The sequence below is a fragment of the Aeromonas sp. S8(2024) genome (assembly GCF_041403085.1).
GTDB classification, from domain to species: domain Bacteria; phylum Pseudomonadota; class Gammaproteobacteria; order Enterobacterales; family Aeromonadaceae; genus Aeromonas; species Aeromonas dhakensis.
Map to the genome: position 1 here is coordinate 1 of NZ_JBGLRF010000015.1, position 56079 is coordinate 56079.

At 61.7% G+C, this 56079-nt stretch carries 54 protein-coding genes (1 of these 54 only partly in view); 32 read left to right on the forward strand and 22 right to left on the reverse strand.

The window, feature by feature from the left end:
- Positions 1 to 222, forward strand: a 222-nt coding sequence (locus ACB031_RS21815; RefSeq protein ID WP_371140230.1) for a hypothetical protein, incomplete at its 5' end; no start/stop codon positions are given.
- 132 nt (positions 223 to 354) lie between these two features.
- On the opposite strand, the gene hemG is transcribed toward ACB031_RS21815, so the two are convergent.
- The 4 genes from hemG to pepQ are packed head-to-tail and all read right to left on the reverse strand — an operon-like array spanning position 355 to position 4320.
- A complete protein-coding gene (gene hemG / locus ACB031_RS21820; protein WP_024943017.1) occupies positions 355 to 879 on the reverse strand; it encodes a menaquinone-dependent protoporphyrinogen IX dehydrogenase in 525 nt (174 codons plus the stop codon).
- 7 nt (positions 880 to 886) lie between these two features.
- Positions 887 to 2344, reverse strand: coding sequence for a TrkH family potassium uptake protein (locus ACB031_RS21825; protein WP_010635534.1), 1458 nt, complete (start codon positions 2342 to 2344; stop codon positions 887 to 889).
- 36 nt (positions 2345 to 2380) lie between these two features.
- Positions 2381 to 2998 carry an IMPACT family protein gene (locus ACB031_RS21830; RefSeq protein WP_019840761.1) on the reverse strand — a complete coding sequence of 206 codons (618 nt, stop codon included), beginning with the start codon at positions 2996 to 2998 and terminating at the stop codon, positions 2381 to 2383.
- Positions 2998 to 4320, reverse strand: coding sequence for a Xaa-Pro dipeptidase (pepQ, locus tag ACB031_RS21835; RefSeq protein WP_371140231.1), 1323 nt, complete (start codon positions 4318 to 4320; stop codon positions 2998 to 3000). The genes ACB031_RS21830 and pepQ overlap by 1 nt, the downstream gene beginning before the upstream one ends.
- Before the next feature lie 190 nt (positions 4321 to 4510).
- Here pepQ and ACB031_RS21840 point away from each other — a divergent pair, with 190 nt between their 5' ends.
- The 6 genes from ACB031_RS21840 (at position 4511) to ACB031_RS21865 (ending at position 13787) form a co-directional block, all read left to right on the forward strand.
- A complete protein-coding gene (locus ACB031_RS21840; protein ID WP_371140232.1) occupies positions 4511 to 6448 on the forward strand; it encodes an acetoacetate--CoA ligase in 1938 nt (645 codons plus the stop codon).
- Positions 6449 to 6650: 202 nt separating this feature from the next.
- Positions 6651 to 8798 carry a fatty acid oxidation complex subunit alpha FadB gene (gene fadB, locus ACB031_RS21845; RefSeq protein ID WP_201990500.1) on the forward strand — a complete coding sequence of 716 codons (2148 nt, stop codon included), beginning with the start codon at positions 6651 to 6653 and terminating at the stop codon, positions 8796 to 8798.
- 21 nt (positions 8799 to 8819) lie between these two features.
- The gene (gene fadA / locus ACB031_RS21850) at positions 8820 to 9983 is read left to right on the forward strand and encodes an acetyl-CoA C-acyltransferase FadA (RefSeq protein WP_005307433.1); all 1164 of its coding nucleotides are present in this window, start codon (positions 8820 to 8822) and stop codon (positions 9981 to 9983) included.
- Between the two features lie 341 nt (positions 9984 to 10324).
- On the forward strand, positions 10325 to 11047 hold the full coding sequence (locus ACB031_RS21855) for a response regulator (RefSeq protein WP_010635539.1): 723 nt from the start codon (positions 10325 to 10327) through the stop codon (positions 11045 to 11047).
- A gap of 51 nt (positions 11048 to 11098) precedes the next feature.
- Positions 11099 to 12544 carry an ATP-binding protein gene (locus tag ACB031_RS21860; protein ID WP_005307426.1) on the forward strand — a complete coding sequence of 482 codons (1446 nt, stop codon included), beginning with the start codon at positions 11099 to 11101 and terminating at the stop codon, positions 12542 to 12544.
- Positions 12545 to 12548: 4 nt separating this feature from the next.
- On the forward strand, positions 12549 to 13787 hold the full coding sequence (locus ACB031_RS21865; protein WP_371140233.1) for an ABC transporter substrate-binding protein: 1239 nt from the start codon (positions 12549 to 12551) through the stop codon (positions 13785 to 13787).
- A 72-nt stretch (positions 13788 to 13859) separates the two neighbouring features.
- Here ACB031_RS21865 and ACB031_RS21870 read toward each other — a convergent pair whose 3' ends face one another.
- Complete coding sequence (locus ACB031_RS21870) at positions 13860 to 14051, reverse strand: hypothetical protein (RefSeq protein WP_005307420.1); 192 nt, start codon at positions 14049 to 14051, stop codon at positions 13860 to 13862.
- A 171-nt stretch (positions 14052 to 14222) separates the two neighbouring features.
- Between ACB031_RS21870 and tusA the strand changes: the two genes are divergently transcribed.
- The 4 genes from tusA to ACB031_RS21890 are packed head-to-tail and all read left to right on the forward strand — an operon-like array spanning position 14223 to position 15073.
- A complete protein-coding gene (gene tusA / locus ACB031_RS21875; RefSeq protein ID WP_005307416.1) occupies positions 14223 to 14468 on the forward strand; it encodes a sulfurtransferase TusA in 246 nt (81 codons plus the stop codon).
- Between the two features lie 21 nt (positions 14469 to 14489).
- Positions 14490 to 14837, forward strand: a complete 348-nt coding sequence (locus ACB031_RS21880) for a RidA family protein (RefSeq protein WP_005307413.1) — start codon at positions 14490 to 14492, stop codon at positions 14835 to 14837.
- Between the two features lie 10 nt (positions 14838 to 14847).
- The gene (locus ACB031_RS21885) at positions 14848 to 14955 is read left to right on the forward strand and encodes an endoribonuclease L-PSP (RefSeq protein ID WP_010672406.1); all 108 of its coding nucleotides are present in this window, start codon (positions 14848 to 14850) and stop codon (positions 14953 to 14955) included.
- Between the two features lie 10 nt (positions 14956 to 14965).
- The gene (locus ACB031_RS21890) at positions 14966 to 15073 is read left to right on the forward strand and encodes a hypothetical protein (protein WP_017783254.1); all 108 of its coding nucleotides are present in this window, start codon (positions 14966 to 14968) and stop codon (positions 15071 to 15073) included.
- A gap of 144 nt (positions 15074 to 15217) precedes the next feature.
- On the opposite strand, the gene ACB031_RS21895 is transcribed toward ACB031_RS21890, so the two are convergent.
- Positions 15218 to 15874 carry an OmpA family lipoprotein gene (locus tag ACB031_RS21895; protein WP_005307410.1) on the reverse strand — a complete coding sequence of 219 codons (657 nt, stop codon included), beginning with the start codon at positions 15872 to 15874 and terminating at the stop codon, positions 15218 to 15220.
- Positions 15875 to 16125: 251 nt separating this feature from the next.
- On the opposite strand from ACB031_RS21895, the gene ACB031_RS21900 reads away from it, so the two are divergent.
- Positions 16126 to 18162 (forward strand): bacteriohemerythrin, encoded by a 2037-nt coding sequence (locus ACB031_RS21900; RefSeq protein ID WP_279462813.1) that lies wholly within the window; start codon positions 16126 to 16128, stop codon positions 18160 to 18162.
- Positions 18163 to 18242: 80 nt separating this feature from the next.
- Here the strand turns inward: ACB031_RS21900 and ACB031_RS21905 are convergent, their stop codons facing one another.
- Complete coding sequence (locus ACB031_RS21905; protein ID WP_371140234.1) at positions 18243 to 18821, reverse strand: DNA-3-methyladenine glycosylase I; 579 nt, start codon at positions 18819 to 18821, stop codon at positions 18243 to 18245.
- Between the two features lie 209 nt (positions 18822 to 19030).
- On the opposite strand from ACB031_RS21905, the gene glyQ reads away from it, so the two are divergent.
- Positions 19031 to 19954: a glycine--tRNA ligase subunit alpha gene (gene glyQ, locus ACB031_RS21910; RefSeq protein ID WP_005339464.1), complete on the forward strand. Its 924-nt coding sequence runs from the start codon at positions 19031 to 19033 to the stop codon at positions 19952 to 19954.
- 9 nt (positions 19955 to 19963) lie between these two features.
- Complete coding sequence (gene glyS / locus ACB031_RS21915) at positions 19964 to 22033, forward strand: glycine--tRNA ligase subunit beta (RefSeq protein ID WP_371140235.1); 2070 nt, start codon at positions 19964 to 19966, stop codon at positions 22031 to 22033.
- 83 nt (positions 22034 to 22116) lie between these two features.
- Here the strand turns inward: glyS and ACB031_RS21920 are convergent, their stop codons facing one another.
- Both ACB031_RS21920 and ACB031_RS21925 read right to left on the reverse strand, forming a co-directional pair.
- Entirely contained in the window at positions 22117 to 22818 is a 702-nt protein-coding gene (locus ACB031_RS21920) for a hypothetical protein (RefSeq protein WP_371140236.1), read from the reverse strand.
- A gap of 565 nt (positions 22819 to 23383) precedes the next feature.
- A complete protein-coding gene (locus ACB031_RS21925; RefSeq protein WP_371140237.1) occupies positions 23384 to 23890 on the reverse strand; it encodes an AAA family ATPase in 507 nt (168 codons plus the stop codon).
- A gap of 567 nt (positions 23891 to 24457) precedes the next feature.
- On the opposite strand from ACB031_RS21925, the gene ACB031_RS21930 reads away from it, so the two are divergent.
- The 3 genes from ACB031_RS21930 to ACB031_RS21940 all read left to right on the forward strand — a co-directional run bounded on the left by ACB031_RS21930 (position 24458) and on the right by ACB031_RS21940 (position 26105).
- Entirely contained in the window at positions 24458 to 24838 is a 381-nt protein-coding gene (locus tag ACB031_RS21930) for a hypothetical protein (protein WP_017784672.1), read from the forward strand.
- A gap of 272 nt (positions 24839 to 25110) precedes the next feature.
- Entirely contained in the window at positions 25111 to 25518 is a 408-nt protein-coding gene (locus tag ACB031_RS21935) for a hypothetical protein (RefSeq protein ID WP_005307387.1), read from the forward strand.
- Between the two features lie 110 nt (positions 25519 to 25628).
- Positions 25629 to 26105 (forward strand): DM13 domain-containing protein, encoded by a 477-nt coding sequence (locus ACB031_RS21940; RefSeq protein ID WP_242761613.1) that lies wholly within the window; start codon positions 25629 to 25631, stop codon positions 26103 to 26105.
- Positions 26106 to 26175: 70 nt separating this feature from the next.
- Here ACB031_RS21940 and ACB031_RS21945 read toward each other — a convergent pair whose 3' ends face one another.
- The 4 genes from ACB031_RS21945 to ACB031_RS21960 all read right to left on the reverse strand — a co-directional run bounded on the left by ACB031_RS21945 (position 26176) and on the right by ACB031_RS21960 (position 30331).
- Positions 26176 to 26475 carry a hypothetical protein gene (locus ACB031_RS21945; protein ID WP_005307369.1) on the reverse strand — a complete coding sequence of 100 codons (300 nt, stop codon included), beginning with the start codon at positions 26473 to 26475 and terminating at the stop codon, positions 26176 to 26178.
- Positions 26476 to 26652: 177 nt separating this feature from the next.
- Positions 26653 to 27873: an aromatic amino acid transporter gene (locus tag ACB031_RS21950; protein ID WP_005307366.1), complete on the reverse strand. Its 1221-nt coding sequence runs from the start codon at positions 27871 to 27873 to the stop codon at positions 26653 to 26655.
- Between the two features lie 287 nt (positions 27874 to 28160).
- Positions 28161 to 29378, reverse strand: coding sequence for a 4Fe-4S binding protein (locus tag ACB031_RS21955; protein WP_371140238.1), 1218 nt, complete (start codon positions 29376 to 29378; stop codon positions 28161 to 28163).
- A gap of 245 nt (positions 29379 to 29623) precedes the next feature.
- Positions 29624 to 30331 carry a GntR family transcriptional regulator gene (locus tag ACB031_RS21960; protein WP_010635556.1) on the reverse strand — a complete coding sequence of 236 codons (708 nt, stop codon included), beginning with the start codon at positions 30329 to 30331 and terminating at the stop codon, positions 29624 to 29626.
- 284 nt (positions 30332 to 30615) lie between these two features.
- Between ACB031_RS21960 and ACB031_RS21965 the strand changes: the two genes are divergently transcribed.
- Together ACB031_RS21965 and ACB031_RS21970 are read left to right on the forward strand one after the other, a co-directional pair.
- Positions 30616 to 32202 (forward strand): alpha-glucoside-specific PTS transporter subunit IIBC, encoded by a 1587-nt coding sequence (locus ACB031_RS21965; protein ID WP_124250752.1) that lies wholly within the window; start codon positions 30616 to 30618, stop codon positions 32200 to 32202.
- Positions 32203 to 32204: 2 nt separating this feature from the next.
- Positions 32205 to 33524 carry a 6-phospho-alpha-glucosidase gene (locus ACB031_RS21970; protein ID WP_124250751.1) on the forward strand — a complete coding sequence of 440 codons (1320 nt, stop codon included), beginning with the start codon at positions 32205 to 32207 and terminating at the stop codon, positions 33522 to 33524.
- A 69-nt stretch (positions 33525 to 33593) separates the two neighbouring features.
- Here ACB031_RS21970 and ACB031_RS21975 read toward each other — a convergent pair whose 3' ends face one another.
- A complete protein-coding gene (locus ACB031_RS21975) occupies positions 33594 to 34598 on the reverse strand; it encodes a substrate-binding domain-containing protein (protein ID WP_024942236.1) in 1005 nt (334 codons plus the stop codon).
- A gap of 435 nt (positions 34599 to 35033) precedes the next feature.
- Between ACB031_RS21975 and ACB031_RS21980 the strand changes: the two genes are divergently transcribed.
- The 6 genes from ACB031_RS21980 to ACB031_RS22005 all read left to right on the forward strand — a co-directional run bounded on the left by ACB031_RS21980 (position 35034) and on the right by ACB031_RS22005 (position 40837).
- Positions 35034 to 36155, forward strand: coding sequence for a branched-chain amino acid ABC transporter substrate-binding protein (locus tag ACB031_RS21980; protein WP_005307334.1), 1122 nt, complete (start codon positions 35034 to 35036; stop codon positions 36153 to 36155).
- A 64-nt stretch (positions 36156 to 36219) separates the two neighbouring features.
- On the forward strand, positions 36220 to 37146 hold the full coding sequence (gene livH, locus ACB031_RS21985) for a high-affinity branched-chain amino acid ABC transporter permease LivH (protein WP_005307331.1): 927 nt from the start codon (positions 36220 to 36222) through the stop codon (positions 37144 to 37146).
- The gene (locus ACB031_RS21990) at positions 37146 to 38414 is read left to right on the forward strand and encodes a high-affinity branched-chain amino acid ABC transporter permease LivM (protein WP_019841062.1); all 1269 of its coding nucleotides are present in this window, start codon (positions 37146 to 37148) and stop codon (positions 38412 to 38414) included. Before livH ends, ACB031_RS21990 begins: the two co-directional genes overlap by 1 nt.
- 100 nt (positions 38415 to 38514) lie before the next feature.
- Entirely contained in the window at positions 38515 to 39288 is a 774-nt protein-coding gene (gene livG / locus ACB031_RS21995; RefSeq protein WP_005307326.1) for a high-affinity branched-chain amino acid ABC transporter ATP-binding protein LivG, read from the forward strand.
- A 10-nt stretch (positions 39289 to 39298) separates the two neighbouring features.
- Positions 39299 to 40000: an ABC transporter ATP-binding protein gene (locus ACB031_RS22000; protein ID WP_005307325.1), complete on the forward strand. Its 702-nt coding sequence runs from the start codon at positions 39299 to 39301 to the stop codon at positions 39998 to 40000.
- A 3-nt stretch (positions 40001 to 40003) separates the two neighbouring features.
- A complete protein-coding gene (locus ACB031_RS22005; protein ID WP_124250750.1) occupies positions 40004 to 40837 on the forward strand; it encodes an AraC family transcriptional regulator in 834 nt (277 codons plus the stop codon).
- Here ACB031_RS22005 and ACB031_RS22010 read toward each other — a convergent pair.
- Positions 40834 to 41421 (reverse strand): LysE family translocator, encoded by a 588-nt coding sequence (locus tag ACB031_RS22010; RefSeq protein WP_258119612.1) that lies wholly within the window; start codon positions 41419 to 41421, stop codon positions 40834 to 40836. The genes ACB031_RS22005 and ACB031_RS22010 overlap by 4 nt on opposite strands.
- Before the next feature lie 169 nt (positions 41422 to 41590).
- Between ACB031_RS22010 and glpE the strand changes: the two genes are divergently transcribed.
- A complete protein-coding gene (glpE, locus tag ACB031_RS22015; protein WP_124244180.1) occupies positions 41591 to 41914 on the forward strand; it encodes a thiosulfate sulfurtransferase GlpE in 324 nt (107 codons plus the stop codon).
- Positions 41911 to 42744: a rhomboid family intramembrane serine protease GlpG gene (glpG, locus tag ACB031_RS22020; RefSeq protein ID WP_005307318.1), complete on the forward strand. Its 834-nt coding sequence runs from the start codon at positions 41911 to 41913 to the stop codon at positions 42742 to 42744. Before glpE ends, glpG begins: the two co-directional genes overlap by 4 nt.
- 117 nt (positions 42745 to 42861) lie before the next feature.
- Here the strand turns inward: glpG and ACB031_RS22025 are convergent, their stop codons facing one another.
- The gene (locus tag ACB031_RS22025) at positions 42862 to 45279 is read right to left on the reverse strand and encodes a VolA/Pla-1 family phospholipase (RefSeq protein ID WP_213344520.1); all 2418 of its coding nucleotides are present in this window, start codon (positions 45277 to 45279) and stop codon (positions 42862 to 42864) included.
- Between the two features lie 301 nt (positions 45280 to 45580).
- Here ACB031_RS22025 and ACB031_RS22030 point away from each other — a divergent pair, with 301 nt between their 5' ends.
- Positions 45581 to 45838 carry an accessory factor UbiK family protein gene (locus ACB031_RS22030; protein ID WP_005307315.1) on the forward strand — a complete coding sequence of 86 codons (258 nt, stop codon included), beginning with the start codon at positions 45581 to 45583 and terminating at the stop codon, positions 45836 to 45838.
- A gap of 131 nt (positions 45839 to 45969) precedes the next feature.
- Here the strand turns inward: ACB031_RS22030 and fre are convergent, their stop codons facing one another.
- From fre to trxA, 5 genes are all read right to left on the reverse strand, one after another.
- On the reverse strand, positions 45970 to 46668 hold the full coding sequence (fre, locus tag ACB031_RS22035; protein ID WP_371140239.1) for an NAD(P)H-flavin reductase: 699 nt from the start codon (positions 46666 to 46668) through the stop codon (positions 45970 to 45972).
- Between the two features lie 168 nt (positions 46669 to 46836).
- A complete protein-coding gene (ubiD, locus tag ACB031_RS22040) occupies positions 46837 to 48306 on the reverse strand; it encodes a 4-hydroxy-3-polyprenylbenzoate decarboxylase (RefSeq protein ID WP_371140240.1) in 1470 nt (489 codons plus the stop codon).
- A gap of 30 nt (positions 48307 to 48336) precedes the next feature.
- Positions 48337 to 49356 carry a hypothetical protein gene (locus tag ACB031_RS22045; RefSeq protein ID WP_371140241.1) on the reverse strand — a complete coding sequence of 340 codons (1020 nt, stop codon included), beginning with the start codon at positions 49354 to 49356 and terminating at the stop codon, positions 48337 to 48339.
- A 107-nt stretch (positions 49357 to 49463) separates the two neighbouring features.
- Complete coding sequence (gene rho, locus ACB031_RS22050) at positions 49464 to 50729, reverse strand: transcription termination factor Rho (RefSeq protein WP_005307308.1); 1266 nt, start codon at positions 50727 to 50729, stop codon at positions 49464 to 49466.
- Between the two features lie 207 nt (positions 50730 to 50936).
- Positions 50937 to 51263 carry a thioredoxin TrxA gene (gene trxA, locus ACB031_RS22055; protein ID WP_005307306.1) on the reverse strand — a complete coding sequence of 109 codons (327 nt, stop codon included), beginning with the start codon at positions 51261 to 51263 and terminating at the stop codon, positions 50937 to 50939.
- A 113-nt stretch (positions 51264 to 51376) separates the two neighbouring features.
- On the opposite strand from trxA, the gene rhlB reads away from it, so the two are divergent.
- The 4 genes from rhlB (at position 51377) to ACB031_RS22075 (ending at position 55640) form a co-directional block, all read left to right on the forward strand.
- Positions 51377 to 52666 carry an ATP-dependent RNA helicase RhlB gene (rhlB, locus tag ACB031_RS22060; RefSeq protein WP_005307299.1) on the forward strand — a complete coding sequence of 430 codons (1290 nt, stop codon included), beginning with the start codon at positions 51377 to 51379 and terminating at the stop codon, positions 52664 to 52666.
- A gap of 13 nt (positions 52667 to 52679) precedes the next feature.
- Positions 52680 to 54170, forward strand: a complete 1491-nt coding sequence (gene gppA / locus ACB031_RS22065) for a guanosine-5'-triphosphate,3'-diphosphate diphosphatase (RefSeq protein ID WP_139753692.1) — start codon at positions 52680 to 52682, stop codon at positions 54168 to 54170.
- A 196-nt stretch (positions 54171 to 54366) separates the two neighbouring features.
- Positions 54367 to 55347 (forward strand): DUF4382 domain-containing protein, encoded by a 981-nt coding sequence (locus ACB031_RS22070; RefSeq protein ID WP_371140242.1) that lies wholly within the window; start codon positions 54367 to 54369, stop codon positions 55345 to 55347.
- A 23-nt stretch (positions 55348 to 55370) separates the two neighbouring features.
- Positions 55371 to 55640, forward strand: a complete 270-nt coding sequence (locus tag ACB031_RS22075) for a Rho-binding antiterminator (protein WP_371140243.1) — start codon at positions 55371 to 55373, stop codon at positions 55638 to 55640.
- Between the two features lie 60 nt (positions 55641 to 55700).
- Here the strand turns inward: ACB031_RS22075 and ACB031_RS22080 are convergent, their stop codons facing one another.
- Positions 55701 to 56079, reverse strand: partial view of a class I SAM-dependent methyltransferase gene (locus ACB031_RS22080; RefSeq protein ID WP_268009939.1) — the 3' portion only. 368 nt of this gene lie beyond the right edge of the window; 379 of the gene's 747 nt are visible here — the last part of the coding sequence; the start codon falls outside the window, past its right edge; the stop codon is at positions 55701 to 55703.

The following is a 56079-nucleotide window of genomic DNA, read 5'->3' on the forward strand; positions in this document are numbered from 1 at the left end:
GACATTGAAAATCAAAAATTGTTTTTGATGCTCGATGCTGTGAGTGCCCACACAGATTGCTTGATTCAAATTGTTAAAGAGCGACGCAGCTTTTGGCTGCTGCGGGAGTGGAATTCTACTCAACCGCCTTCTCGAGTCAAGCCTTATTTTCAAAGGCTTTTCGAGGTTACCGACCTGGTTGTTTGCGTTGCCGCTTGCCGTGTCGATGGAGGCGCATTATAGGGAGCCGCGCCGCGATGACAAGGGGAATTTTGCAAAAATTGGCATTTTTCGTGTTTTGGTCGGTCAAGCGTCTATTTATCAAACAAAAAGCCCTGCATCCGCAGGGCTCAAGCCGCTTTCATACTGCCATGGCTATTTTTTTGCCCAGAAATCACGGGCAAAACTGCGCACTTTGCCCCAGTCGGTAAACTCGAGGTCCTTGCTGGTATCCGTGCTGCCGCCGGTGATTTTCATGATCAGCTGGATGATGCGGGTCTGCCACCAGTTATAGCGGGAGTACTGCAGCGCACCGGCAAACACCCCCAGGGTTTTTGGCTTCCAGGGGGAGAGGCGCAAAAACTTCTTCATGTAGGCATTGGTCTGCGGGGTCTGCTTCTCTGGCTTGCGGGCCGTCAGGTTGACACAGAAGAAGGCGGCGTTGGCCACTTCCAGCTGTTCGTGATGAGCATGAATGAAGCTGAACAGGCTGGGGTGGAAATTGCCATAGCGAATGGAAGCACCGATAAGCACCTTCTTGAACTTGCTGAGGTTGCACATGGGCAGGCTGTGCAGATCCTGCATCACCACCTCGCATCCCTCGATCTCAGCCAGCATGGCATCGACGATTTTTCGCGTTTGCCCGTCACGGGAAGAATAAAGCACCAGAATCTTGTCCATACCAACCTCAACTACGCCAGAATGCAGGGGTAAACAGTACCAGAAGCGTAAAGATTTCCAATCGACCAAACAACATGGCGACCACCAGTATCCATTGGGCCGTGGCCGAGATATTGCCAAAGTTGGCCGACACCTCCCCCAGCCCCGGCCCCACGTTGGTAAACGCGGCCGCCACGGCAGAGAAGGCGGTCACCTCATTCAAGCCGGTCATCAGCAACAACAGCATAAAGATGAAGAACAGAATGATATAGGTGGCAAAGTAGCCCCAGACGGCCTCCACAATCCGCTCAGGCACGGCGCGACGGCCCAGCTTGAGGGTATAGATGGCGCGTGGATGCACCAGTCGCTTCAGCTCGCGCATCCCCTGCAGGAACAGGATCATGAAACGCATCACCTTGATGCCGCCACCGGTACTGCCGGCGCAGCAGCCGATGAAGGCGGAAAACATCAGCAACATGGGTAGAAAAGAGGGCCAATCCGCATAACTGGTGGTGCTGTAACCGGTAGTCGTGCCCAGCGACACCGCCTGGAACAGGCCGTGGTTGAGCGCATCTTGCCAGGTGTCGTAGTGGCCGTGGAACAACAGGGAGACGAAGCAGATCAGTACCAGTACACACTGGATGCTCAGGAACACCTTGAGCTCGGAGTCCCGTAGATAACTGCTCAGGCGCACCGGCTTGTGGGCGAACACCATGAAGTGCAGGGCAAAGTTGACGCTCGCCAGCAGCAGAAACAGCACTGTGATCAGGTTGATGGCCGGGCTGTTGAAGAAACCTATGCTGGCATCGTGAGTCGAGAAGCCCCCCACAGACATGGTGGAGAAGGAGTGGCAGATGGCATCGAACAGGGTCATGCCCGCCATCCAGTACGCCAGGGCGCAGAGGGAGGTGAGCAGCAGATAGATGAACCAGAGCGCCTTGGCCGTCTCGGCGATGCGCGGGGTAACCTTGTTGTCCTTGACCGGCCCCGGAATTTCGGCGCGATAGAGCTGCATGCCCCCGATGCCGAGCAGTGGCAGTATGGCCACCGCCAGCACTATGATTCCCATACCCCCCAGCCACTGCAGCAGCTGGCGATAGAACAGAAACGCCTTGGGCAGGTTGTCCAGCCCAGTAAGCACGGTCGCCCCCGTGGTGGTCAGACCGGAAAACGACTCGAAGAAGGCCTCGGACACCGTCATGCCGGGCACCTCTCCCAGCAGGAACGGCAAGGCCCCGACGCTGCCCAGTACCACCCAGAACAGCACGACGATGAGGAAGCCCTCCTTGGACCTGAGGTCCTTCTTCTGATGACGGTTGGGAAACCAGAGTGCGGCACCGAGCAGCAGGGCGATGAAGAAGGAGTTGACGAACTCGGCACCACCACCATCACGATAGCCAAATGCAACCATCGCAGGCAGCAGCATGGTCGAACTGAACAGTGCGACCAGCAGGCCAACGATACGAATGATGCTCAGAATCTGCATTCCGGCTCCCTCTTCAGACCAAAAGAGCGATGGATTCTAGCCATCTAAGGGACGAAGGGATACCCGACCCTGGGTTCGGTCGGTCAATTCCTGTGCGATTCGGGCCCAGAGCGCGGACTCCCACGCCACCTGCAGGGTGACGCTGGCGCCATAGTCGGCCGTCAGCAACTGGCCCTGATAAGCCTGGATCAGGGCCTCTACGGCCCCCATGTCGACATAGTCGCACTGGATGAGAGAGGTGGTCTGTTGGCGCTTGATGTGGGTCTCGAGCTGCTTGAGTGCCGCCCCCACGCCACCGCCGTAGGCCTTGACCAGACCGCCGGTGCCCAGCAGCACGCCACCGTAATAGCGCACCACCACGGCGGCGATCTCGCCGAGACCCGACCCCATCAGCTGGGCCAGCATGGGCTTGCCGGCGGTGCCAGAGGGCTCACCATCATCGCTGAAGCCATAGACCTGGCTGTCCTGCGGGGCACCTGCGACAAAGGCCCAGCAGTGATGCCGGGCCCCGGGGTGTTGTTGTTTTATCTCGCCAATCCAGGCCTTGGCGGCCTCGACGGTCGGCGTGTGGGCAAGATAAGTGATGAAACGGCTCTTCTTGATCTCTTCACTCACCTCCAGCGGTGCGGCCGGTATGGAATAGTCCGCCGCCATCAGAGCCCTGCTTGTCTGGTCAGGTTCTCCACCCCGTTGGCATGCAGCACCACGTTGTCTTCGATGCGGATGCCGCCATAGGGGCGCAGCGCCTCGACCTTGTTCCAGTTGACCCGCTTGCCCTGCTCACCCTGGCGCAGCGGCTCCAGCAGGCTGTCGATGAAGTAGAGGCCCGGCTCTATGGTGAACACCTGGCCCACCTCCATCACCCGGGTGCAGCGCAGATAGGGGAACTGTTCGGGAGCCGACAGGTGGGTGCCGCGCTCATCCTGCATGAAGCCGCCGGCATCGTGTACCTGCAGGCCGAGGAAGTGGCCGAGGCCGTGGGGGAAGAAGACGTTGGTCACCCCGGTGTGGATCATCTCGTCCACCGACATGTCCACCAGCTCGGTGGCTTGCAGCAGGCGCGCCAGCCTGTGATGCATCTGCAGATGCAGCTCGCTGTAACGGCGGCCCGGCTTGATCTCCTCGATGATCTCCTGCTGCTGGGCATCCAGCGCCGCGATCAGATCGGCAAACTCGCCGCGCCGCCAGGCCCAGGTCCGGGTGATGTCGGAGGCATAGCCGTGCACGTCCACGCCGGCGTCGATGAGGAAGGAGTAGCGCTCCGCATCGGGCACCCGCTGAGTGGAGAGGTGGGTGTAGTGCAGAATGGCCGCATTGCGATTGATGGCGACGATATTGCTGTAGGGCGCCTCATTGGCCCCCTGCCCGACCGCCTTCATGTAGGCCAGGTTGATCTCGAACTCGCTCGCCCCCGCCATGAAGGAGTCCTTGGCCGCAATGTGCCCGCGTACCCCGATGCGGTTGGCATCGCGCAGACACTCCAGCTCGTATGCCGTCTTGTAGGCGCGATGATAATGCAGATAGTTGAGGACCGCCTCCGGGTTGGGCTGGCCCAGCCCCAGCAGCTCGGCCACCTCCAGATGGCCACCCAGATAGGCCCACTCCTGCCTGTTGGCCGGCAGATGATCGGCAACCTGCTCCGGGCGGGTCAGGAAGCGGATATCGAAGAAGTCGACCCAGAAGGCGTTGGGCAGGTCCGCTACCTTGTGCCAGAAATCCACCGGCCGGTAGAACAGCAGCACCGGCTTGTTCACCCCATCCACCAGCAACCAGCAGTGGGGATTGTCCAGCACCGGCAACCAGGCCTTGAACTGGGGGTTCACCTTGAAGGGGTAATCCTGATCATCGAGGAAGATGCGGTGGGTCTGGCCGGAGTGGATGGCCAGACCGCCCAGTCCCTGCTGTTGCAGTATGTCGCGGGTGCGCTGCTGCAAGGTGTCGAGGTGCTGGGCAAAAAGTTGGCTGTAGCTGCTCATGGCGTCCTGCTCCGGGAGAAATGTGGTTTCAGCATAACATCAAGCGAATCAAGGCTCGAACCGTCAAGCAATCGCTTCGTGAGGTAACGCATACGTTACAAGCCTTTTGTTATGAAACAAAAACCAACCATTAACAAATAAAAAACAATTCAATACACTGCCGGTAGATACATGCAGTCAGGGACTACTCATGCACAACCTTTGCCTGTGGCAACCGGATCAGGAGCGGATTCAGCAATCCAACCTCCAGCACTTCATGGCCGAGGTCAACCGCTTCCACGGCCTACAGCTGCACAGCTACGCCCAGCTCTACCAGTGGTCGGTGGAGAAGACAACCCGTTTCTGGCCGCTGGTGTGGCAGCACTGCGGCGTCAAGGGCGAGCTCGGCAACATAGTGGCGGAGAACCGCCAGGAGATGCAGCGCACCCGCTGGTTCCCCGACAGCCGGCTCAACTTCGCCGAAAACCTGCTGCGCCGTCAGGATGACACGCCGGCCATCATCTCCCGCATCGAAGGGAGCCCCAGCCAGACCTTGAGCTGGCGCGAACTGGCGGATCAGGTGGCCAGGCTGGCTCAGTGGTTGCGTGGCCAAGGAATCGGCCGGGGCGACGTAGTGGCCGCCTATCTGCCCAATATCCCGGAAACCGTGGTAGCCATGCTGGCGACCACCAGTCTGGGAGCAATCTGGACTTCCACCAGCCCGGATTTTGGCGAAGCCAGCGTGGTGGAGCGCTTCGGCCAGACCCGGCCGCGGGTGCTGTTTGCGGTGGATGGCTATCGCTACAACGGCAAGGCCATCGACATTCAAGACAAGGTGGCGGGGGTCGTCGGCCAGATCGACAGCATAGAGCAGACGGTCATGATCCCCCTGCTCGGCCACTCCCTGCAACTGGGCCACGACTGGCGTCAGATCCTGGCAGGCCAGCCGGATGCCAGCCTGCAGTTCGAGCCGATGGCCTTCAACGACCCGCTCTACATCCTCTACTCGTCCGGCACCACCGGCAAGCCCAAGTGCATCGTGCACGGCATCGGCGGCACCCTGCTGCAGCATATCAAAGAGCACCAGCTGCACTGCGACATCAAGCCGGGGGAGCGTATCTTCTACTTCACCACCTGCGGCTGGATGATGTGGAACTGGCTGGTGAGCGCGCTCGCCTCCGGCGCCACCCTGGTGCTCTACGACGGCTCCCCCTTCTACCCGGACGGCAACGTGCTGTGGGATCTCGCCCGCGACGAAGAAGTCGCCCTGTTCGGCACCTCGGCCAAATACCTGGATGCGCTGCACAAGCAGGGTTATGCCCCTATCAAGACCCACGACTTGCCACACCTGCGGCTCATCTGCAGCACCGGCTCCGTGCTCTCTCCCGAAGGGTTCGACTACGTCTATCAGCAGATCAAGCAGGATGTGCAGCTCAGCTCCATCTCCGGTGGCACCGACATCTGCTCCTGCTTCGTCATCGGCAACCCGCTCAGCCCCGTCTACCGCGGCGAGAGCCAGGGGCGCGGCCTCGGTCTCGCGGTGCAGGTATTCAACGAAGCGGGCCAACCGGTGCAGGGTGAAAAGGGCGAGCTGGTCTGCACCAAGCCGTTTCCGGCCCAGCCCATCGGCTTCTGGGGAGATGACGGCGGCGACAAGTACCACGCCGCCTATTTCGAGCGGTTCGACAACATCTGGTGCCACGGCGACTGGATAGAGCTGACCCCGACCGGCGGCATCCTGTTCTACGGCCGCTCCGACGCCACCCTCAACCCGGGCGGCGTGCGCATCGGCACCAGCGAGATCTACCGCTACGTCGAACAGCTGGAGGAAGTAGAAGAGAGCATAGTCATCGGCCAGCAGTGGCAGCAAGACGAGCGGGTGGTGCTGTTCGTCAAGCTCAAGCCTGGTCTCAAGCTGGACGAGCCGCTGCGCGAGCGTATCCGCCAACAGGTGCGCCAGCACTGCACCGCCCGCCACGTGCCGGCCCGCATCCTGCAGGTAGACGCCATTCCGCGCACCAAGTCCGGCAAGATAGTGGAGCTGGCGGTGCGGGAAGTGGTGCACAACCGGCCCGTCAACAACACCCACGCTCTCGCCGATCCCGAGGTGCTGAGCCAGTATCGCGACCGGCCCGAGCTGGCCAGCTGAGGCCACACAAGGTTAATAAAGGCGTCATCAGACGCCTTTATTTTGATTGTTAATCTGAGGCGAGCTTTTACTCGAGATCTGTTAAACGAATGTTTTAAATAGGTGTTGAAATTGTCTTCTTTTGGATCAATAGTGAGCCTCGCCCCCTGCTGGGGATAAAGGAGCACCACCCCCCACCATGTGGGAACAAGGAGACACTCTCATGATCTACCAAGGCGAAACCCTGACGGTCAGCTACCTCGAAGACGGCATTGCCGAGCTGAGGTTCGATGCTCCGGGTTCAGTCAACAAGCTGGATCGCGCTACCCTGCTCTCCCTGAGCGAAGCGATCGCCGCATTACAACAAGAACGTGAACTAAAAGGTCTGATCCTCACCTCCGGCAAAGACGCCTTTATCGTCGGCGCCGACATCACCGAATTCCTGGAACTGTTCGATCTGCCGCAGGAAGATCTGCTCGGCTGGCTGAAAAAGGCCAACGACATCTTCAACGCCATTGAAGATCTGCCGGTGCCCACCCTCAGTGCCATCAAGGGCCACGCCCTGGGCGGCGGCTGCGAGACCATTCTCTCCACCGACTTCCGGCTGGCCGACACCACGGCCAAGATCGGCCTGCCCGAGACCAAGCTCGGCATCATGCCCGGCTTTGGCGGCACCGTCCGCCTGCCGCGAGTGATCGGAGCCGACAACGCGCTGGAGTGGATCACCACCGGCAAGGATTACCGTGCCGATGACGCTCTCAAGGTGGGTGCCATCGATGCCGTGGTCTCCCCGGATGCGCTGCACAGCGCCGCCGTACAGATGATCAAGGACGCGATCAAGGGCAAGCTGGACTGGCAGAGCCGCCGCGCCGCCAAGAAGGCCCCGCTGCGTCTCTCCAAACTGGAAGCCATGATGAGCTTCACCACCGCCGCCGGCATGGTTGCCGCCGTGGCGGGCAAACACTATCCGGCACCGATGGCCGCCGTGAAGACGGTGGAAGCCGCCGCCGGCATGGGTCGGGACGAAGCGCTGGCCGCCGAGGCCGCCACCTTCATCAAGCTGGCGAAAACCGACGTGGCCAAGGCGCTGGTCGGCATCTTCCTCAACGATCAGCACATCAAGGCACTGGCCAAGAAGGCCGCCAAGCAGGCAAACAAGGCCACCGGCCATGCCGCCGTACTGGGTGCCGGCATCATGGGGGGCGGCATCGCCTACCAGTCCGCCAGCAAGGGCATCCCGGCGGTGATGAAGGACATCAACGAGAAGGCGCTGGCACTTGGCATGGGCGAAGCCACCAAGCTGCTCAACGGCCAGCTCGAGCGCGGTCGCATCGATGGCATCAAGATGGGCCAGGTGCTCTCCGCCATCACCCCGACCCTCAGCTATGACAACGTCAAGCATGTGGACGTGGTGGTCGAGGCCGTGGTCGAGAACCCGAAAGTGAAGGCGGCCGTGCTGAGTGAAGTGGAAGGCGTGATCGGCGAAGACGCCGTGCTCGCCAGCAACACCTCCACCATCCCCATCTCCCTGCTGGCCAAGAGCCTGAAGCGCCCCGAGAACTTCTGCGGCATGCACTTCTTCAACCCGGTGCACCGCATGCCGCTGGTGGAGATCATCCGCGGCGAGCAAACCTCGGACGACACCATCAACCGCGTGGTGGCCTACGCCGCCGCCATGGGCAAGTCCCCGGTGGTGGTCAACGACTGCCCTGGCTTCTTCGTCAACCGCGTGCTGTTCCCCTACTTCTTCGGCTTCAACAAGCTGGTTGCCGATGGTGCCGACTTCGCCGCCGTCGACAAGGTGATGGAGAAGGAGTTCGGCTGGCCCATGGGCCCCGCCTACCTGCTGGACGTGGTCGGCATCGACACCGGCCACCATGCCGGTGATGTGATGGCGCAGGGCTTCCCGGCGCGCATGAGCAAGGAAGGCCGTACCGCCATCGACGTGATGTACGAGGCGAGCCGCTTCGGTCAGAAGAATGGCAAGGGCTTCTACGCCTACGAGGCCGACAAGAAGGGCAAGCCGAAGAAGGTGGCCGACGCCGCCAGCTACGAGCTGCTGACCCCGATTGCCAAGCCGAAACAGGATTTCGACAAGGACGCCATCATCGCCCGCATGATGATCCCGATGATCAACGAGGTGGTGCTCTGTCTGGAAGAGGGCATAGTTGCCACGCCAGCCGAAGCCGACATCGCGCTGGTCTACGGTCTGGGCTTCCCTCCCTTCCGCGGCGGCGTGTTCCGCTATCTGGACACTATCGGTCTGGATCGCTACGTCGCCATGGCCGACCAGTATGCCGACCTGGGCCCGCTCTACCGCGTCAGCGACAAGCTGCGTGAGATGGCCGCCCAGGGCAAAACCTTCTACTGATTGCGGAAAGGAGATCCATTCATGAAAGACGTAGTCATTGTCGACTGTATCCGGACCCCGATGGGCCGGTCCAAGGGCGGCGCCTTCCGCAACGTGCGTGCAGAAGACTTGTCCGCGCACCTGATGAAATCCATCCTGCTGCGCAACCCCAACCTAGACCCGAACGAGATCGAGGATATCTACTGGGGCTGCGTGCAGCAGACCCTGGAGCAGGGCTTCAACATCGCCCGCAACGCCGCCCTGCTGGCTGGAATCCCGAAACAGGTGGGGGCGGTCACCGTCAACCGCCTGTGCGGATCCTCCATGCAGGCGCTGCACGACGCCTCCCGCGCCATCCAGGTGGGTGACGGCGACATCTTCATCATCGGCGGCGTCGAACACATGGGCCACGTGCCCATGAGCCACGGGGTGGACTTCCACCCCGGCATGGCCAAGTCCGTGGCGAAAGCCTCCGGCATGATGGGGCTGACCGCCGAGATGCTTGGCAAGCTGCACGGCATCAGCCGTCAGCAGCAGGACGAGTTTGCCGCTCGCTCCCACCGCCGCGCTCACGCCGCCACCGTGGAAGGGCGTTTTGCCAAGGAGATCGTCGGGCTGGAAGGGCACGACGCCAGCGGCGCCCGCTTCTTCTACGACTACGACGAGGTGATCCGCCCCGAGACCACAGTCGACACCCTGAGCCAGCTGCGCCCGGTGTTCGACCCGGTCAACGGCACCGTCACCGCCGGCACCTCTTCGGCGCTGTCCGATGGCGCCGCCGCCATGCTGGTGATGAGTGCGGATCGCGCCAAGGCGCTCGGTCTCACCCCCCGCGCCAAGGTACGTGCCATGGCCATCGCCGGCTGCGATGCCGCCATCATGGGTTACGGCCCGGTGCCGGCGACCCAGAAGGCGCTCAAGCGGGCCGGTCTGACCGTCGGCGACATCGATCTGTTCGAACTGAACGAGGCGTTTGCCGCCCAGTCCCTCCCCTGCGTGAAGGATCTGGGTCTGCAAGACCTGGTGGACGAGAAGGTGAACCTGAACGGCGGCGCCATCGCCCTGGGTCACCCGCTCGGCTGCTCCGGCGCCCGCATCTCCACCACCCTGATCAATCTGATGGAAGAGAAGGACGCGACCCTGGGCGTGGCCACCATGTGCATCGGCCTGGGTCAGGGTATCGCCACCGTGTTCGAGCGAGTGTAACTGTATCCCCGGACCGGTGCGCCGGTCCGGGAAGTGCCCCGCCAGGGGCTGAATTTTACAATATGGGCCCGCTTCAGCTTCCCGGCGAAGCGGCCCGTATCGCAGGTTTTGGGGTCGGTCAGACTGCCCCGTCATCGAGTCTGTGGAGTGCGCCACACGGGGTGCACTTCTGTCGTCAGCATCTGCGTCTTGGCCGGCCCGTTTGGGTCGGCCTTTTTTATTTGCACGGCAGGATATGGGAGGATATTGCCCATAACCTCACATTAGATGGGGGGCTTGCTTGCTTTTTGCTCCCCCGACAGGTTCAATCTGCACAAAAAAATGGGTGGATGCACATACATATGTCAACGAGCAAACAACTGCTGATCGTCGACGACGACCAAGAGATCCGCGAGCTGCTCAATGAATACCTGACCAGGGCTGGTTTCGAGGTATTGACCGCAGCGGAGGGTAACGAGATGCGCCAGCAGCTCGCCCAGCACAGCCCGGACCTCATCATTCTCGATATCATGATGCCTGGCGACGACGGTTTTACCCTCTGCCAGCAGATCCGTCGCGACTCTCAGGTCCCCATCATCATGCTGACCGCCGCCTCCGACGAGGCTGACCGGGTGATCGGGCTGGAACTCGGTGCCGACGACTACATCGCCAAGCCGTTCAGCCCGCGCGAACTGCAGGCCCGCATCAAGGCGCTGCTGCGCCGCGCCGAATTCCGCCAGCCGGAGAAAGAGAAGGAGCCGAGCCGTCGGCTGCGCTTCGCCGAGTGGACCCTGGATACCCTGAGCCACCAGCTGACTCACGAGGATGGCAGCCTGCTGGATCTCTCCGGCAGCGATGCCATGCTGCTCGGCATGTTCCTGCAGCAGCCCGGCGTGGTGCTGGACCGGGATACCATCTCGGACGCCACTCGCGGTCGCGAGAGTCTGCCGATGGAGCGCGGCATCGACGTACAGATCAGCCGATTGCGCCAGAAGCTGGGTGACAACGGCAAGAGCCCGCGCATCATCAAGACCATTCGCGGCAGTGGCTACATGCTGATCGCCGAGGTGCACGAGATCCCATGAGAGCCAGCAAGGTAGCGACGGCATGCTGATCGACACAAGGCGAGAGATCCCATGAATAGCAGGTGGTTCTGGCGGGTCCTGGTACCCCGCTCCCTGCTGTCGCGGATGCTGCTGCTGTTGCTGCTGGCGATCCTGCTCTCCCAGACCATCCTCACCGGCATCTGGATGCAGCAGATCCAGAAGCGGGAGCTGGAGGGCATGCTCAGCACCACCCGCAACCTGGCGCTGTCGGCCGCCTCCACCGTCAACTTCTTCAAATCCTTGCCGCTGCAGTATCGCCACATCGCGCTGGACCAGCTGCGCAACATGGGCGGCAGCCGCTTCTTCGTCTCCCTGAACGAAGAGGAGATCCACATCAGCGCCATCCCCGACAGCGAGCGCAAGACGCTGGTGCTCAAGGAGGTGCAGGGGGTGCTGACTCGCAAGCTCTCCGACGCCATGGCGATCAAGGTGGACTTCTCGCGGCCAGAGGATCTGCATGTCTTCAACAACGACACCCTGCTGGCGGATCTGCCCTCCTCCTGGGCCCGCTATACCCTGTCGCTGGAGCCGCTCAACCCGCCGGTACTGGTGACCCAGATCGAGATAGAGCCGGGGGAGTGGCTCTATCTGGCGGCCCTGTTGCCCGCCCCCTACATGACGCTGGATGACACCGTCATGCCCAGCAACCAGGTGCGCTTCATCGCCCTGATGACGGTGTTCCTCTGCTTCTTCACCTTCCTGCTGGTGCGCTGGCAGACGCGGCCGCTGCGCCGGCTGGCCAAGGCTGCAGTCAACCTCGGCAAGGACATCGACCAGCCCTCTCTCAAGGAAGAGGGGGCCTCCGAGATAGTGGCGGCCACCCGCGCCTTCAACATCATGCAGCACCGCATCCGCCGCTATATCGACGACAGAGAGCGGCTGTTCAGCTCCATTTCCCACGACCTCAAGACCCCCATCACCCGACTGCGACTGCGGGTCGAGCTGCTCGACGACGAACAGCAGATCGCCAAGTTCAACAAGGACCTGGACGAGCTGGAGCTGATGGTGAAGGGGGCTCTGCAGACGGTGAAGGACACCGACATCCACGAGAACATCGAGCAGCTCGACATCGACGCCATGCTGGAACAGATGGCGGAGGCCATGAACCTGCACGACGAGCGGCTGACCATCGAGGGCCACTGCAAGCAGCCCTACCGCGGCAAGCCGCTGGCCCTCAAGCGCTGCATCGGCAATCTGGTGGACAACGGCATCAAGTACGGCCAGAAAGTGCGCATCATCATCATGGACGACGAAGAGATGCTGATCCTGTTCATCATGGACGAGGGACCCGGCCTGCCGGAAGATCAGTTCGAACGCATCTTCGAGCCCTACTACCGGCTCAGCACGGATCTGGCCGGCACCGGCCTGGGTCTGGGCATTGCCCGCAACATAGCCCACGCCCACGGCGGCGATCTGGTGCTGGAAAATCGTCCGCAGGGCGGCCTGCAGGCCACCCTCTCCCTACCAAGGCAGTAACCTTATGAAGTGGTTGTCTTTTTCTGTCATCGCCCTGCTCTCCCTGCCTGTAGGCGCCTCTCAGGTGGAGGTGCTGCACTGGTGGACGTCCGGCGGCGAGGCCAAGGCGGTGGAGGTGCTCAAGTCAGAATGGACCGAGCAGGGCAACCAGTGGAACGACTTCGCGGTGCAAGGGGGCGGCGGCAAGAGCGCCATGACGGTGCTGAAAAGTCGGGCACTGGCGGCCAACCCACCAGAGGCTGCCCACCTCAAGGGGTTCGAGTTGCGGGAGTGGGCCGGACTCGGCTTCCTGCGCGATCTCAGCCCCATGGCCGAACACCTCGGCTGGTATCCCCAGCTGCCGCCCATGGTGCGGGAGACTCTCAGCCAGAACGGCGCCCTGATGGCGGTACCCACCGGCATCCACAGGGTCAACTGGCTATGGCTCAACCGCAAGATCTTCGAGCGCAACAAGCTGACCCCGCCCACCAGCTGGGCCCAGTTCGTGACCGTGGCCGATCGGCTCAAGCAGCAAGGGATCACCCCGCTCGCCATCGGCAACGAGCCCTGGCAGCTGGCGGTGTTGTTCGAAACGGTGGCGCTCGGCGAAGGCGGCAAAGCGTTCTACCGCAAGGCGTTCGTGGAACAGGACAGCGCCACCCTGACCGGCCCCGACATGGTGCGGGTGCTGACCCGCTTCCAGCAGCTGCGCAGCTATGTGCCGGAGAAATACGCCGGCCTGAAGTGGCACCAGGCCACCAACCTGCTGGAGAGCGGCGGCGCCGCCATGCAGGTGATGGGGGACTGGGTAAAGGGCGAGCTGAGCGCCGGCAACTATCGGCCAGGCGAGGATATCGAGTGCCTGCCGAGCCCCGGCAGCCAGGGGCTGTTCAGCTACAACCTCGACTCCATCGCCATGTTCAAGCAGCGGGATCCCGCCCAGCTGCAGGCCCAGGGCGAACTGGCCCAGCTGCTGATGACGCCGCGCTTCCAGCAGGAGTTCAACCGGGTGAAGGGTTCGATCCCGGCGCTGGTCAAACCGGACATGAGCAAGTTCGACCGCTGCGCCGTGCGCTCCTACCAGGATTTCCTGCAGGCGGAGCGAGAGGGCAACCTGCTGCCCAGCATGGCCGAGGGGATGGCGACGCCGACCAACATGCGCCAGGCGATCATGGATGTGCTGAGCAACTTCTTCAACGACCCCAGAGCCAATCCGGAGCAGACCGCCCTGCATCTGGAGCGGGCCATGCGCTCGACCCGCTGACGCTTTTCACTACGGCCAGAAACGACAAAGGCGGATGAGATATCCGCCTTTGTCATCGTGAGAGTCTTGGGGTCAGGATTGATCGTTTTCGTCCTCATCCTCGTCATAGTAATCGCTGAGCTCGATCCAGAGCCCCAGTCCGATCATCACCATGGAACCGAACCAGGTGCCGGTGTTACCGATCGGGCTGCCCATCACTATCATGGCGAAAGACAAGAACCCCATGCCTGCGTAGGCTTGTAATCTGCCGTAGGAGACCTGCATATTCACACCTCCTTGTTGAATATGGTTCAATTTTTATATTACTCATACGGCGGGGTGTGGGTAGGGCCGGATAACACTTTGGTTACATATGCTGTTGACAACCCAGGTCGTTTGATTATTTTTTCGCCGTGAGTATCATTGGCAGCTGATTTGGTTGAAGGTTGATTATTGATGAGTGCTTTATTCTGCGACGCGACTCACGAGTTGGACGCAATCGGGCTTCGTTGTCCCGAACCTGTCATGATGGTGCGTAAAAAAGTGCGGCTGATGGCTGATGGGGAGACCCTGCTGGTCAGTGCCGACGATCCCTCAACCACCCGCGACATTCCCAGTTTCTGCCGCTTCATGGATCACACCCTGGTCGCCAGCGAGACAGAGCAGGCCCCTTACCGCTATCTGATCCGCAAGGGTCAATGAGCCACACTACCGGAGCAATCCATGCCAGCTATTACCCGAATCGGCACCACCCAGCGTTGGTCTGACGTGGTCATTCACAACGGTACCCTCTACGTGGTGGAAGTGCCCGCCACCGACACCGCCGATATTCACCAGCAGACCCGCGAAGTGCTGACCAGCCTGCAGCGCCTGCTGGAAGCCAATGGCTCCGGCGTCGACAAAATCCTGATGGCCAACATCTATCTCAAGGACATTGCAGACATCGCCGCCTTCAACGAGCAGTGGGATGCCTGGATTCCGGCGGGTACGGCGCCGGTCCGTGCCTGCGTGCAGGCCCGCCTCGCCCACGAAGGCTACAAGGTCGAAGTGCAACTCACAGCAGCTGTCTAAGCAAAACGGGATGCCTGGCTCCCCTGACGCCGACACAGCCCCGGTCCGTGCCTGCGTACAGGCCCGTCTGGCCCACGAAGGCTACAAGGTAGAAGTGCAGCTGACTGCCGCCGTCTAAGCCGGGCGGGATGCCTGGTTCCCCTGACGCCAACACAGCCCCCGTCCGCGCCTGCGTCCAGGCCCGTCTGGCCCACGAAGGCTACAAGGTGGAAGTGCAGCTGACTGCGGCGGTCTAAGAGGCAGTTATCCCCTCATCCCCGCCCCTTCTCCCGCAAGGGGAGAAGGGGGTAAAAAACAAGGCGTCATTGCTCGCAACGGCCCCAATAAAAAGGCCCCGCCATCGCTGGCGGGGCCTTTTTATTGGCTGCGAACCGGGCCGCTTAGGCGGTCGGGGTCAGGGTGATGGTCACCCGACGGTTCTGGGCCTTGCCTTCGGCTGTGCTGTTGGTGGCGACCGGCTGATCCGGGCCCACACCACTGGTGGCGATGCGGCTGCCGGTCACACCCTGGCCGATCAGCTGGGCGGCGACGGCATCGGCGCGCTGGGCGGAGAGCTTCATGTTCAGCTCGCGGGAGCCGGTGCTGTCGGTGTGACCAACCACGTTCAGGCGGGTCTTGTCGAACTCGGCCACCACCATGGCCACGCCGGACAGGGTGTTGGCACCGGCGGCCTTCAACTGGGCGCTGGAGCTGTCGAAGGTGACGTTGTTCGGCATGTTGAGGATCAGCTGATCACCGTTACGGGTCACGCTGACGCCGGTGCCTTGCAGCTTCTCGCGCAGCTTGGCTTCCTGCACGTCCATGTAGTAGCCGATACCGCCACCCAGCGCCGCGCCGGCGGCCACACCGGTCAGGATCCCCTTCTTGCGGTCACCCTTGCTGGAGGAGAGCGCACCCACGGCGGCACCCGCAGCGGCGCCCGCCAGTGCACCCCAGGCGCCCTTGGAGGTTTGGGACTCGCCGGTATAGGGGTTGGTGGTACAGCCGCTCAGGGCGACGGCCAGAGCAACGGCGGGAACAATTGTCTTGAAATGCATGAAAAACCTCTAAAAAAACCGACTCAAATCCAAAGAGGGCGCATTCTACCCCAGAGGTGTGCCAAGGTGTGACGTTATCAGCGTCACGCCCCTCTCTGCCCACGTCCCAGTATCCGCAGGCTGGCTGGATGCCGCCTGAACCGGCAGCCGGAACCAGCTCGCCACCTTGACCTATCCCCTTGTTCAACGGACCAAATACGTCTCCATTGGCTACTATTGAATGCACCATCAATAGTGCTCAGGGGTCTCTCATGTCCGCACTGCTTCGCAACGTCTCGATCCGGCACCTGCTGTTGAGTGCCAGCCTCATCATTCTGCTCACCATGGCGCTGGGCGGGCTCTGGCGCAGCAGCCTGACTGCCCGCCTCGGTGAGCTTCCCAACCAGCTCATCCTCAGCGCCAACGAGCAGATCACCCTGCAGGAGCTGCGGTATCACACCACCCAGGTTCAGCAGTTCCTGACCGATGCCGCCGTCTCCGGCGAGATGGACTCCATCGGCGAGGCCGAGCAGCACGCCCAGGCGGCTCGCCAGCTGCTGGAGCGGCTGCCACAGTTGCAGGCGCCTCTCACCCCGCTGCTGACCCGCCAGCTGGAGATCGGCAAGCGGATGGTGGATATCTACCTGAAAGAGGGGCGCGAGGCCGGCAACCAGCTGATGAAGCAGCCGAACGAAGGCTTCGATGCCCTCACCGACAACATCGCCAGCCAGGTCGCGGCCGTGCTGGAACAGCAACAGCAAGGGTTCAAGCAGCGGGAACAGGATATCCGCGCCCAGAGCCAGACCCTGCAGCGTCAGGACATGCTGCAGTTGGCCGTCAGCCTGACCGTCATCCTGCTGATGTTGCTGCTCATCTACCGCAAGACCGTCGGCCCGCTGCAGCATCTGATGGGCCAGCTGGTCGAGCTGGCCAACCACAGCCACAACCTCACCTTCCGCCTGCACAGCCAGGGCAAGGACGAGTTCGCCTATCTGGCGGAGGTGTTCAACCGCTTCCTCGGCAATATCGACAACCTGATCGGCACGGTACAACTGGTGTCGCGCAAGACCCACGACAAGATGGCGCTGCTGATGGCCCACTCCGGCAGCACCCTCAGCAGCATGCAGCAGGCCCAGCAGAATACCGACATGCTGGCGACCGCCATCAACGAGATGACCGCCACCGTTCACAACATCGAGCACAACACCGAGCAGGCCAGCCAGGACACCCTGCTGACCCAGCAGCAGGCCCACGACGGCCAGCGCCAGGTAAGCCAGACCATCACCCTGATCCGCCAGGTGGCCGACCACATCGAGCAGTCCGCCGGGGAAGTCACCCAGCTGGATCAGGAGAGCACCCAGATCGGCAACATACTGCAGGTGATCCGCACCATCTCGGAGCAGACCAACCTGCTGGCCCTCAACGCCGCCATCGAAGCGGCCCGGGCCGGCGAGCAGGGTCGCGGTTTCGCGGTAGTGGCCGACGAGGTGCGCCAGCTGGCGACCCGCACCCAGGCCGCTACCGTCGACATCCAGCAGCGCATCGAGGCGCTGCAGCACAACACCCGCCACGCGGTGACCACCATGCACACCACCCGCAACGTGAGCGAACAGGCGGTCAGCCAGGCGGCGGGCACCGGCGAGACCCTGACCGCCATCGTCGAAGCCATCACCCGGGTCAACGACATGAACGGCCACATCGCCACCGCCGCCGGCCAGCAGGCCCAGGTCACCGAAGAGACCAACCGCAATGTGATGGAGGTCGCCAGCATTGCCCGCGAATGCCTGGAGCTGGCGCGCCAGAGCCGCAGCCACACCCGGGACATGAACCAGGCCAACGAGGAGATCGGCCTCATCAGCGATCAGTTCGACGTCAGCAAGGCTGGCTCAGCCACCCAGGATCAGGAGCTCTTGCACTGGAACGAGGCCTTCATGGTGCAGGTGCCCAGCATGGACAACCAGCATCTGGGCTTGTTCGAGGCGATGAACCGGCTCTACCAGGCAGTCATCGACAAGAGTCCGGCCCAGCTTCGCAAGCAGCGGCTCGACGAGCTGCTCAAGCTCGCCACCCGGCACTTCGCCGACGAGGAGCGCGTGATGGAGCAGGCGGGCTACCCCGAGCTGCGCCGTCACAAGCAGGAACACGCCCGGCTGCTGGCGGAGCTCGATACCCTGATGCAGCGCAACGGCCCGGACGACGAGGAGTTCAACATGGAGCTGCTGGTGTTTCTCAAGAACTGGCTGCTCAACCACATCTCCAAGGTCGACAAACAGTACTCGGGCTCCCTGCGCCAGGCCGGAATCGCCTGACGGCCCCATGGCTGGCGCCATGCCGATATGCAAAAGGGAGGCATCAGCCTCCCTTCTCTATTTACCTTGCGCCCGCTTTATTAGCGCGCAGGCCCCTGCTGGCATTCGGCGTGGCAGGGGCAGGTGACGAGATGATCGTTCACCATCCCCACCGCCTGCATGAAGGCGTAGCAGATGGTGCTGCCGACGAAGGTGAAGCCACGCTTCTTGAGCGCCTTCGACATGGCATCCGACTCCGCTGAGGTCGCCGGAATGTCGCCGTTGCCCTGGCGCTGGTTGACGATGGGGGCGCCGCCCACGAAGCCCCACAGATAATCGACAAAGTCGATGCCTTCGGCCTCCAGCGCCAGATAGGCGCGGGCATTTTTGATGATCGACTGCACCTTGAGCCGGTTGCGGATGATGCCGGTGTCCTGCATCAGCCGTTCCACATCCTGCTCGTCGAACTGCGCGATGCGCACCGGATCGAAGTCGGCATAGGCGCGATGGTAGCTCTCGGTACGCTTCAGGATGGTGATCCACGACAGCCCCGCCTGCTGGCCGTCGAGGCAAAGCTTGGCAAACAGCTCGCGCGAGTCATGGACCGGCCTCCCCCACTGTTTGTCATGGTATTCGATGTATTCCGGGTCTTTGGTCACCCAGGCGCAACGCAACTCCATTCCCTCTCTCCTGTCATTTCATCCAATCCCCGGGGTCGATGCCAACCCGGGCATGGGAGTGCCGACAACCCCTCCCGCCCAGGCCCGGCGCAGCGCCATCACATTAATCCGCTGTAATTTCGCCTATTATCCGACCATGCCAGACGGTATACTCCTTCGGTTCACATTCAGCAAATCTTGCTCTGATTTCATTTCGCGCGAAAAAAATTATGCAAAAATTCGATGTCAAAACCTTTCAGGGCCTGATCCTGCAGCTGCAGGACTATTGGTCCCGCCAGGGCTGTACCATCATTCAGCCGCTGGATATGGAAGTGGGTGCCGGTACTTCTCACCCCATGACCTGCCTGCGCGCCCTGGGCCCCGAGCCCATCGCCTGCGCCTACGTGCAACCGTCCCGCCGTCCGACTGACGGCCGCTACGGTGAAAACCCGAACCGCCTGCAGCACTATTACCAGTTCCAGGTGATCATCAAGCCTTCCCCCGACAACATTCAGGAACTCTATCTGGGCTCCCTGAAAGAGCTGGGCATGGATCCCGAGATCCACGACATCCGCTTCGTGGAAGACAACTGGGAAAACCCGACGCTGGGTGCCTGGGGCCTGGGTTGGGAAGTGTGGCTGAACGGCATGGAAGTGACCCAGTTCACCTACTTTCAGCAGGTTGGCGGCCTCGAGTGCAAGCCGGTGACCGGCGAGATCACCTACGGTCTCGAGCGTCTGGCCATGTACATTCAGGGCGTCGACAGCGTCTACGACCTGGTCTGGTCTGACGGCCCGCTGGGCAAGACCACCTACGGCGACGTGTTCCACCAGAACGAAGTGGAGCAATCCACCTACAACTTCGAACACGCCGATGTGGAGTTCCTGTTCCACTGCTTCGAGCAGTACGAGAAGGAAGCCCAGAATCTGCTGGCACTGGAAAAACCGCTGCCGCTGCCTGCCTACGAGCGCATCCTCAAAGCCGCTCACTCCTTCAACCTGCTGGATGCCCGCAAGGCCATCTCGGTCACCGAGCGTCAGCGCTACATCCTGCGCATTCGCACCCTGACCAAGGCCGTGGCAGAGGCATACTACGCCTCCCGCGAAGCGCTGGGCTTCCCGATGTGTCAGCGCAGTGAGAACAAGCAAGGTTAAGGAACGGACATGGCACAACATACATTTCTGGTAGAGATCGGTACTGCTGAGCTGCCGCCCAAAGCCCTGCGCTCCCTGGCCGAAGCCTTTGCCGACAACTTCAAAGCCGAGCTGACCAAGGCCGATCTGGCCTTCGGCGACGTCGAGTGGTTTGCCTCCCCGCGCCGCTTGGCACTGAAGGTGCACGCGCTGGCCGGCGAACAGCCGAGCAAGAGCGTCGAGAAGCGCGGCCCGGCCGTGGCGCAGGCGTTCGATGCCGAAGGCAAGCCGACCAAGGCTGCCGAAGGCTGGGCCCGTGGCAACGGCATCACAGTCGAGCAGGCCGAGCGTCTGGTCACCGACAAGGGCGAGTGGCTGGTTCACACCGCCAAGGTCGAAGGCCGTCCGGCCAAAGAGTTGTTGGGCGAACTGGTTAGCCAAGCACTGGCCAAGCTGCCCATCCCGAAGATGATGCGCTGGGGCGACAAGACCATCCAGTTCGTGCGTCCGGTCTTCACCGTGACCCTGCTGCTGGATGGAGATCTGGTGCCCGCTCACATTCTAGGTATCGACTCTGCCCGCACCCTGCGCGGCCACCGCTTCATGGGCGAGAGCGAGTTCACCATCGACAACGCCAGCCAGTACCCGCAGATCCTGCAGGAGCGCGGCATGGTGATTGCCGACTTCATGGCGCGCAAGGCCAAGATCAAGGCTGACGCCGAAGCGGCCGCTGCCGCCTTCGGTGGCGTGGCCGATCTGGACGACGACCTGCTGGAAGAAGTCACCGCACTGGTCGAATGGCCTGTGGTGCTGACCGCCAACTTCGAAGAGAAGTTCCTGGCCGTTCCGGCCGAGGCGCTGGTTCACACCATGAAGGGTGACCAGAAGTACTTCCCGGTCTACGACAAGAACGGCAAGCTGCTACCGAAGTTCATCTTCGTCACCAACATCGAGTCGAAAGACCCGAGCCAGATCATCAGCGGCAACGAGAAGGTGGTTCGCCCCCGTCTGTCTGACGCCGAGTTCTTCTTCAAGACCGACCTCAAGCAGACCCTGGCCTCCCGCCTGCCGCGCCTTGAAACCGTGCTGTTCCAGCAACAGCTGGGCACCGTCAAGGCCAAGGTCGAGCGTATCGAGACCGTCGCCGGCTTTATCGCCGAGCGTATCGGCGCCGACGTGGCTCAGGCCAAACGTGCCGGTCTGCTCTCCAAGTGTGATCTGATGACCAACATGGTCGGCGAGTTCACCGACACCCAGGGTGTCATGGGGATGCACTACGCCCGTCACGATGGCGAAGACGAAGCGGTCGCCGTGGCCCTCAACGAGCAGTACATGCCGCGCTTTGCCGGTGATGCCCTGCCGTCCGGTCTGGTTGCCTGCGCCGTCGCGCTGGCCGACAAGTTCGACACCCTGGCCGGTATCTTCGGCATCGGCATGCTGCCGAAGGGTGACAAGGACCCGTTTGCCCTGCGTCGCGCCGCCATCGGTGCCCTGCGCATCATGACCGAGAAGCAGCTGGATCTGGATCTGGTTGAACTGGTTGAAGAAGCGGTACGCGTCTACGGCGACAAGCTGACCAACAAAACCGTCGTCACCGACGTGGTCGACTTTATGCTGGGCCGCTTCCGCGCCGCCTATCAGGACGAAGGCATCGGTGCCGACGTGGTGCTGGCCGTACTGGCCCGCCGCCCGACCCGTCCGCTCGACTTCGATCGCCGGGTCAAGGCCGTCAGCCACTTCCGCACGCTGGATGCCGCACTGGCCCTGGCTGCCGCCAACAAGCGCGTGAGCAACATTCTGGCCAAGGTCGAAGGCGAGTTGCCGACCGCCGTCAAACCGGAACTGCTGGTCGATGCCGCCGAGAAGGCGCTGGCCACCCAGATTGCTGAACTGCAAGCCGAACTGGCCCCGCTGTTCGCCGCCGGTGACTATCAGGCTGCCCTCACCCGTCTGGCCGCCCTGCGCGAGCCGGTCGATACCTTCTTCAACGAAGTGATGGTGATGGCCGACGACGAAGCCCTCAAGGCCAACCGTCTGGCACTGCTGAACAACCTGCGCAACCTGTTCCTGCAAGTGGCGGATATCTCCCTGCTGCAGTGATATTGGTTGGGTAAGTGATATTAAAAACGGCGCCGTTAAGGCGCCGTTTAGTTTATATGAATATTATATTTCATTACCACACCTTAAATTAGTCTACAATATCTTGTCATTTTAAATGAACGAGCAGGTGTTTCGACCTCAAACTCTAGAGGTGTTTCACTTATTACTTTACTTATATTTTCATTTCTTTCTTGTCTTTTTATATCATTATTGTTCTTATCCTCAAGGGTGACAACAAACTCATCAGGCAGTGCTTGTTCTCGGGCATATTTTTCAAAGCGAAATCTAAAATGATCAACAACCGGCTCAATATTAGTTAACGTCATCAGACCGCTAAGCATATCAACGGTATACTCGTACGGAACAAACTTCTCATTTTCAATCTTTGAGAAATAATCTTTTTCAGTTGGTTGACCAGAAATTAAATTCCCATGATTGTATATTGGGACTATTTCATGAAAATTAAATTCACTGAATGGAAGTCCCCCAGTTAACCCCAACCCACGAAAAACAACGCCAACACTCTTAAAGGTCGCGTGTTCTAACTCTGTCCATTCAACGCCATCTTTCCAGAATAATTTTGGTTGGTTAAAAATATTAGAGGAAATTTTAAATATTTCATCATCCCCTCCGCAAACAAATATCATTTCCCCACCCATAAGTGAGTTTAAAACTCGCTCATACTCATTTTTCATCGACTTTTCTTCATCGGCGACAACACCACTTGACATAGTAATAATGGCCAGACAATATATATACAATCTATCATTATACGTTGACTTCATTCTTACTCCTTTTCTTGAGCTTAATTAATAACATCCATGCACGAAGCAATAGTATAGCGTGAATTAAAATTACAACTGCATATATTTGGCTGATTTCACAAAGCACAACAATTAAAAACACCTTATCTGGCAGACCGATAATTAGAACCATCAGACGTAATCTGACGCTCGCGTAAATAGACTATCTCGCTATTATGACCACCAACATTCCCGCCGCTGAATCACGAGAAAAACCGGGAATAAAGCATCTCGCACGTCCAATTACGCTGCTCTAATCGGCCTACATAAGGCGGTGAGATATAGTGCATCTCGGAACCTCGAGAAGCCCAATATTGACCTTGGGTTGGCATAACCCCCCCCTCATCCCCAACCCTTCTCCCACAAGGGGAGAAGGGGGCAACCCGTAGGTTCGATTAGCCGTCAGGCGTAATCGGACGTTCGCGTCAATGGATTCTTCCGCCATAACGGCCAGCCAGATTTCCCCCTGCGGCTGGCCGCCGTAGACTCGTGGCAACAACCGCAATCAAAGCCTCTCGATCGTTCGATTACGCTCCGCTAATCGAACCTACGATTCCTGTGCCAATGCAGCGACAATCTTTTCCACGCTCTGGGTAACCGACAGGGTGGCGCTATCCAGTACCAGACGCTCACTGTCCCAGGGTTGATAGTCGCGATCGATCACCGCCTGCCAGTCCGGCAATGCCAATCCCTCGATATCCACCGTCCGGTTTTCGACCCGCTCGCGGTGCAGCTTAGGATTGGAGCAGATCACCTCGACATCGAGACAGGGCACCCCGACCGAGAGGGCGATGTCGTGGTAAGCATCCCGGGTCAGCTGGATGGGGTTAACGGAATCCGTGATGACGATCGAGCCAAGTGCCAGGTTTTCTCTGGCCAGCCCATAGGCAACGAAATAGCCGGCCGGCCCCATCTCGTTATCCCCCTGCTCGGCGGCACGAATGGCCTGCTCTATGGTATCGATGCGCAGGTAGACGGCGCCCAACCGCTGGGCCAAGGCCCGCGCTATGGTGCTTTTTCCGCTGCCCGGCAAACCACTGAAGATGATCAGCATGTCCCATTCCCGTGATAAAAGAAGAATCCGAGCCATAGGGTATCGGATTGCCATCGCGCCTACAGCGTCTTAGTTCAGGGCTTCGCAGGATATACCCTCCAGCTGGCTCCCTTGAGCTGCAACCATTATCGAATACGCACGAATATAACCCTGCACCCCTACCGATCATCAAAATGCATATGCAGGCTGGCTGATGGATAGCAATAACCACAAAAGATATTTTGTACGCCCCATTTCTTCTTGTTGTGCCTCATTAATGAAGCTGTTATTTATGCCAAGACATACCTAAAAATAAACAACGCAGCATTAAAATGGCGTTATTTTATATATCTAATCATCTTTCATATCACCGTGATGATGAAAAATGATGACATCCATATTCAAAAACAAACCGTTTAAAATCAACACATTATCACCCAGCTAAAATTAAAAACCCAAACAATGCACTTGCAAAGCAATATATAAAATCAATATCAGACTTATCTGAATGAAATAGCCATGGCCTTTTCAACCTCTCCATTTTAATTTCCGCCATTCACCTGAAACACACAGATGGAGATGTGTAGAATGATCATAAAAAAGAAGTTCGTTATGTTGGCCGCCTTGTCCGCCCTGATGTGCTCTACCAGTGCCTTGGCCACTTACCGGGTCGACGTGCAGTGTCTTGACCAGGTCATGTTGACCGATGTTCATGCCGGTTATATCAAGTCGGCCAGTGGCGGCCCCGACGCAGGCAATGCGGTGGTCATTTCATGGGAAAAGAATTATGAGCAGGGCAGCACGAGCTTCCATGTCTTCAAGAACCTGAATGATTACCCCGGCAGGGGCATGTTCGAGATGGCCTTGCTGGCGCTGGAACGCGGCCTGCCGGTCAGCGCCTGGGGCAATGATGCCCAGTGCTCCGGCGGGATTCATCAGCTGAAGATCACCCGCAGCTTCAACCCCTAATCCTGTCCGCGCACTGATTCGTGCGATAAAGGGAGTGAACACCAAGCCGGGCCAGTCAGCAGCGCCCGGCTTTAACAACCCGCGCGACCGTCGCTTGCCTTGCGCTGTAACATGCGAGGATAGGATCGCCAGGTATCTCACCCGTTCGCGCCACATCTACCCCATCGGCACATCTGACCCGACCACCACCCGGATAGCCAGTCCGCCGATTTAGTCATATCTTGTCAGGGCGGCTCTGCCAGGGTGACAGGGCCCCTTCACGAGGTGCAACGATGAAACGAGCAATCCAGGCTGCCCTGCTGGCCGTCACCATGGCCGCCGCCGGTGCGCAGGCCGCCGACAAGATCACCACGGTCCCGGTGCAGTTTGCCAAGGGGGCCCACAGCGCCCAGCTCAAGGGCAGCTTCGCGGGCTACGACACCATCCACTACACCCTGGTGGCCAAGGCGGGCCAGACCATGACGGTCAAGATCGGCGGCAGCAGCAACGCCAACTTCAACGTCTTCGCCCCCGGTGCCCAACCCGGTCAGGCCGAGGCTCTGGGCCGCAATGATGGCGATGGCCAGTGGCAAGGCGCCCTGCCCGCCTCCGGCAAGTACCTGATCCAGGTCTATCAGATGCGCGCCTCCGCCCGCCGTGGCGAGCAGGTCCCCCACACCCTGTCGGTCAGCATCCAGTAAGCCCCACCAACGCGATGCCCGAGCAACCACCGTCATGCCCCTCCTGGGCTGGGCATGACGGCGGCCTGCTGGTAGGGTGGAGCCATCAATTAATCAACGACCGAGACACTATGCAACGCAAGACCCTGACCCTGCTGCTGGCCAGCCATCTGCTGGTGGGCGCCGCCGGCTTTGCGGCCGGCATCTATGCCCTGCCGATCCTGATCGCCCCGCCCGCCCCCGCCAACGAGCAGGTTGCCGCCCGGCAGGCTCAGGCCAGCTTTCACGGCACCTTTCGCCGGGATCTGCAAGACAGCGACCGGCTGCACTGGGGTGAGGGGCAGGTCAGCATAGGGCCCGATGCCATCAGCCTGATGGGCAGGCTGGCGCCGGGCCCCGACTACCAGCTCTACCTGTCGCCCACCTTCGTCGAGACCGAGGCCGACTTTGCCCGCCTGAAGGAGAAGATGGTGAAGATCGGGCCGGTGAAGACTTTCGACAACTTTATCGTCCCCCTGCCTGCCGATGTAAACCCGGCCGACTACGACAGCGTGATCATCTGGTGCGAGACCTTCGGCCAGTTCATCACCGCCGCCCGCTACCGCTAGCCATGCGGTCGGTTGCCGGCCCCCATAAAAAACGGCGCCGCAAGGCGCCATTTCGTCTCTGTCTGCTGCATCAGCCCGGCGGAAAATGGCCGCCAATGCTGATTACGCTGACCTGCTGCAGGGTGCTATTGATGGTAAAGGCGACCCTGTGCTCCTGACTGAGGCGGATCGTGTAGATCCCCTTGTGCTTGCCGCCCAGTTGTTCGTAGTGCATGTCGCCCACCTTGTCGGCGGCGTTCTTGGGGTCCGTGCCTCGTACTATCTCCCGCCGCCACTCGTGGTATTTGCTCATGGCCGACGCCGTCACGGCTACGTGCTTGTCCTTGTTGTAGAGGATGCGGGGTTGCGAATCATCGATAGTCCATGCCATGGCCAGCTCCTATTTTTGGCTCCAAAAAGAACCAAACTATAGTGCACACCAGCCAGCCGGCCAGCCCGCCCAACCCCAACCTGTCTGTCTGAGTCACAATCTGGCATGTAAAACGGCGCCATCAGGCGCCGTTTTTTGTCGCAGCCTGCCGCGGCAGACCGGGTAAATTCAGCCCCTTCAGCCGGTATAGACCGGCAGCAGGCCCGCCATGTTGAGCAGGTGGAAGGCAGCGGTCAACACCCCGAACAGGAAGACGCCGACGATCATCGGCATGCCACCCGGTGCGCGAAACCCCTCGTCCTTGCCCTCCTGCTTGCCGGCGCGCACCTTCCAGGCCAGCAGGGCCGGGATGATGCAGGTCCACAGGGTGGCCACGGCGCCCGCGTAGCCGATGGCCATCAGGAAGCCGAACGGGAACAGCAGGGAGAGCAGCAGCGGCGGCAGGAAGGTGGCAGCCCACGACTTGGCGCGGCCCTGGCGGCTGTTGTCGAACTTGAACAGATCCGCCAGATAGTCGAACACCCCCAGCCCCACTCCGATGAAGGAGGAGAGGATCGCCGCCATCGAGAAGGCGTTGAGGGCGCTGGCGACCGCCTCGGATTCAATCACCGAAGCCAGCGCCTTGAGCAGCACGTCGACGTTGCCGCCCTGCGCCACCACGGGCCCGAACTCGCTGCGCGGCAGGTTGCCGAACACGCTCACCAGCCAGATGAGATAGAACAGCAGCGCGATGGCGGTGCCGCCGAGGATGGCGTAGCGGGCACGGCGCTCTTCACCGTAGTAGGCGCGCATGGACGACACCGAGTGGTGATAGCCGAACGAGGTGAGCGCCACCGGCAACATGGCCAGCGCATAGGGGGCATAGCTGGCGTGCTGGCTCAGAGTGTCGAACAGCAGGGTCGGCTTGATGTTGATGGAGAGCCCGGAGATGCCGAACACGAAGCTCAGCCCCATGGCGATGACCAGCACTACTGAGATGCGATCCACCGCCCGGGTGGAGTGCCACACCAGGCCGGAGAAGCCCAGGGTAAACAGGATGGAAGCCCACTGGCTGCCGATGCCGGTCATGCCGTCTATGATGAGGCCGGCCGAGGTGATGTAGGCGTAGAGCAGGATGCCGCCGACGAAATAGACGGTGAGGTTGTTGAAGGCGTTGACCTTCTCCCCCAGCAGCTCACGGGTGACGGTATCGAACGACACGCGCAGCGGATAACCCTGATAGGACTCCAACAGCATCCAGCCGGAGACTGTCATCACTATCATGGTCAGGGTGATGGCCAGTACCGACCAGAGGGTCCAGGCACCCGCCCCCGCACTCGGCAAACCCAGCATGCCAGCCCCGACACAGACGCCGGCAATGATGCATGCCCCGCCCACCAACGATGGTTTCTGTCCCATTTACTTCTCCAAAGACGATTGTGGATCTGATCGCGACCGCGGACCGTTGCATTTGCTACGCCGGTTGTCATGGTAGATCGCGCTCATCTAGGTGCCGGCGCCCGGCGCTGGCTGCTTCGAAGGGGAAGCGAGGTGCGCTCAGGGCTGACTGCCGGTCCGGCACGGCTGCAGAGCCGCCATGTCGGGGAAGGGACTTTACCCTGCTCCCCCTCAGGTATCAAATTTGGGTGCATTTTCAGGCAGCCCGGCCCCCCTGGGCAGACCGCCTTTGACCGGCGTGTCGGTATTCAATGGGTCAACTGCGGCAGCAGTTGCAGCAGCTGGGCCCGCACCTCGAGCGGCGTCTGGCTGACCCAGATCCCCAGCAGGCCATAACAAAGCAGTGGCAACACCAGCAGCAACAGGCAGAGCAGCCCCAGCAAGCGTGGAGGGCTGAACCTGCGCCCCCGCGTGCCCAAGTGCAGCGCATCGGCCCGCTTCGGGCAGGCGGCCACACAGCTCAGGCAGCTGGTGCACTCGAGGCTGCGCACCGCGATGAGCTGGTGTACCTGGATGCGCGACGGGCAGGCCCGGCTGCACTTGTCGCAATCGTGGCCCGCGCTGCGCAGGCAGCGAGCCGGGTCGCGGCGGATGCGCAGCGGTGTCAGCAACCCCAGCAGGGCGAGCCATGCGCCGTAGGGGCAGAGGTAGCGGCAGAACCCTTGCCGGAAGGTGGCGGTGAGCAGCAGCACCCAGCCAAGGCAGAGACCCGAGATCAGGGTCAGGTTGAAGAAGAAGGCCCCCATCTTCATGTCCGCCGCCTGATGGTAGGGGCTGGTGAAGTAGCCGGGCAGGGCGGCGCCTGGCACCGCGATCAGCACGATAAACAGCAGGAAAGCGAGCACCAGAAACTTCTGGCCGCGCAACACGGCATCGAGCCAGCGCGGCGGCGTCCACTCCTCCGGCAACAGGCGACTGCGCAGGCCGTGCAGCCACTCCCCCACCAGCCCGAGCGGGCAGAACCAGGCACAGAACGCCCGCCCCAGCAGCAGGGCCGACAGGGAGAGTACCAGCACAGTGACGGTGGCCGCCGGATGGTGCGGATCCACCAGCCCCTGCCCGAGCCAGGCCCTCAGCCCGAGTCCGCCGGCGATGGGCAGGAAGCCGTCCACCACGTCTGGGCGCACTAGCCAGGGGCTCATCCCCTGCCCCAGCTGCCAGACATGCAGGCCATACTGCAGCGTCACCAGCCCCCAGCAGAGCAACAGCAGCTGGCGTGTGCGCCCCTGCAACCACTGGCCGTCGAGCGCCTCGAGGGCGGGCAGCGGCCGCCGCCGGTGCCAGAGGGCAAGCCCGGCGGCCACCAGCCCAAAGCCGGGCCAGAGCAGGCTGTCCGCCGCCAGCAGCCAGAGCATGAGCAACAGGCCGAGGGCAAGACGCCACTGCCAACCCGAGCGCGCCTGCCACGCCAGCAGCACCAGATAGGCCAGGCCGGCGGCCATGGTCACGGCTTCGATCACGCTCATGTTTCCCTCACTGCCTCATCCACCACTGGCGGCAAGGATAACGGACATCTGAGTTGACTGTTTTGATCTGCGTGGGCAGAGGGGGACATTCGCTCCCAATCCCCCTCCCCATGGTTGAACCTATGCCTTGCGGCTGTTGAACAGCGGCTGGTCGGACTCGAACTGATGTGCCAACCCCAGACCCATCAAACAAAAACCCCCTCGCTGGCGAGGGGGTTGGCATACGCAGCAAGATGCGGGTCAGGCTAACCGCGGGCGCGGCGCAGGTGGTAGTCGACGTGATAGTCGTTGGCATTGCGGAACATGATGGAGTAGTTGAGAAACTCGCCGTTTTCACCGTAGGAGAGCGAGGTGAGCCGCAGGATGGGCGCCCCCTGCTCGATGTGCAGCAGCTCGGCCATGCGCCGGTCGGCCAGCACGGCGCTGAAGCTCTCGTAGTTGCCGGCGATGGGGAGCTGGCACTCGTTCTCGATGTAGGCGAACTTGGATCCCTCCAGATGGGCCACCGAGAGGGTGCGAAACAGCCGCACCGGCATGTAGCTCTCCTCCACCAGCAGGGCCCGGCCGTCGACCGAGCGCACCCGGTTGGAGAAGTAGACCGGCTCGTTCACCTTGATCCTGAGCTGGCTGGCGATGGCGGGCGGGGCCGGCATGGTGCGAAACTCCAGCACCTCGCTGGTCAGGCTGCGGCCCTGTTCACGCATCAGCTCGGTGAAACCGCTCAGCCCCTTGGTCTCATGCTGCACATCCTTCTTGGTCACGTAGGTGCCGCTGCCGTGGCGCCGCTCCACCAGCCCCCACTCGATCAGCATGTCCACCGCCTTGCGCACCGTCATCCGCGATACCCCGAACTGACTCGCCAGGGTTTTCTCGCTCGGCAGCACATCCCCCACCCGACAATCCGCCCCGTTGACCCGGATACGCAACCGATCCGCCACCGATTTGTAGATCACTGCTAGACCTCTCTTTACCCAGCCGGGGTGGCGACCCATTTGCTCACCTTTATTTCAACCAGCTGAAAATAAACAACTTTAAATTCAAACAACCCGATAAAAACGTCACAAAAACAAGACGTACAACAATATCGCAAAAATTAGATCTCTTTGTCTAAATAAGTGCATGCGCCGGATCACATAACCACCACATATTTCATGAGGGGGTTATCGCTTGTTGTTAGGTTCAATTCAGCAATACGACAACAGCAGTCAGACAATTCTCTAATAAAAAGGGACGCTATATGCTCAGTCAAATTCAACGTTTTGGCGGGGCAATGTTTACGCCTGTATTACTGTTTCCATTCGCAGGTATGGTGGTAGGCATTGCAATCATGCTGAAAAATCCCATGTTCGTGGGAGAAACGCTAGCCAATCCTCAGGGACTGTTTTTTCAAATAGTTCATATTATTGAAGAGGGTGGCTGGACAGTATTTCGAAATATGCCGCTGATATTTGCCATCGGCCTGCCGATCGGTCTGGCAAACAAGGCTCAGGCCCGTGCCTGCCTCTCAGTGCTGGTCAGCTTCATGACCTGGAACTACTTCATCAATGCCATGGGGATGACCTGGGGCGACTATTTCGGGGTCGACTTCAACCAGGCGGTGGGTGGCGAGAGCGGGCTGGCCATGGTGGCCGGCATCAAGACCCTGGACACCAGCATCATAGGTGCCATCGCCATCTCCGGCCTCGTCACCGCTCTGCACAACCGGCTGTTCGACCGACAGTTGCCGGTCTTTCTCGGCATCTTCCAGGGCAGCTCGTTCGTCACCATAGTCGCCTTCTTCGTGATGATCCCCTGCGCCTGGCTGACCCTGCTGGGCTGGCCCAAGGTGCAAATGGGCATCGCCTCCCTGCAGGAGTTCATGCTGGTCTCCGGCCCGCTCGGCGTCTGGGTTTACACCTTCCTTGAGCGGATCCTGATCCCGACCGGCCTGCACCACTTCATCTACGGCCCCTTCATCTTCGGCCCGGCCGCGGTGGAAGGCGGCATCCAGCTCTACTGGGCCCAGCACATGCTGGAGTTCAGCCAAAGCACCCGGCCGCTGATCGAGCTGTTCCCCCAGGGTGGCTTCGCCCTGCACGGCAACTCCAAGATCTTCGGGGCCATGGGGATTGCACTCGCCATCTACGCCACCGCCGCCAGGGAGAACAAGGCCAAGGTGGCCGGCCTGCTGATCCCGGCGACCCTGACCGCCATGCTGGTGGGGATCACCGAGCCGCTCGAGTTCACCTTCCTCTTCATCTCGCCCCTGCTGTTCGCCATCCATGCCCTGCTGGCTGCCACCATGGCGACCGTGATGTACCTGTTCGGGGTCGTCGGCAACATGGGCGGCGGTCTGCTCGACCAGTTCCTGCCGCAGAACTGGATCCCCATGTTCCACAATCACGCCGGCATGATGTTTACCCAGATTGCCATCGGGCTGACCTTTACCGGGATCTGGTTCCTGATATTCCGCACGCTCATTCTGAAATTCAATTTGAAAACCCCGGGGCGAGATGAAAGCGAAATAAAACTGTATTCCAAGGCCGATTATCAGGCCGCCAAAAAACAGCGTGGCCATGATATTGCCGGCCATATTCTGGCGGCGCTTGGTGGCGCGGAAAATATCAACAGCCTGAACAACTGCGCCACCCGGCTGCGTATATCGCTACGCGATGCGGGGCTGGCGGCAGCGGATGATGCTTTCAAACAATTGGGTGCCCACGGCGTGGTTCGCCACGGTGACAGCATCCAGATCATTATCGGTCTGCATGTGCCCCAGCTGAGGGAAAACATGGAGAGCCTGATGAACACCCCCTCCTCCTCTTCTTTCGTAACGGAGTCATGATCATGAAAAAATTCTCTGTCGTCATTGCCGGCGGTGGCAGCACCTTTACCCCAGGCATCGTTCTCATGCTGCTGGAGAACCAGCACCGCTTCCCGCTGCACGAGATCAAGTTCTACGACAACGATAGTGCCCGCCAGGAGGTGATCGCCGAGGCCTGCCGCGTCCTGCTGCGGGAGCAGGCCCCGGACATTGCCTTCAGCTACGGCACCGACCCCAAGGCGGCCTTCAGCGGGGTGGACTTCGTGATGGCCCACATCCGGGTCGGCAAATACCCCATGCGCGAGCTGGACGAGAAGATCCCGCTGCGCCATGGCGTGGTCGGCCAGGAGACCTGCGGCCCCGGCGGAATCGCCTACGGCATGCGTTCCATTGGCGGCGTGCTGGAGCTGGTCGACTACATGGAGCAGTACTCGCCGGATGCCTGGATGCTGAACTACTCCAACCCGGCCGCCATCGTGGCCGAGGCGACCCGTCGCCTGCGTCCCCACGCCAGGATCCTCAACATCTGCGACATGCCCATCGGCATCGAGGGACGGATGGCCCAGATCGCCGGCCTGCCGTCACGCAAGGAGATGCGGGTACGCTACTACGGCCTCAACCACTTCGGCTGGTGGACCCGCATCGAGGATCTGGCGGGCAACGACCTGATGCCGGCCATCAAGGCCCACGTGGCCAAACACGGCTATGTGCCCAAGCAGGCCGGCCACGCCGAGGCCAGCTGGAACGACACCTTCGCCAAGGCCAGGGACGTGTGGGCTCTTGATCCGGATACCCTGCCCAACACCTATCTGAAGTACTACCTCTACCCGGACTATGTGGTGGCCCACTCCAATCCGGAGCACACCCGCGCCAACGAGGTGATGGAGCACCGCGAGAAACAGGTGTTCAGCGCCTGCCGCGCCATCGTTGCGGCCGGCAAGGCCGACGCCGGCGAGCTGGAGATCGACGAGCACGCCTCCTACATAGTGGATCTGGCCACCGCCATCGCCTTCAACACCCAGGAGCGGATGCTGCTGATCGTGCCGAACCGGGGCGCCATCCCCAACTTCGACCCGGAGGCCATGGTCGAGATCCCCTGCCTGGTGGGCAGCAGCGGCCCCGAGCCGCTGCAGGTGGGCAACATCCCGCTGTTCCAGCAGGGCATGATGGGTCAGCAGGTGGCCGTCGAGAAGCTGGTGGTGGAGGCGTGGATCGAGCGCTCCTATCAGAAGCTGTGGCAGGCGATCACCCTCTCCAAGACGGTGCCGAGCGCCTCGGTGGCCAAAGCCATCCTGGACGACCTGATCGCCGCCAACCAGGAGTACTGGCCGCCACTGCAATAAACGCGGGCCAAACAAAAACCCCCTCGCTGGCGAGGGGGTTTTCTTGTTGCTGGCACTGCCGTGGCGCGATCAGCGCAGGGACTTGACCGAGCGGCGGACGATGAGCTCCGGCTGCACCGTCATCGACTCGACTTCCAACTCCTTGTTGCGGATCCGACTCACCAGCTGCTGCACCGCCAGCAGGCCGAGCTCGGCCTTGGGATGGCGGATGGTGGTGAGCGGCGGGCTGGAGAAGCGCGCCATCTCCACGTCGTCATAACCGATCATGGAGATATCGTCCGGCACCTTGACCCCGGCTTCCCAGGCGGCGCAGATGGCGCCGATCGCCATGGGATCGTCGAAGGCGAACACCGCGGTCGGCCGCGGCTTGAGCGCCAGGATCCGCTGCATGGCATCGAATCCGCTCTGACTCTCGTAATCCCCTTCGAAGATCTGCTCGTCTTTCAGGGTCAGCCCCTGTTCGGCCAGGGCATCGCGCACCCCATCCAGCCGCTGCTGGGTGGTCGGCTTGGCCAGCTGACCGGTGATGCAGACGATGTCGCGGTGACCCTGCTCCAGCAGATGGCGCACGGCCAGACGCGCACCGATGCGGGCGTTGTCGTTGATGACGTTGGCAAAGTCACACTCGGTACCCCAGTCCAGCACCACTTGCGGCACGTTCTTGTGGATGCGCAGCATGTCGCGCAGCGGGGTATCGATGTCGGTTCCCAACACCAGCAGACCGTCGACCCGCTTCTCCATCAGCATGCGCAGGTAGTGCTGCTGACGGGGCGGCTGGTTCTCGGTGTTGCAGAGGATCAGGCTGTAACCCTGCTCGAAGCAGTACGCCTCCACCCCCTGCACCACTTCCGCAAAGAAGGGGTTGGCACTGGTGGTCACCAGCATGCCGATGGTCTTGGTCGAGTTTATCTTGAGGCTGCGCGCTACCGAGTTGGGCGCGTAGTTGAGTTCTGCCACCGCCTCAAGCACTTTTTGGGTTGCGTCTTCGCTGACCCGACGGGTGTGATTGAGTACATGTGAGACGGTGGAGATGGATACGCCTGCGCGGGAGGCGACATCCTTGATAGTGGCCATCTCTGTCTCCTGAAGATCAAAGGCGGAACATTAGCAGATTTCCCGAATAAAGGCTTGGTTTTAACGAGTGCTGCCAATGAATTGTCAATGCTGGCTAATCTAGGCGGTCATTTCTATTTGCGCAAACGGATTTTGGTCAAAATGGGAGCAGCGTCAGAGTAAAATATCGTCAGTTTTTTCATCTATCATTTATCGAAAGTGCGCCTTGTTGAGAAGATGTTAATTGCCATCATCAGCATCAACTTCTAAATAGATAACTGTAATTAGATATTTGTTTCAAAAAAGCACTATTACCCCCTCTCTGGTTAGTATCTTTAACAGCTTGTTATTGCCCAGCGAGGAATGATAGAACCATACCTATTGCCGGACTGGCGGGATCACGGTTCGGAATGGCACACGGAAAATGAAACAATCCACTGATTAAGGGACGAATCGATGAATAAGTTGAGCAAAATGGCAGTCAGGGCAGCGGTTTCTATGGCCCTGTTCGGATCGGTCTCACTGGTCCACGCGGCGGATACCATCAAGATCGGCATCGCCGGCCCGGTCACTGGCCCGGTCGCCCAGTACGGAGACATGCAGTTCACCGGCGGCAAGATGGCGGTCGAGCAGATCAACAAGGCCGGCGGCATCAAGGGCAAGCAGATCGAAGCCGTCATCTATGACGATGCCTGTGACCCGAAACAGGCCGTGGCGGTCGCCAACAAGGTGATCAACGACGGCGTCAAGTTCGTGGTCGGTCATCTCTGCTCCGACAACACCCTGCCCGCTTCCGACATCTATGAAGATGAAGGCGTGCTGATGGTCACCCCCGCCTCCACCAACCCCAAGATCACCGAGCGCGGCTATCAGCTGGTGCTGCGTACCATCGGCCTGGACAGCGACCAGGGCCCGACTGCCGCCAAATACATCATCGAGCAGGTCAAGCCCCAGCGCGTGGCCGTCATCCACGACAAGAAACAGTACGGTGAAGGCATCGCCTCCAGCGTGAAAGCTGCGCTGGACAAGGCCGGCGTCAAGGTGGTGGCGTTTGAAGGCATCACCGCCGGTGACAAGGACTTCTCCGCCCTGATCGCCAAGCTGCAAAAAGAGAACGTCGATTTCGTCTACTACGGCGGCTACCACCCGGAGCTGGGTCTGATCCTGCGTCAGGCCGGCGAGAAGGGCCTCAAGGCCAAGTTCATGGGTCCGGAAGGGGTGGGTAACAAGGACATCTCCGCCATCGGTGGCCCGGCTTCCGAAGGCCTGCTGGTCACCCTGCCGAACAAGTACGACCTGGTGCCGGCCAACGCCCCGCTGGTTGCCGCGTTCAAGGCCAAGGGTCAGGACTCTTCCGGTCCGTTCGTGTGGACCACCTATGCCGCGGTGCAAACCCTGGCTGCCGGTATCGCCAAGGCGGGTGAGGATGACCCGGCTGCCGTTGCCGCCGCCATCAAGGCCGCGCCGGTCGATACCGTGATGGGCCCCCTCAGCTGGGCTCCCAACGGCGACCTGAAAGGGTTTGAATTCGGTGTGTTCCAGTGGCACGCCGACGGTACCTCTACCCAACTCAAGTAATCTGCCGGTCGGGGTGACGTGAGTCACCCCTCCTTTCTTTGCGGGCAAGTACAGGGAACGCAGTATGTCCGAACACTTCCTTTACCTGGTTCAGCAGTTGCTGAACGGGTTAACCATAGGCAGCACCTATGCGTTGATCGCCATCGGCTACACCATGGTCTATGGCATCATCGGCATGATCAACTTCGCCCACGGCGAGGTCTACATGATCGGCTCCTATGTCGCTTTCATGGTGATGGCGGGGCTCATGATGATGGGCATCGACAGCACCTTTCTGCTGCTGGGGGGCGCCTTCCTGGTCAGCATCATCATCACCGGCAGCTATGGCTGGACCATAGAGCGGGTCGCCTATCGCCCGCTGCGGGGCGGCAACCGGCTGATCCCCCTCATCTCCGCCATCGGCATGTCGATCTTCCTGCAGAACATGATGCGGATGGCCCAGGGCTCGCGCGACATCGCCATGCCCACCCTGATCTCCGGCGGCTGGACCCTGGGTGAAGCCGACGGCTTCCAGGCCAGCCTCTCCTGGATGCAGCTCATCATCTTCGTGGTGACCTTCATCACCATGCTGGCGCTGACCCAGTTCATCGGCCGCTCCCGTATGGGCCGCGCCTGTCGCGCCTGTTCGGAAGACATCAAGATGGCCAACCTGTTGGGGATAGACACCCACGTGGTCATCTCCATCACCTTCGTGCTGGGGGCCACCCTGGCCGCCGTCGCCGGCGTGCTGCTCGGCATGTATTACGGTGTCATCAACCCCTATCTCGGCTTCATGGCCGGCTTGAAGGCCTTTACGGCGGCGGTGCTTGGCGGCATCGGCAGCATTCCCGGTGCCGTGCTGGGCGGCCTGCTGCTCGGCGTGGTGGAGGCGCTCACCGCCGGCTACCTCAGCACCGAATACAAGGATGTGATGGCGTTCGCCCTGCTCATCTTCGTACTGCTCTTTATGCCGACCGGCATCCTGGGCCGCCCGGAAGTGGAGAAAGTATGATGAAACGCCAATTCATTCATGCCTGCATCGCCAGCTTGGTACTGCTGGTGCTCTCCTTCTGGCTGCTCGGCTTCAAGCTGGAGACCGACGGCACCCGCCTGCTGGTAGTGAGCCGGCTCGACGTGTCGCTGGCCTGGCTGTTGGGCGGTGCCACCCTGGTGTTCTGGTTCCAGATGCTGCGCGGCCAGATAAGCCGGCTGTTCCAGGCCTCCATCAGCGGCTTCTCGGTCGGCTTCACCAAACTGGTGCTGCCAAGCCCGGAAGAGGCGCCCAAGCTCTATAACCTGACCGCCGTGCTGGTGCTGCTGTTTGCGGTGAGCTGGCCCTTCATGGCCTCCCGCGGCGCCATCGATCTGGCCACCCTCACCCTGATTTACATCATGCTGGGGCTGGGCCTGAACGTGGTGGTCGGCCTCGCCGGCCTGCTCGATCTCGGCTACGTCGGCTTCTACGCGGTCGGCGCCTACAGCTATGCCCTGCTCAACAGCTACTTCGGGCTCAGCTTCTGGGAATGCCTGCCCATCGCCGGCCTGATGGCGGCCACCTTCGGCTTCCTGCTCGGCTTCCCGGTACTGCGGCTGCGGGGGGATTACCTGGCCATCGTCACCCTGGGCTTTGGCGAGATCATCCGCATCCTGCTCAACAACATGACCAGCCTGACCGGCGGCCCGAACGGCATCTCCGGCATTCCCAAACCGACCCTGGGGGGGCTGGAGTTCAACCGCACCGTCAAGGACGGCGGTTTCGAGACCTTCCACGAATTCTTCGGCATCGCCTACAACGCCAACCACAAGGTGATCTTCCTCTACCTGATGGCACTGGTGCTGGTGGTGGCGACCCTGTTCGTCATCAACCGCCTGCTGCGCATGCCGCTCGGCCGCGCCTGGGAGGCGCTGCGGGAAGACGAGATCGCCTGCAAGTCGCTGGGGCTCAACCCCACCATCATCAAGCTGACCGCTTTCACCATAGGCGCCTGCTTCGCGGGCTTTGCCGGCAGCTTCTTTGCCTCGCGCCAGGGCTTCATCAGCCCGGAGTCCTTCGTCTTCATCGAGTCGGCCATCGTGCTGGCCATAGTGGTGCTGGGCGGCATGGGCTCCCAGATCGGGGTGGTGCTGGCCGCCATCGTGATGACGGTGCTGCCTGAGCTGGCGCGCGAGTTCAACGAGTACCGCATGCTGATGTTCGGCCTTTTGATGGTGTTCATGATGATCTGGCGGCCACAAGGATTGCTGCCGATGACCCGCCCGCATCTGGAGTTGAAGAAATGAGTACGCATCAGAAGTTGTTGGACGTCTCTGAGCTGTCGATGCGCTATCTGGCCGGATTGCTGGCGGTGACTTGCTCCACCCTGGACTGGGAGCTGAAAAAATGAGTACTCATCAGAAGTTAATGGAAGTCTCTGATTTGTCGATGCGTTTTGGCGGCCTACTCGCCGTCAACGGGGTCAAGCTGGACGTGGAAAAGGGGGAGGTGATCTCCATCATAGGTCCCAACGGGGCCGGCAAGACCACCATCTTCAACTGCCTGACCGGCTTCTACCGCCCGAGCGGCGGCATCATTCGCTACAAGGGCGAGGAGATCCAGGGGCTGCCCGGCCACCTCATCGCCCGCAAGGGAATCGTGCGCACCTTTCAGCACGTGCGACTGTTCAAGGACATGACGGCGGTGGAAAACCTGCTGGTGGCCCAGCACAGGCACCTCAACACAGGTTTTCTGGCCGGGCTGTTCAAGACCCCGGCCTTTCGTCGCGCCGAGCGGGAGGGACTGGAGCAGTCCGCCTTCTGGCTGGAGAAGGTGGGGCTAAAGGATCTCGCCAACCGCGCCGCCGGCAACCTGGCCTATGGTCAGCAGCGCCGGCTCGAGATCGCACGCTGCATGGCGACCCGACCCGAGCTGCTGATGCTGGACGAGCCGGCCGCCGGCCTCAACCCCCACGAGACCGACGAGCTGAACGAGCTCATCTCCAACCTGCGGGACGAGTTCGGGGTCTCGGTGCTGCTGATCGAGCACGACATGAAGCTGGTGATGGAGATCTCCAACCGCATCTTCGTGGTCAACCAGGGTACCCCGCTGGCCCACGGCAAGCCGGATGAAATCCGCAGCAATCCGGCAGTGATCAAGGCCTATCTGGGCGAGTCGTAAGGAAAACAAGATGTTAGAACTTCGCAACGTATCGACCCACTACGGCAAAATTCAGGCGCTGCACGACGTCAGCGTCGAGGTAAAAGAGGGGGAAATCGTCACCCTGATCGGCGCCAACGGCGCCGGCAAGACCACCCTGCTGATGACCCTGTGCGGCGAGCCCAAGCCCAGCAGCGGCTCCATCTGGTTCGAGGGGGAGCAGATAGACTCGCTCTCCACCGCCCGCATCATGCGCAAGGACATCGCCGTGGTGCCGGAGGGGCGCCGCATCTTCGCTCGCCTGACGGTGGAGGAGAACCTGCTGATGGGGGCCTTCTTCGTCGACAAGGCCGAGCAGCGCGGCCTGCTGGATCAGATTTTCACCCTGTTCCCGCGCCTGCACGAGCGACTGGAGCAGCGCGCCGGCACCATGTCCGGCGGCGAGCAGCAGATGCTGGCCATCGGCCGCGCCCTGATGAGCAAGCCGCGCCTGCTGCTGCTGGATGAACCCTCGCTGGGGCTGGCCCCCATCGTCATCCAGCAGATCTTCGATACCATAGAGCAGCTGCGCCGCGACGGCATGACCATCTTCCTGGTGGAGCAGAACGCCAACCAGGCGCTCAAGCTGGCCGATCGCGGCTATGTGCTGGAGAACGGCCACGTGGTGTTGCAGGACACGGGGGCCGCCCTCTTGGCCAACCCGGCCGTCCGCCAGGCCTATCTCGGCGGCTGACCCATGAGCAGGGCCGACACGGCGCCGGATCACCACAGCTTCTGGCACGATCCGGCCCTGCCCTTCATCGAGGCACGGGCGGTGCAGGATGGCCGCCGCGTCTGCTACGACAAGCACAGCCATCCCCACTTCTCCATCGGCGCCATCACCGGCGGCCACAGCCACTATCTCAACCAGCGCAGCCGGCAGGAGGTCGGCCGCGGCCACCTGGTGCTGATGAACCCGGAAGAGGTGCACGCCTGCAACCCGATTGCGGATGAGCCCTGGTCCTATCTGATGTTCTACCTCGACACCGGCTGGCTGCAGCGCCAGCAGGAGGAAGCAGGGCTGGGCCACGAATTTCGCCCCTTCGACATGACCGCCAGCCGGGATCCCCTGCTCTATCAGGGGCTGTGCCGGCTCCATCGGCAGCTGTGGCAGGAGCCGGAGCCGCTGGCGCGCGAGGTGGCCTGCCACCAGTTCAGCCGTCAGCTGCTGGCCAGACTCACTCCGGCCAGCTGGGACGATCGGCCGCCGCAGCACCTGCAGCGGGCCGCCGAGCTGATGCAGGACGACTGCAGCAGCGCCCTCACCCTCGCGCAATTGAGCGCGGTGGCCGGGCTCACCCCCTCCCACTTCGTGCGCAGCTTCAGCCGTCACTACGGCATGACGCCCCACGCCTACCTGCTCGATCAGCGCATCCGCCACGCCCGCACCCTGCTCAGGCGGGGAGAGCCGCTGGCAGAGGTGGCGCTGGCCAGCGGTTTTGCCGATCAGGCCCACTTCCAGCGCCAGTTCAAGCGGCGGGTGGCTGCCACCCCGGGCCACTACCGCAACCAGCTGACCCGGCTGGGCTAGCGCACCAGATAGGCGGCGCAGAGCAGCAACAACAGCGCCATCGCCCTGTTGAACCAGCGCAGCCGCTGCGGTACCAGCAGCAACCCCTGCAATCGGCTGCCAGCATAGGCCCAGCAAGCGATGGAGCACAGACAGATGACCAGGTAGAGGCCGCTGAACAGGGCCACCTGCCCCACCCCGCCCACACTGCCATAGGCCCCCATCCCCATGCTGGCGGCGAGCCAGGCCTTGGGGTTGAGCCACTGCATCAGCGCCCCGTACCAGAAGGAGGGCGCTACCCCGTCGACCCCTTCCACCCGGCCGCTGTCCACCAGCAATTGCCAGGCCATCCAGCCGAGAAAGACCACCCCGCCCCAGCGCAGCAGCTCGGCCGCCGCCGGCCATTGCAGCAGGGTGGCGCCCAGCCCCAATCCCATCAGCAACAACAGCAGGATAAACCCCAGGGTGGCCCCGACCACGTGGCGCAGGCTGGCCGCAAAGCCGTGCCTGGCGCCGCTGCCGAGGGCGACCAGGTTGACCGGCCCCGGGGTGATGGACATGGCCAGGGCAAACCCGGCCATGGATAACAGCAGACTCGTCTCCATGAATAACGCTCGTATCGGTAAAAGGAGCCCCCAGCCTAGCTATCGCCCCGCCCCGGGTATTGAAGGAAATTGCGATCGGCCCCGGCAATAACCGGACACATTGCGGGCTTAGCGCCGACCTCCGCTTGCGGTAAACTGGCCCTCAATCACCTATTCGCAGGACATGTTAATGGACCAGTTTGCCCATATCAGTGCCCATGATGCCCACCAGAAGCTCAGCGCCGGTGAAGCCCGCCTGGTGGATATTCGCGACCCCCAGTCGTTCGAGACAGCCCACGCGGTCGGCGCCTTCCACCTCACCAACGGCACCCTGGTGCGTTTCATGAACGAGGTGGACTTCGACACCCCGGTGATCGTGATGTGCTACCACGGCAACAGCAGCCAGGGCGTCGCCCAGTACCTGCTGCAACAGGGGTACGATGAGGTCTACAGCCTGGACGGCGGCTTCGAGGCGTGGCGCAGGGAGTTCCCGATCCAGGCGGGCGACGCATGATCCAGCTGCTGGTGCTCGACAACGCCCGCATGGCCCAGGCGCTGGTGGACTACCTCTCCACCCTCGGCATCTCGTGCGAGCTGACCCAGTCGGAGTTGGGGGTCACCATCTGGCTGGCGGACGAGCAGCGCCTCGCCCAGGCCCAGCAGGAGGTGAAGCGCTTCCTGGCCGAGCCGAGCCATCCCCGCTACATGGAGGCCTCCTGGCAGTCCGGCCGGGCCGATGCCCGCATCGACTACAGCAAGGGGATGAGCGACCCGGTCACCGACTTCCTGCATCAGGCGGGGCCGCTGACCCTGGTGGTGATCATCGCCTGTCTGGCCATCTACGGACTCGACGCCATCGGCCTGCCGATCTTCGACGAGCTGGCCTTTCACCCGACCCTGGCCCAGTTCACCGACTGGCAGGCGTGGCGCTACTTCACCCCTGCCTTCATTCACTTCTCGGTGTTGCACCTGGTGTTCAATCTGCTGTGGTGGTGGTATCTGGGGGGCCAGATCGAACAGCGACTCGGCAGCGGCAAGCTGCTGATCCTGCTGCTGGTAGGCGCCGCCCTGCCCAACCTGGCCGAGTTTTTCGCCAGCGGCCCGCTGTTTGGCGGCCTCTCCGGGGTGGTCTATGCCCTGCTCGGCTACTGCTGGCTGCGCAGCAAGTTGCAGCCGGCCTGTGGCCTCACCCTGCCACCGGCGCTGATGGGCTTCATGCTGTTCTGGCTGGCACTCGGTTTCTTCGATCTGCTCGGCACACGCACCGCCAACATGGCCCACCTGGCCGGTCTGCTGGTCGGCCTGCTGCAGGGCTGGCTGGACAGACACCACCAGCCTGCCTGAGTTGCTGCGATCGGCTCGGCAGCCAACACGTCTGCTGATCTGACCCACCCGGCCACGAGTGCTATACACGAAAAAAAACGCCGCCCCGAGGGGCGGCGTTTTTATTGGCCGACTGGCTTACTGCTTGAGCAGGCTGCCGTTGGTCACCTTGACCGCAGTGCCGCCGCTCATGAAGAAGCTGGCGAACTCGGACTGCATTTCGGTGGTCACGTCGCCGCTCGGATCGAAGTTCTCGTCCGGTGCCAGCAGCGAGCTGTGGCCACCGGCCACGAAGCGGGCCGCGTTGTGGCTGGCCGCACCGGTGGCGGTCAGCGGTTGCAGCGCCAGCACCTTGAACAACGGCTCGGTGCCGCCCAGCGGGGCGGAGGCGATGCTGTTCGGGATCACCTGATCCGACAGGCTCAGCGCGCCATCGCCAACGATCTCGGTGGCGAACAGCGGGAAGTCGCTCTTGATGCCGCTGCCGAGGTTGATCGGGTCAGCCGAATCAAGCACCGACTGGGCCGCGAAGCTGTAGCTCTGCAGCGTGCTGGCCGCAGCGGCCTGCTGGGTGGCGCTCAGGCTCGGCAGGAACTCGTTGACGAAGCAGGTCGGCACCTCGGTCTTGCAGCTGGGGGCGTAGGCGGTAAAGCCCGCTTTCAGCTCGGCACTGCCGCTGGTCAGCACGCCCATCTTGATGGTCGGACCGAAGGTCGGCGAGTTCAGCAACAGCGGCGCTATGCCGCCACCCGGCATGGCCAGGCCACCGGTATCGAACTTGAACAGGGCATCCGCCTGGGCATTGCCGATGGACTGGTTGGCGACCGCCAGCAGGTTGGTGCCGGAGATGGCGCCCAGGGAGTGGCCCAGGAAGTGCACCTTGAGGCTGCCGGCGCTGCCGATGGCGCCCTTGGCATTGGCCAGACCGACCGCCAGACGCAGGCCCAGCAGATCCGCCACGCTCTGTTTCAGGTTGTCGCGGGCCACGGTCAGGTAGCTCAGGTTCAGGTAGGGGGTCGGATTGTCGGAGGTGGTGACTGTGTCCATGCTGCCGCTCAGGGCGAAGCCGCGCTCACCGTGCAGCGGGTGATCGATCACCACCAGCGCCACCTTCTTGCCTGCCTGCATGCCGGCATAGATCTGACCCAGCGCCAGCGCATAGGCGTTCTCTTTCACCGAGGTGACGCCGTGCTGATAGATGATCACGTCGGTGATGGTGTTGAGGGCATCCTTGGCGAAGACGCGCATCGGCACCGACTGCACCTCTTCCAGCATGGGCAGCGGGTTGAAGCGGCCGATGTTCTGCTCGGCATCCAGCGGCTTGCCGCCGGAGGTGAGGGTCACCCCGATCAGCTTGCTCGCCTCGGCCAGCAGCTCGCTCTGGCGGGTCGGATCGGCAATCAGCGTCGCCAGCAGGGCCGGGTCCACACCCGCGCCCACCAGCCCGGCGATCACTTCGCTGTCGGACGCTTTCAGGGCATTGGCGATGGCGTACAGGCTGGGGATGGCACCGTGCCAGGACTGGGTCTTGGCCTTGTCCCAGGAGCCGGCGGTGGCCGGCGAGGAGAGGAAGTAGGGCAGCTTGACGGTACCGGTATAGACAGTGGTCAGCTGGGCCAGCCCGTTGAGCGGGGTGCCAGGGCCGAAGGCGGTGGCCAGCGCATCTTTCTGCTCCTGCGGCAGGAACGCCTCGGCGTCCAGCTGGGTCAGGAAGGGGTTGCTGCCGGTCACGGCCAGGGTGTAGGTACCCGGCAGGCTGGTGTTGCCCTTGGCATCCTGCTTCCACAGGGCGGCCGCGTCCAGGGTCGGGCTCTTCAGCACAGATGCCGCAGCCCCTTTCACCGCCACCAGCACATCGGCACCGGACTGGGTACCGAACCAGTCGGAGAAGATGACGTGATCGGTGGAGACGCCGGTGGCGGCCTTGAACAGGCCCTCCTGCAGGGCGATCAGACCGTTGATGGTCTGCTCCTGGGCATTGCTGCCGACGTTGTTCTTGTAGTTGCCGTAGTCGCTGCCGGCCTTGACCGCGTTGCCGTTGCTGTCCTTGAGGGAGTCGGTGGCCACGATCATGTAGTAGGAGGAGGGGTTCAGCGGCTTGAGCGGTACCAGGTTCAGCTTGCCAGCCGAGGCGGCCACCACGAAGTCCACCCCGTAGGTCAGCACCTTCTTCACGCCGCTCGGGCGCAGGGCTGTGCTGTCAAAGCTCAGCTCCAGCAGGTAGAGCGGGGCCACCGAGGCGGCAAACTCGGCGGCAGCCGGTGCCTGGACAGTGATGCCGGACGAGGTGACGGGCACGATCTGGATGGCCTGGGTCGTGGACCAGCCATCCAGGGTCGACATGGCCGACACCGGGTTGGAGAGATCCGCCGTTTCGGTGGAGAATTTCAGGGTGCCATCGCTGGCGCGGGCCGCCAGGGCACTGGGGCGCACTGCGTTGGAACCGGTCAACAGATAGTCGAGATAGCTGGAGGTGTCGCCTTTGTTATCGTCACTGCCACCACAGCCGGCCAGCATAGCACTGACGACTGCGGCATAAATTAGCTTCTTTTTCATATCCTTATCTCTTTTTAGTTGTTATCCATGAAATGCTGACGGCGTTGGGTAAAAACCCGACCGGTACATCTTAACAGCAACGCAACAATTATTAAGTAGCTGGTCGGTCATCTGATCTGCTTTTTTTGTGTACAGCATCAAGGAATTGGAATAGAAACGGGACTCGATAGGTTAACAGCTTCATCCCGGATACCAGACCCGACCAGCGGTCACTTGTACGCCAGATGGCAAAAAGCGACCCCCGATCTCGGCAAAGCGGATCAATTGCCGGTAGAATGGCGCATTGCTTAAGGAGAACCACATGATCGACCCGAAGAAACTGGAAGAGATCGCCAAACAGGTGCACAACTCCCTGCCGCCCGGCATTCGCAGCATGGGTGAAGAGGTGGAGAAGAAGATCCGTCAGGTGCTGCAGTCCCAGCTCGGCAAGCTGGATCTGGTCAGTCGCGAAGAGTTTGACGTGCAGACCAAGGTGCTGCTGCGCACCCGCGAGAAGCTGACCGCCCTCGAGGCCAAGCTGGCCCAGCTCGAGCAGCAGCTCGGCGCCAAGGGCGAATAACACCGCCCCCATAAAGCAAACCCCAGCCAGGCTGGGGTTTGTTGTTTCTGGTCTGCCGCAAAGCAAGTTGTGGCAGGCAGATCTAGCGAGGCACTCCCGGCCAACCCATTGGGCACGGCCTCATGCCGAACTCAGATAAACTCGTATGCGTCGCCGAAGATGCGCTCCGGCTCGGCTCCCAGGATCTTGAACTCTTCCCGCGCCGCACCCGCCATCTCGAAGCGGCCGGCCACATAGATGTCGTAGTCGTGCAGGCTGACGAAGTCATCCATGATGGCCTTGTGCACCAGCCCGGTCTTGCCGGCCCAGTCGCTCTCCGGCTCCTGCACCACAGGGATGTAGGTAAGCGGGGCGTAGTCGCGCTCCCACTGCTGCATCTGCTCCTGCTCGTAGAGCCAGTGCGCCTGGCGCACGCCCCAGTAGAAGAACACCGGGCGCTTGCTGTCGCTGTCGATCAGGTATTCCAGAATGGCGCGGGCGTAGGAGAAACCGGTGCCGCCTGCCATCAGGATCAGCGGCCGGGGTGACTCTTCCCGCAGGAAGGCCTTGCCCGCCGCCAGCTCAATCTCGATCTCCCCCTGCTCGCGCATGCGGGCCAGCACCTGGCCGGCATAGGCGTTCTCCGGGGTGGCGCCGATCTGCAGCTCCAGCACGCCGGGGCGGGTCGGCGAGTTGGCGATGGAGAAGGGACGCTTGTCCGAATCACTCATCACCACCAGCAGATACTGGCCCGGCTTGAAGCTGACCTCTTGCAGCGGCGTCAGGGCCACGTGCCAGATGGTGTCGACATATTCGCGCAGTTCCTCTACGCGGCACTTGATACGTTGCATTCTTATCCTTGTGACGGGCTCGTTCGGCCCGCTTTCGCTCTTGATTCACTGTGGACTGGCGACCAGCAGAGTGGTCAGGTCAGTCGAGCATACCCAATTCAGCTCAAATGGCATCAATCTTTTGCATCCCGGCCAGGCGGCACGGCCCGTAGGGCCGGCCGCCGCTCATCAACCGAGAATGTTCAGCTCGTCCCAGAGGGCATCGATCTTCTGCTTCACCGCCTCGTCCTGGACGATGGGCTGGCCCCACTCGCGGTTGGTCTCTCCCGGCCACTTGTTGGTGGCGTCCAGCCCCATCTTGGAGCCGAGGCCGGAGACCGGCGAGGCGAAGTCCAGGTAGTCGATCGGGGTGTGCTCGATCAGGGTGGTGTCGCGAGCCGGGTCCATCCGGGTGGTGATGGCCCAGATCACGTCCTTCCAGTCGCGGGCGTTGATGTCGTCGTCGCAGACGATCACGAACTTGGTGTACATGAACTGGCGCAGGAAGGACCAGACCCCCAGCATCACCCGCTTGGCGTGGCCAGGGTAACGCTTCTTGATGGTCACCACCGCCATCCGGTAGGAGCACCCCTCCGGCGGCAGGTAGAAGTCCACGATCTCGGGGAACTGCTTCTGCAACAGCGGCACGAACACCTCGTTGAGCGCCACCCCGAGCACCGCCGGCTCATCGGGCGGACGGCCGGTGTAGGTGCTGTGGTAGATGGCATCCTTGCGCATCGTCATGTGGGTGATGGTAAAGACCGGGAACTCGTCCACCTCGTTGTAGTAACCGGTGTGATCGCCATAAGGCCCTTCGGGGGCCAGCTCGCCCGGCTCCAGATAGCCTTCCAGCACGATCTCGGCGCTGGCGGGCACCTCCAGATCGCAGCTGATGGCCTTCACCACCTCGGTGCGGCTGCCCCGCAGCAAACCGGCGAAGGCGTATTCGGAGAGGGTATCCGGCACCGGCGTCACCGCGCCGAGGATGGTCGCCGGATCGGCGCCCAGCGCCACCGCCACCGGGAAACGCTCACCCGGGTGGGCCTCCTGCCACTCGCGAAAATCGATGGCACCGCCGCGGTGATCCAGCCAGCGCATGATCAGCTTGTTCTTGCCGATCTTCTGCTGGCGATAGATGCCGAGGTTCTGCCGCTTCTTGTAGGGGCCGCGGGTGATGGTGAGACCCCAGGTGACCAGCGGCGCCACGTCGCCCGGCCAGCAGTGCTGAATGGGGATCTGGTCCAGATCGACCGCCTCTCCCTCCAGCACCCGCTGCTGGCAGGGGGCGGACGAGAGACGCTTGGTCGGCATGTTGAGTACCTGCTTGAAGATCGGCAGCTTCTCCATCAGCTCCTTGAAGCCACGGGGCGGCTCAGGCTCCTTCAGGTAGGAGAGCCAGGTCCCCACCTGGCGCAAGGCGGCCACGTTGGGCTGGCCCATGCCCATGGCGACCCGGTCCGGCGTGCCGAACAGGTTGGTCAGCACCGGCATGGTGTAACCCTTGGGATTTTCGAACAGCAGGGCCGGCCCATCCGCACGCAGGGTGCGGTCGCTGATCTCGGTCATCTCCAGATAGGGGTCTATCTCGCGCGTGATGCGCTTGAGCTGTCCGCTTTGTTCCAGCTGCGCGATGAAATCACGCAAATCCTTGTATTTCATGCAGGTACCCTGTGTGCAGGCGATGCCGCATTATAACTCCGGGGAGCCGGCGGGTGTACCCGGTTCGGGCTGCACCATCGGACTTGCATGACGCTTTTCCTGCCTGGTCAGCCGATCGGCAAGCTGGGCCAGCAGCCTCGGCTCGTCCACCTGTAACAGCAGGCTGGCCACCTGACCGCTGTACTGGCGGTTGCCCAGCTCCGCCAGCAGGAACTGCTGTGCCGTGTCGGGCAGCGGCGAAAGCTGACTGAGCTGGTGCAGGGCGGGCTGTTTGAGGGAGGCGTTGCGGCTGGCGGCGATCAGCAGATCGCTCGCCGCCTGACCCTGATGAAAGCGCCCCACGCTGGCCAGGGCCGCCACGCTGTCGTGATCCGCCGGTTGGCGCCACAACCTCTGATAGAGGGCACTGTCGCCGGTACGCTCAGCCAGCAGCCGCAGCAAGCGGTTGTCGGGCAGGAAGATGTTCAGGTCGGCCAGCTTATGCGCCTCGCGCTGCAGCACAGTGACAGGCTGCCCGGCGAGCACGTTCAGCAGCGCCTGCTGTTGCTGGGCCAGATCCGGGTTGCGGCTGTTGTAAACCTGCTTGAACTCGAAGCGGTTCGCCTCCAGCAGCTGGCGGTAGTTGTCCTGCCAGGCCTGCAGTTGCCAGCGGCTCAGCACCTGCCGCGCCGCGGCGGCAAAGTCGTAGGCGGGTTGCTGCACCAGAAAGCCGTCCACCTCTTTTTCCACCAGCCAGCTGGGGGCCTTGAACGACTGGGCGCGCACCCAGGCCAGCAGTTGCGGGCTGTCAGCCCTGGGCTGACTATCGAGGGTGGCGAGCAGCTGGCACAGCAGATACTCCCGCTGCCCCACGGCCAGGGAGTCCAGCAGGGAATCGATGGCGGCAAACTGTCCCTGCTGCAAGCGGCCGGTCAGGTAGTCGAGGTGGCCCTGCAGTCCCTCGTCGGCCACCAGCGCGACGCGGGGAGCCGTCCCGGCGGACGGAGTCTGGCCCGCCAAAGCCGGCGGCACCAGCAGCCAGCTCAGCATTATCAGGAGTACATGCTTCATGACGTCCCTATCCTTGTGACATCGAGGTTTCATACTACTCAGGCGACCGCAAAATAGATAAACAAAAACCGCGACCTGGGCCGCGGTTTCATCATTTTTCGAGTCGGTTACTTCTGCTGGCGCCGCATGGCGTCGAAGAACTCGTCGTTGGTCTTGGTCATCGCCAGCTTGTCGATGAGGAACTCGATGCCGTCGATCTCGCCCATCGGGTGGACAATCTTGCGCAGGATCCACATCTTCTGCAGCTCGTCACCGGTGGTCAGCAGCTCTTCCTTGCGGGTACCGGAACGGGTGATGTCGATGGCCGGGTAGACGCGCTTCTCGGCGATCTTGCGCGAGAGGTGCAGTTCCATGTTGCCGGTGCCCTTGAACTCTTCGTAGATGACTTCATCCATCTTGGAGCCGGTATCGATCAGCGCGGTGGCGATGATGGTCAGGCTGCCGCCCTCTTCAACATTGCGCGCGGCACCGAAGAAGCGCTTCGGACGGTGCAGGGCGTTGGCATCCACACCACCGGTCAGTACCTTGCCGGATGACGGGATGACGGTGTTGTAGGCACGGGCCAGACGGGTGATGGAGTCCAACAGGATCACCACGTCCTTCTTGTGCTCGACCAGACGCTTGGCCTTCTCGATCACCATTTCGGCGACCTGGACGTGACGGGAAGCCGGCTCGTCGAAGGTGGAGGCGATCACTTCGCCCTTCACCATCCGCTGCATCTCGGTCACTTCTTCCGGACGCTCGTCGATCAGCAGGACGATCAGTTCGCAGTCGGGGTGGTTGTAGGCGATGCTCTGGGCGATGTTCTGCAGCAGCATGGTCTTACCGGCCTTGGGCGGTGCGACGATGAGGCCGCGCTGGCCTTTACCGATCGGGGATGCCAGATCCAGTACGCGGGCGGTGATGTCTTCAGTGGAACCGTTGCCACGCTCCATGCGCAGACGCTCGTTGGCGTGCAGCGGAGTGAGGTTTTCAAACAGGATCTTGTTGCGGGAGTTTTCCGGACGGTCGTAGTTGACCTCGTTGACCTTGAGCAGCGCGAAGTAGCGTTCGCCCTCTTTCGGCGGCCGGATCTTGCCGGAGATGGTATCGCCGGTGCGCAGGTTGAAGCGGCGGATCTGGCTCGGGGAGACGTAGATGTCGTCCGGGCCGGCCAGGTAGGAGCCGTCTGCACTACGCAGGAAGCCGAAACCATCGGTCAGGATTTCCAGCACACCGTCGCCGAAGATATCCTCGCCACCCTTGGCGTGCGCCTTGAGGATCGCGAAAATAATGTCTTTCTTGTGCGCCCGAGCCAGATTTTCCAACCCCATGGATTCGCCAAGCTGTACCAGCTCGGACACAGGAGTGTTCTTTAATTCAGTCAGATTCATAGTGGTGAAAGTCTGTAAGCAAGGATTGAAATGAGGAGACAGTCTGCTGGATTGATGCTGATCGGATTTGATTTGCCAGGCTGATGTGTGAGCAAAGAGTCAGGCAAAAAGGTTAGCAAACGAGCGATAAATTAGCACCAATCGGGGTGAGCGTCTAGGTGATAAAACAGAAGGAGCGCATTATTGCAATGCGCTCCTCGATGATTATTACAGGTTGCCGTCCAGGAACTCTTTCAGCTGAGTCTTGGACAGGGCACCGACCTTGGTCGCTGCCACTTCGCCATTCTTGAACAGCAAGAGGGTCGGAATACCACGAATGCCATACTTGGGCGGAGTGTCGGCGTTATGGTCGATGTTCAATTTCGCCACGGTCACGCGACCGGCATACTCTTGGGCGACTTCGTTCAGGATCGGGGCAATCATCTTGCACGGACCACACCATTCGGCCCAGAAGTCAACCAGAACGGCGCCATCGGCTTTGATTACATCTGCCTCGAAGCTGGCATCGCTCAGCTGAACAATCTTGTCACTCATCTCCAACTCCAGTCAGTAATTAAGGCTTTATTGACGTATCAACAAAGGCAATAGTTGCCCTATTTGAAATGATCCTGTTTATTATTGCAAGCCTAACCTGATAACCTACCGCCATGAGCAAAACACACTTAACGACCGACAAATTCGCCCAAATGGGCCTCGAACCCGAAGTTCTGGCTGGTCTGGAATCAAAGGGATTTCACTATTGCACCCCCATCCAGGCACTCTCTCTGCCGCTGCTGGTAGAAGGCCATGACCTCGCCGGCCAAGCCCAGACGGGTACCGGCAAAACCATCGCCTTCCTGGCTGCCACCTTCAACTATCTGCTGACCCACCCGCTGACCAAGCCGCGCCTCATCAATCAGCCGCGCGCCATCATCATGGCCCCGACCCGGGAACTGGCAGTACAGATTTACAACGATGCCGACAGCATGGCCGCCTCGACCGGTCTCAAGCTCGGCCTCGCCTACGGCGGTGAAGGGTACGACAAGCAGCTGGCCGTGCTGGAGCAGGGTGTCGACATCCTGATCGGCACCACAGGCCGCATCATCGACTACTTCAAGTCCAAGGTCATCGATCTGAGCAACATCCAGGTCGTGGTGCTGGATGAGGCGGATCGCATGTTCGATCTCGGCTTCATCAAGGACATCCGTTTCCTGTTCCGCCGCATGCCGCCCGCTACCGAGCGTCTGAGCATGCTGTTCTCCGCCACCCTCTCCCTTCGGGTGCAGGAGCTGGCCTACGAACACATGAACCACCCGGAACATGTGCAGGTCGAGCCGGAGCAGATGACCGGCGTACGAATCAAAGAAGAGCTCTTCTACCCTTCCAACGAAGACAAGATGTTGCTGCTGCTCTCCCTGATGGAAGAGGAGTGGCCGGAGAAAGCCATCGTCTTCGCCAACACCAAGCACGTCTGTGAAGACGTTCACGCCTGGCTGGAGAATGACGGCCACCGGGTCGGTCTGCTGACCGGCGACGTGCCACAGAAGAAGCGGATGAAGATCCTGGAGGACTTCACCAAGGGTGCGGTAGACATTCTGGTTGCCACCGACGTGGCCGCCCGTGGTCTGCACATCCCCGACGTGACCCACGTCTTCAACTACGACCTGCCCGACGACGCCGAGGACTACGTACACCGCATCGGTCGTACCGGTCGTGCCGGCAAGAGCGGTCACTCCATCAGCCTGGCCTGTGAAGACTATGCCTTCAACCTGCCGGCCATCGAGGAGTACATCCACCACCCGATCCCGGTCAGCAAGTATGACCGCGAGGCGCTGCTGGATGACGTGACCGCGCCGAAACGGGTGTTCCGCAACCGTCAGCCGGTGAACCGCAACATGCGCGATCGCCAGGGCGGTGGCAACAGCAACAACCGTCGTCGTCCTCCCCGCAAAAGCTGAAGGATAGGCCCAGTTGCACAACTCGCCTCTCTATGCCGCCATCGACCTCGGCTCCAACAGCTTTCACATGCTGGTGGTGCGCGAGGTCGCCGGTGCCCTGCGCACCGTCACCAAGGTCAAGCGCAAGGTGCGCCTCGCCGCCGGTCTGGATGCCGATTTTCGTCTCAGCCGTGCCGCCATGGAGCGGGGCTGGGACTGTCTGCGCCTCTTCTCCGAGCAGCTGCAGGACATTCCGGCCGACAACATCCGGGTCGTCGGCACCGCAACCCTGCGGCTGGCCACCAACGTCGACGAGTTTCTGCGTGAAGCGGAACGGGTGCTCAACCACAACATCGAGATCATCTCGGGTGAGGAAGAGGCCAAGACCATCTATGAAGGGGTCTCCTGGACCTCGGCGGGGGAAGGCAACCGGCTGGTGATCGACATCGGCGGCGCCAGCACAGAACTGGTGATCGGCGAACAGAGCGAGGCCAAGCTGCTCAACAGCCTGCACATGGGCTGCGTCACCTGGCTCAACAACCACTTCGGTGACGGCGAGCTGAGCGAAGCGCGCTTCAACCAGGCCATTGCCGCCGCCAAAACGGTGCTGGATAAGGTGGCGGACGATTACCGCGTGCTCGGCTGGCGCACCTGTGTCGGCGCCTCCGGCACGGTGCAGGCGCTGCAGGAGATCATGCTGGCGCAGGGCAAGAGCGAGCGGGTCACCCTGCCGAAGCTGCAGGAGCTGATGGGTCAGGCCATCGCCTGTGGCAAGCTCGACCAGCTGCAACTGGAAGGGCTGGCGGCCGAGCGGCTGACCGTGTTCCCCTCCGGCCTCGCCATCCTGATCGCCATCTTCGAAACCCTCGGCATCGAGAGCATGACGCTGGCCGGCGGCGCCCTGCGCGAAGGCTTAATCTACGGCCTGCTCGGCAACAATCACGACTGTGATGCCCGCGATCGTACCGCCGACAGCCTGATCAGCCGCTACCAGCTGGACAAGGAGCACGCCGAGCGGGTGCGCGATACCGCCATCGAGGCGTTCACCCAGCTGCAGCCGGCCTGGCGTCTCTCCAAGCGCTACGGTCGCCCGATCCTGCGCTACGCGGCCCTGCTGCACGAGATCGGTCTGTGCATCGAGTACAAGAAGGCGCCGCAACACGCCGCCTACATCATCGACAACATCGACATGCCGGGTTTCACCCCCGCGCAGAAGAAGCTGCTGTCGGCCCTGCTGTTCAACCAGCGGGACGAATTCAAGCTGGAACCGCTGGAGAAGCAGGGTGCCGTCACGGCTCGCCAGGCGATCCGGCTGGCCCGCATCCTGCGCATCGCGCTGATCCTCTGCATGCGCCGCACCCAGGGCACTGTGCCGATCTTTACCCTGCAGGCGGATGACGAGGCCTTGACGCTGACCCTGCCCAAGGGGTGGCTGGACGAGCACTACCTGCGCGCCAGCGAGCTGCGCCTCGAAGTGGAGCGCCAGCAGAAGATGGGCTGGCCTACCCGACTGCTGGAAGCCTGATTGGGCCCAGCCCAATCAGTGCCCCAAGGTTCCGACAATCTCTTTCGCAGCCAGCACTGGCGCCACTCAGGCCTGCCCCTTGATTTTATTGGGCTGACGGGCAGATCCCGCCCTTGCGTCTGGGCTCTGCCTCCCCCCTCATGGCCTACGTTCGACTAGAGTAGGGTTGTCTTCACAACCAACCGGAATGGACGCCATGAAACCTTTGACCCTGATCGGACTGACCGCCCTGCTCACCGCCTGCGGCGGCGGTGGCGGCGACAGCAGCAGCCAGCCACAACAGGCCCAGCTCTCGCTGGCCTTCTCCGACGCCCCGGTAGATGGCGTCAGCAAGGTCTGCATCGCCGTCTCCAACATCAGCATCCACCCCGTCGCCGGCACCGAGCAGAGCTGGACCACCGCCAGCTTCCTCACCTCGACCCAGGACGATGGCTGTACCCCGAGCGGCGAGACCATTCCGCTCGACAGCGCAGGGAGGCCGCTGTTTACCTACATAGACCTGCTGAGTTATCAGGGGTCCGCCAGTCGCCCCCTGCTGGCCAGCCAGAGCGTGGTGCCCGGCAACTACAGCCAGATGCGGCTGCGGGTGCTGGACGGGCGGGAGGTCGCCAACCAGTTTCTGGACGGCACCCCCTACTCCTACGTCAAGCAGGATGATGGGGTGATCAAGCCGCTCGAGGTGCCCAGCAGCGAGCTCAAGCTGGACGCCTTCACCATTGCCGCCAGCGGCCTCAGTGCCTTCACCACCGAATTCGATCTGCGCCAGTCCATGGTGCTGCCAGGCCACGAGCAGTACTACAAGCTCAAACCGAGAGGCGTACGGCTGGTGAACAACACTCAGGTTGCCACCGTCAAGGGCTCGGTCGCGGCCGGGCTGTGCGGTGGTCAGCTGACCGACAAGGCCTTCGTCTACTTCTACCAGCCCAGAAGCGGCGACAACTACCCCGACATGGCGGACAGCGACAACGGCTTCTACGCCAGCGCCCCCGTGCTGCCGCAGACCGGAGGCGGCTTTGGCTACGAGCTGGGATTTGTCAATCTCGGCAGCTACGATCTGGTGCTGGTCTGCAACGGCGACGAGGATGATCCGGCAGTGGCCGACGACCCGCTGCAACTGGAACAGGTGCAGAAGGCCCAGACGGTGGTGGCACCCACCACCAGCATCAACTTCCAGTAACGGGCGACAAGGGGGACGACCGCATGAGCAGATACCAACCCATCAGTTGCGATCTCTACGACTGGCTGGAGATCGCCGCCAGCTGGCAGCTGCCGGTCGCCCTCACCTGTAAGGATGGCCGCCAGTGGGCGGACAAGATCCGCACCATAGAGGCCAGAGAAGGGGTCGAGTACCTGCTGCTGCACGGCGGCGAACGGCTCAGCCTGGCGGAACTGGCGACCATGGCGCTCAACTGGCAGGGGGAGGAGAAGCTGATCCGCTTCGCCCCACCAGCCCCAGCCAACAGCCAATAGATGGCAAGAGGGCCAACCCCATCGGGTTGGCCCTCTTCTTTATATCCCTCGCGTGCAGCGTTACCCCGCCAGCGCCGCCATCACGTAGACATCGAAGCGGTTGCTCTTGGTCTCGATGGCCATGCTCGGCTTCTGCTCGTTGAGCCAGCCTGCGTAGTCCGGCCGCTTCACCACTACCCGCCGGTCCGCCATGGTGAGCGCAGCCGGCAGCAGGGCATCGGCGTCGAGATCCGCCCCCACCAGCGACTGGAACACCCGCATCTCTTTTTTCACCAGCGCCGACTTCTGCTTGTGGGGGAACATGGGGTCGAGGTAGATGACATCCGGCCGCTCGGCCAATCCCAGCAGGGTCTCCACCGCAGGGCCGTGCAGCAGTTGCATCCGCTCGCGCACCCAGGGGCCGATCTCGGGATCCTGCGCGGCGCGTGCCAACCCGTCC

What these genes read in the sequence shown, in the direction of transcription:
- hemG (WP_024943017.1), bottom strand. Translation starts at nt 879, where the DNA reads ATGGACAAGATTCTGGTGCTTTATTCTTCCCGTGACGGGCAAACGCGA.
- ACB031_RS21825 (WP_010635534.1), bottom strand. Translation starts at nt 2,344, where the DNA reads ATGCAGATTCTGAGCATCATTCGTATCGTTGGCCTGCTGGTCGCACTG.
- ACB031_RS21830 (WP_019840761.1), bottom strand. Translation starts at nt 2,998, where the DNA reads ATGGCGGCGGACTATTCCATACCGGCCGCACCGCTGGAGGTGAGTGAA.
- pepQ (WP_371140231.1), bottom strand. Translation starts at nt 4,320, where the DNA reads ATGAGCAGCTACAGCCAACTTTTTGCCCAGCACCTCGACACCTTGCAG.
- ACB031_RS21840 (WP_371140232.1), top strand. Translation starts at nt 4,511, where the DNA reads ATGCACAACCTTTGCCTGTGGCAACCGGATCAGGAGCGGATTCAGCAA.
- fadB (WP_201990500.1), top strand. Translation starts at nt 6,651, where the DNA reads ATGATCTACCAAGGCGAAACCCTGACGGTCAGCTACCTCGAAGACGGC.
- fadA (WP_005307433.1), top strand. Translation starts at nt 8,820, where the DNA reads ATGAAAGACGTAGTCATTGTCGACTGTATCCGGACCCCGATGGGCCGG.
- ACB031_RS21855 (WP_010635539.1), top strand. Translation starts at nt 10,325, where the DNA reads ATGTCAACGAGCAAACAACTGCTGATCGTCGACGACGACCAAGAGATC.
- ACB031_RS21860 (WP_005307426.1), top strand. Translation starts at nt 11,099, where the DNA reads ATGAATAGCAGGTGGTTCTGGCGGGTCCTGGTACCCCGCTCCCTGCTG.
- ACB031_RS21865 (WP_371140233.1), top strand. Translation starts at nt 12,549, where the DNA reads ATGAAGTGGTTGTCTTTTTCTGTCATCGCCCTGCTCTCCCTGCCTGTA.
- ACB031_RS21870 (WP_005307420.1), bottom strand. Translation starts at nt 14,051, where the DNA reads ATGCAGGTCTCCTACGGCAGATTACAAGCCTACGCAGGCATGGGGTTC.
- tusA (WP_005307416.1), top strand. Translation starts at nt 14,223, where the DNA reads ATGAGTGCTTTATTCTGCGACGCGACTCACGAGTTGGACGCAATCGGG.
- ACB031_RS21880 (WP_005307413.1), top strand. Translation starts at nt 14,490, where the DNA reads ATGCCAGCTATTACCCGAATCGGCACCACCCAGCGTTGGTCTGACGTG.
- ACB031_RS21885 (WP_010672406.1), top strand. Translation starts at nt 14,848, where the DNA reads ATGCCTGGCTCCCCTGACGCCGACACAGCCCCGGTCCGTGCCTGCGTA.
- ACB031_RS21890 (WP_017783254.1), top strand. Translation starts at nt 14,966, where the DNA reads ATGCCTGGTTCCCCTGACGCCAACACAGCCCCCGTCCGCGCCTGCGTC.
- ACB031_RS21895 (WP_005307410.1), bottom strand. Translation starts at nt 15,874, where the DNA reads ATGCATTTCAAGACAATTGTTCCCGCCGTTGCTCTGGCCGTCGCCCTG.
- ACB031_RS21900 (WP_279462813.1), top strand. Translation starts at nt 16,126, where the DNA reads ATGTCCGCACTGCTTCGCAACGTCTCGATCCGGCACCTGCTGTTGAGT.
- ACB031_RS21905 (WP_371140234.1), bottom strand. Translation starts at nt 18,821, where the DNA reads ATGGAGTTGCGTTGCGCCTGGGTGACCAAAGACCCGGAATACATCGAA.
- glyQ (WP_005339464.1), top strand. Translation starts at nt 19,031, where the DNA reads ATGCAAAAATTCGATGTCAAAACCTTTCAGGGCCTGATCCTGCAGCTG.
- glyS (WP_371140235.1), top strand. Translation starts at nt 19,964, where the DNA reads ATGGCACAACATACATTTCTGGTAGAGATCGGTACTGCTGAGCTGCCG.
- ACB031_RS21920 (WP_371140236.1), bottom strand. Translation starts at nt 22,818, where the DNA reads ATGAAGTCAACGTATAATGATAGATTGTATATATATTGTCTGGCCATT.
- ACB031_RS21925 (WP_371140237.1), bottom strand. Translation starts at nt 23,890, where the DNA reads ATGCTGATCATCTTCAGTGGTTTGCCGGGCAGCGGAAAAAGCACCATA.
- ACB031_RS21930 (WP_017784672.1), top strand. Translation starts at nt 24,458, where the DNA reads ATGATCATAAAAAAGAAGTTCGTTATGTTGGCCGCCTTGTCCGCCCTG.
- ACB031_RS21935 (WP_005307387.1), top strand. Translation starts at nt 25,111, where the DNA reads ATGAAACGAGCAATCCAGGCTGCCCTGCTGGCCGTCACCATGGCCGCC.
- ACB031_RS21940 (WP_242761613.1), top strand. Translation starts at nt 25,629, where the DNA reads ATGCAACGCAAGACCCTGACCCTGCTGCTGGCCAGCCATCTGCTGGTG.
- ACB031_RS21945 (WP_005307369.1), bottom strand. Translation starts at nt 26,475, where the DNA reads ATGGCATGGACTATCGATGATTCGCAACCCCGCATCCTCTACAACAAG.
- ACB031_RS21950 (WP_005307366.1), bottom strand. Translation starts at nt 27,873, where the DNA reads ATGGGACAGAAACCATCGTTGGTGGGCGGGGCATGCATCATTGCCGGC.
- ACB031_RS21955 (WP_371140238.1), bottom strand. Translation starts at nt 29,378, where the DNA reads ATGAGCGTGATCGAAGCCGTGACCATGGCCGCCGGCCTGGCCTATCTG.
- ACB031_RS21965 (WP_124250752.1), top strand. Translation starts at nt 30,616, where the DNA reads ATGCTCAGTCAAATTCAACGTTTTGGCGGGGCAATGTTTACGCCTGTA.
- ACB031_RS21970 (WP_124250751.1), top strand. Translation starts at nt 32,205, where the DNA reads ATGAAAAAATTCTCTGTCGTCATTGCCGGCGGTGGCAGCACCTTTACC.
- ACB031_RS21975 (WP_024942236.1), bottom strand. Translation starts at nt 34,598, where the DNA reads ATGGCCACTATCAAGGATGTCGCCTCCCGCGCAGGCGTATCCATCTCC.
- ACB031_RS21980 (WP_005307334.1), top strand. Translation starts at nt 35,034, where the DNA reads ATGAATAAGTTGAGCAAAATGGCAGTCAGGGCAGCGGTTTCTATGGCC.
- livH (WP_005307331.1), top strand. Translation starts at nt 36,220, where the DNA reads ATGTCCGAACACTTCCTTTACCTGGTTCAGCAGTTGCTGAACGGGTTA.
- ACB031_RS21990 (WP_019841062.1), top strand. Translation starts at nt 37,146, where the DNA reads ATGAAACGCCAATTCATTCATGCCTGCATCGCCAGCTTGGTACTGCTG.
- livG (WP_005307326.1), top strand. Translation starts at nt 38,515, where the DNA reads ATGAGTACTCATCAGAAGTTAATGGAAGTCTCTGATTTGTCGATGCGT.
- ACB031_RS22000 (WP_005307325.1), top strand. Translation starts at nt 39,299, where the DNA reads ATGTTAGAACTTCGCAACGTATCGACCCACTACGGCAAAATTCAGGCG.
- ACB031_RS22005 (WP_124250750.1), top strand. Translation starts at nt 40,004, where the DNA reads ATGAGCAGGGCCGACACGGCGCCGGATCACCACAGCTTCTGGCACGAT.
- ACB031_RS22010 (WP_258119612.1), bottom strand. Translation starts at nt 41,421, where the DNA reads ATGGAGACGAGTCTGCTGTTATCCATGGCCGGGTTTGCCCTGGCCATG.
- glpE (WP_124244180.1), top strand. Translation starts at nt 41,591, where the DNA reads ATGGACCAGTTTGCCCATATCAGTGCCCATGATGCCCACCAGAAGCTC.
- glpG (WP_005307318.1), top strand. Translation starts at nt 41,911, where the DNA reads ATGATCCAGCTGCTGGTGCTCGACAACGCCCGCATGGCCCAGGCGCTG.
- ACB031_RS22025 (WP_213344520.1), bottom strand. Translation starts at nt 45,279, where the DNA reads ATGAAAAAGAAGCTAATTTATGCCGCAGTCGTCAGTGCTATGCTGGCC.
- ACB031_RS22030 (WP_005307315.1), top strand. Translation starts at nt 45,581, where the DNA reads ATGATCGACCCGAAGAAACTGGAAGAGATCGCCAAACAGGTGCACAAC.
- fre (WP_371140239.1), bottom strand. Translation starts at nt 46,668, where the DNA reads ATGCAACGTATCAAGTGCCGCGTAGAGGAACTGCGCGAATATGTCGAC.
- ubiD (WP_371140240.1), bottom strand. Translation starts at nt 48,306, where the DNA reads ATGAAATACAAGGATTTGCGTGATTTCATCGCGCAGCTGGAACAAAGC.
- ACB031_RS22045 (WP_371140241.1), bottom strand. Translation starts at nt 49,356, where the DNA reads ATGAAGCATGTACTCCTGATAATGCTGAGCTGGCTGCTGGTGCCGCCG.
- rho (WP_005307308.1), bottom strand. Translation starts at nt 50,729, where the DNA reads ATGAATCTGACTGAATTAAAGAACACTCCTGTGTCCGAGCTGGTACAG.
- trxA (WP_005307306.1), bottom strand. Translation starts at nt 51,263, where the DNA reads ATGAGTGACAAGATTGTTCAGCTGAGCGATGCCAGCTTCGAGGCAGAT.
- rhlB (WP_005307299.1), top strand. Translation starts at nt 51,377, where the DNA reads ATGAGCAAAACACACTTAACGACCGACAAATTCGCCCAAATGGGCCTC.
- ACB031_RS22070 (WP_371140242.1), top strand. Translation starts at nt 54,367, where the DNA reads ATGAAACCTTTGACCCTGATCGGACTGACCGCCCTGCTCACCGCCTGC.
- ACB031_RS22075 (WP_371140243.1), top strand. Translation starts at nt 55,371, where the DNA reads ATGAGCAGATACCAACCCATCAGTTGCGATCTCTACGACTGGCTGGAG.